Here is a 56,901-nt window from a genome sequence, read left to right as displayed (position 1 = left end):
TCGCTACTTCTACTCGCTGTGGCCTTCGCTCTTGTGCCCCATGCGGTCCAGGGTCCACCCTGCGGAAGTCCATGCTTGCGGATCGAGCACGTTGCGGCCATCGATCATGTAACGATCCGCAACAACCTCACCGAAGGAAACCGGATCGAGGTTCTTGAATTCATCCCATTCGGTCAGCAACAGCACAACGTTCGCGCCGCGTGCGGCATCTTCGGCGGAGTCCGCGTACCGCAAGCGTGGGAAGCGTTTAGCCGCGTTCTCCATGCCTTGAGGGTCATATACAGACACGTCTGCGCCAGCTGAATACAGGCGGGCGGCAACATCCAAGGCGGGGGAGTCACGCACGTCGTCCGAATTCGGTTTGAACGCCGCACCTAGCACCGTGATGTGTGCCCCGTGCAGGTCGCCTCCCACCGCACGCTCGGCAAGATAGATTGCGCGTTCTCGGCGGCGCAGGTTGATCTCGTCCATGTGGTCGAGGAACCGCATGGTGTGCGGAAGGCCGAGCTCGGACACGCGCGCCTGGAGAGCACGGATGTCTTTAGGTAGGCAGCCGCCACCGAAACCGATGCCGGCGTTGAGGAACTTACGCCCGATGCGCGGGTCCATCCCGATCGCATCCGCGAGCGTCTTGATGTCCCCACCCACGGTCTCTGTGATCTCAGAGAACGCGTTGATGAAGGAGATCTTGGTAGCCAAGAACGCATTCGCGGCGACCTTCACCAGCTCGGAAGTCTCGAAATCGGTCACCACCAGAGGCGTGCCGTCGGCCAACGGCTTCGCGTACACCGCACGCAGGATGTCTTCAGCCCGCTGGGAACGCACCCCGAATACCAACCGATCAGGGGTCAGCGTGTCCTCAACAGCGAACCCTTCACGCAAAAACTCAGGGTTCCAACACAACTCCGCGTTGATGTCCAAGCCGCGTTTAGCCACCAGCTTCTTCAACCGCTTCGCCAAACGCGCCGCAGTACCTACAGGGACCGTGGACTTACCAGCAATCAGCGTGTCCTTCGAAACCACGGCACCCAACGAATCAATTGCGGCATCGACATAACGCATGTCCGCGCCGTGATCGTTCTCCCGCTGCGGGGTACCAACACCGATGAAGTGAACATCCGCATCGGCGACCTCTTGATAATCCGTAGTGAAACGCAAACGGCCTTCACGTACGTGGCGGGCCAGCATCTCATCCAGACCCGGCTCATGAAACGGAAGCACCCCGGCGTTGAGACGTTCAACACGTTCAACCTCAACATCAACGCCGACCACCTCGAAGCCGAGCTCCGCCATGCAAGCGGCATGCGTAGCCCCCAAATATCCCGCACCGATCACTGAAATCTTCCGCGGCTGTGCTGCATCCTGCACGAATGTTCTCCTCACAGTTGGCTACCTATGATCTTAGGCGTTGAGTCGCATACCCAAGCCCGAACCTGGTGAAGGTCTACGCTAGAAGGGTGTGTTCCCACAGTCTTTCCTCCACTTCCAGCCCCGCGGGTGCGGATCATAATGCGTCCGATGCGGTTGGCACCGCTACGTTTGGCGCCGATGACGCGGCGCAGGCCCCGGCATCGGCTCCGGTGACGCAATGGTTACATGCCCACGATGCGGTAGCGGCTGCCCCTGAACGCTGCGCCGAGATTGACCTTGGCGCGTTGGCCGCCAACGTCGCCAGGATCCGTCAACAGGTGGGGCAAGCGCACATCATGGCGATCGTCAAAGCGCAAGCCTACGGGCACGGCGCGATCGAGTGCGCGCGCGCCGCGCTGGATGCAGGCGCCACATGGGTAGGGACCGCGCACGTGAGCGAGGCGCTTGAGCTGCGTGCCGCGGGCATCGAGGCGCCGATGGTGTGCTGGCTCCACACATCGGACACCGACTTCGAGGCGGCCGTGGCACAGGGCATTGACGTGGGGGTATCCGGTTGGGAACTGGACCCGATGATCGAGGCGGCACGCGCGGTGGGGCGCACGGCACGGATTCACCTGAAAATCGATACCGGCTTAGGCCGCAACGGGTGCACCGCAGCCGAATGGCCACATCTTGTGGAGCGCGCCGCCGCGGCCGAACGCGCCGGGGACATCCGCGTGGTGGGTGTGTTCTCCCACTTCGCGATGGCCGATGAGCCAGAACACCCCGCCAACGACGTGCAGACCCAGGCTTTCGAGGACGCGCTCGCGGTGGTCGCGGACGCCGGGTTGAAACCTGAAGTGCGTCACATCGCGAACACCCCGGCGACGTTCACGCGCCCGGATGCGATCTATGACATGGTCCGGGTCGGTCTGGGCCTCTATGGTTTATCTCCTTTTGAAGGGGTGTCCTCGGCCGAGCTGGGGTTGCGGCCGGTCATGCGCCTGGTTGCGCATGTGGCCGCAGCTAAACGGGTCGATGCGGGCCAAGGTGTGTCCTACGGCCTGCGTTGGCGGGCAGAGAAACCGACGACGCTGGGCCTGGTTCCCGTCGGTTACGCCGACGGCATCCCGCGGATCGCCGAAGGCACCCACGTGACGATCGATAGCGTGCGGTATCCGGTGGTGGGCCGGATCGCAATGGATCAGTTCGTGATCGACCTCGGTGCTGCCGCAGACCCAGCGGAATTTGTCGGTAAAGACACCGTGGTGTTCGGTGACCCAGCACATGGTGAACCCGGTGTTGAAGAGTGGGCGGGAGCCGCCCACACCATCAACTACGAGACCGTCACCGGGATCTCCGACCGCGTCCCACGCCGCATGATCCCCGCCAGCCGCGCAGATGACAGCTCACTGTCGTTGACTATTCCAACCCCAGCGGCGATGCAGAGCTTCGCCCGCACACTCGCAACCGAACTCCAAGCAGGCGATGTTCTCATCCTGACCGGGGAACTCGGCGCCGGCAAAACAACCTTCACCCAAGGCCTCGGCGAAGGCCTCGGCGTGCGCGAAGGCATCACATCGCCAACATTCGTGCTCTCCCGCATCCACCCCTCACTCAGCGAAGGCCCAGCACTCGTCCACGTGGACGCCTACCGGCTCGGATCCGCAGAAGAACTCGAAGACCTCGACCTCATCGACACCGTGGACGAATCCGTCACAGTCGTCGAATGGGGCCGCGACCGCGCCGAAGGCCTCTCCGAATCCCGCCTCGAGATCACACTCGACCGTCCCATCGGCGGCAACACGGCCGCACAACCCGACAGCGAGGCCCCAGCCCCGTGGGAAGTCGAAGACGAAGAAGAAGCCGCCGCACCCCGCATCGTGACCCTGCGCTGGATAGGGCCACGCTGGAACGAGGCGGCAACCACCGGACTGCGCGCCGCGCTCGCCGAATTCACTGACACCGTGAAGGAGGGCTGAAATGCGCGACGGCATCAAGAAGATCCTGGCGTTGGATACCTCATCAGTGGTTTCCGTCGCGTGCGTGACTGTGAGTACTGAAGGCGTTGAGGTTGTTGCGGAGGCCGTCACGGATTCCACGACCCGGCACGCCGAAGACCTCATCCCCGTGTGCAAACAGTTGCTCGCCCAGGCTGGGTGGGAACGCCCAGACGCCGTCCTGGTCGGGGAGGGGCCAGGCCCCTTCACGGGTCTGCGGGTGGGGATCGCCGCAGGCCAGACCCTCGCCTTCGCGTGGGGTATAGACGCCTACGGCGTGTGCTCGCTCGACGGGCTCGCCGCCCAACTACTGGCCGAAAGCGGTCTTGCCAGCGATCGTGCCGCTACAGATGCCGAACCGGTCGTGACAGCGGCGCTGGATGCCCGCCGTCGTGAGCTGTACTGGGCGAGCTATGCACGTAATGGTGCGCGCGTCGACGGCCCGCACGTAACCAAGCCTGGCGAGCTATCGGCCGCTTATCCGGTAGGTGGTGCCGGGGCGGGTGTTCGCGCGGAAGAGCTAGCTCAGGCTGGTATCCCGGTGCTCGCCGGAACCGAAACCACGCCGGTATCCGCGGCATATCTGGCCCGCGCCTGGTACGCCGCCGGCATGCCAGCTAACCCGCCGGTCGCGCGGTATCTGCGCGAATCCGACGCGGTGGTCCCGGCCGCGATGCAAGGCCGCCAACGATGAGCACCGACTTAGCCCCCGCTACCGAAGCTGAGCTGGCGCGAGCCCCGGAAGGCTATATCGTGCGACAGCTGGATGTGGGCGATGCCGCGGAACTCATGCCGCTTGAAGCCGAGCTTTTCCCGCTGGACCGCTGGGATGAACGCATGATGCGCGAGGAGCTTTCCCACCCCGAATGGCGGCAATACTGGGGCGTGGCTGAGATGGGAGCTGGCGCGCTGATCGCGTATGCGGGTCTGCAGTACAGCCCGCACATCGCGGATATTCAGACCATCGGGGTTGTGCCGGAGCATGCTGGCCGCGGGGTCGCGAAGTACCTGATGTGGCTCATGGAGTCCCGAGCGCGAGACTGGGGTGCGACCCACATGATGCTTGAAGTGCGCGCCTCGAATGAGCGCGCGATCCACCTGTATCACCGCAACGGGTTTGAAGAGATCGCCCGCCGCCGCGGATACTATCCAGGTGGCGCGCCCGGCCACCCGAGTGCACCCGGCAAGCCGAGTGCCGGCGAAGACGCCCTGATTATGCAGAAAGACATCCGAGGGAAGCTATGAACACCGTGAAACCTGAGGCCCTCGATACCCCAGGGGGCTCTGCAGCTACAGTTTCAGGCCCGGTCGTTCTGGGTATTGAGACCAGTTGCGATGAGACGGGCGTGGGCATCGTCCACGGAACCACGCTGCTTGCTAACGCGGTTGCGTCCTCGGTGGATGAGCATGTGCGTTTCGGCGGGGTCATCCCGGAGATCGCTTCGCGCGCCCACGTTGAGGCGATGGTCCCGACGTTACGTTCAGCTTTAGAGACCGCGGAACTCACGCTCGATGATGTCGATGCGATCGCCGTGACCGCCGGGCCTGGCCTAGCGGGCGCGTTGATGGTGGGTGTTTCTGCCGCGAAAGCGCTCGCGTTAGCTACCGGCAAGCCGCTGTACGCGGTCAACCATTTGGTTGCGCATGTCGGGGTCGGTGTGCTCGATGGTGGAGAGCTACCTCCGAACCTCGGCGCGGTGCTGGTTTCGGGCGGCCACACCGAGATCCTCAAAGTGGATTCGCTGACTGCTGACATCACGATGCTGGGCTCGACCATCGACGACGCCGCGGGCGAAGCCTACGATAAAGTCGCCCGCCTGCTGGGGTTGAGCTATCCGGGCGGCCCCGTGATCGACAAGCTGGCGGCCCAAGGCAACCGGAAAGCGATCCGCTTCCCGCGCGGACTCACAACGGGCAAGTTCATGGGAGCCGCGGAAGAACCGGGGCCGCGCCGCTACGACTTCAGCTTCTCCGGACTGAAGACCGCCGTAGCACGCTATGTTGAGCACTGCGAAGCAACCGGGGAAGAACTCGTCATCGAAGACGTATGCGCCTCGTTCCAAGAAGCCGTCGTGGACGTCATCACATCCAAAGCCGTCATGGCGTGCCGAGAACACGGGCTCACAACACTGCTTCTAGGCGGCGGGGTCGCCGCGAACTCACGCCTGCGCGAACTGCTCGCCGCCCGCTGCGCCTCCGCCGGAATCCAGTTACGCATCCCACCGTTCTCCCTGTGCACCGACAACGGCGCGATGATCGCCGCACTCGGCGCCCAACTCGTGATGAACGGCGTAGAACCCACCGGAACCGACTTCGGAACCGACACCTCACTACCCGTCAGCACGGTGTCTATGAAAAGCACCGTGTCAATACCAGCGCCACCGGCGCGTTAGCGATCAAGTGAGGCGTGCAGGCGTTGCGAGTTATCCTGCACAACCGCAGCTAAGTCGCCGCCATTAGCCTCAGCCACATTGCGTTGCTGTTCGTATTCGCACGCCTGCTGCATCATCGTCGTGATGTGGTTGAGTTCCTCAGCGCAACCCAGCCGTTCAGCGATCGGGGCGAGCCGTTCAACATCCTGAGCGATCTGATCGGTCACCAGCAGCTCATCACCGGCCGAATTCAGGATGATGATCGCTTCACGGCCGTAGCGGGCCGCACGCCACTTGTTCTCGACGCGGAACCACGGCGTCATGACCGGGATGTCCCATCCGGCATCCAGGGCGTCCGACATCTCCGTGACGAGGCACTGGGTGTAGGCGGCGACAGCGGCGATGTCATCCAAATCCGGCAGCCCGTCGCAAATCCGCATCTCAACGGTCCCGTATTTAGGGACCGGGCGGGCATCCCACCGGATCTCATCCAAAACATCCACCACGCCCGTGTGTAGCATGTCCGCGACATAGGACTCGTATTCGAACCACTGAGAGAAATGGAACGGCAGCCCCGCGGTGGGCAGCTGCTGGAACATTAACGATCGTTGCGAACCGTAACCGGTGTCAGCCCCACCCCAGAACGGCGAAGAAGACGTCAACGCCAAAAGGTGCGGCTGCTTATTGATCAGACCATCAACGATCGGCAGGGCCTTATCCCGGTGATCGATCCCAACATGCACGTGCACCCCGTAAATGACCATCTGCCGGCCCCACCACTGGGTGCGGTCAATCAAGGTCGCGTACCGCTCCTTATCGGAAACCTCTTGCAGGGTCGGCTCCGCGAAAGGGTGGGAGCCTGCGCAATACAGGGACGTGTTGAGCGGATCCAAAATATCGCTCACGTCACGCGCAGTGGAAGCGAGATCCTCGATCGCATCGGACACCGTGCGGTGCACGCCGGTCACGCACTCGACCGTGTTCTGTAGCAGCTCGCGCGTGAGCCGCGGCGCGCCGTCCGGATGGTTGATGCGGCCCTGCTGACCGAGCTCGTCGATGATGCGTGGGGCTTCCGGGCGCAAATCGCCGGTGTCGCGGTCTACGAGCGCGATCTCCCATTCGATCCCCAGGGTCGAGGGCTCTGACGGGGTGAATTCGATGCCCATAGGTCTCCTCGCATCGGTGGCGTGCAATTAGACGATCATACGGCGGAGCCGGGGATGAGCTCACATCCGAAGACGATTCGTTGCTTCCCGATGCGCGTGAGCACAAGCGTTGCCGAGCCGTCGCCGTGGCCTTTGCCCAGCAGAATCGTGCGCAACTCTTCCGGTGCGACGTCCAGGCCGCGCTTTTTGATGGTGAGCTGTCCGATGCGGTTGTTGCGCACCCAGGTGCGTAGCGCCTTGATCTTGTAGGGCATAACCATGTCGATGCGGTAGCTGTTGGCCAGCGGCGTGGTTGAGGCGGTTTCGCCGGTGAGGTAGGCGATGTGCGGGTCCAACCCGGTCGCCTCGAGCTGTACTGCGAGGTCTGCTACGAGCCCGGCGCGGATGACTGCGCCGGCAGGTTCGTGGAGATAGGTCCCGTAGGTCGCTGGGTCTGAGAGGGCGGGGAGTGACAGGTTGCTGTCGGTTTCGATCACGGGCACATCCTCGCCGAGCGCGAGCGCATCTGAATCCAGGTCAGGGTGGGCGGCACTCGAGGTCAGTTCTGCAGCCTGATCGTCCTTCAACACCAGCGCGGCCCTCCGCACCTGCGCCCGCCGCGCCCCGTTAAACCACAGCGTGGCTTCGACCACGCTGCCGTTGTGCTCAACCCACTGCGCTTCCGCGGTCTCAGGGATCGATTCGTGCGGGATCCCAGGCCCGAGCTTGACCCCCATCGGAAGCCCACGGTCAGCCAGTGTCTCCACGAAAGACAACGGGGGAGAGAACGCTTCAGGGTTCCAGCGGCGCCGCGTGCCCGAAGTTGTGGTTTCGCGGCGTGCTGGGTCCATCCACACCGCATCGGCGGCAGAAATATCGGCTTCCTCAGCGAGCCCATGCACCACCGTGACGTTAGGGAACGGAGCGGTGTTCACGGTCGCCGCGGCCGCCGTGACCTCGTCGGCCTCGACCGCGGTCACATCGATTCCCAGCGCGGCCATCGCCATCGCGTCCGCACCCAAACCGCAACCGAGGTCCGCAACGTGTCGCACACCGGCATCGCGCATCCGGCCCGCATGGCGCGCAGCAACAGGTAGGCGGGTTGCCTGTTCGAGGCCCGCCTGCGTGAGAATCATCCGCTCAGCGAATGGCCCGAACTTAGCCCGAGCCTTGAAACGCAAGGCAAGCTGATGCACGACGGCGGAAACCAGGCCCGCTGAATGCCCGGCCTTGCGCAGGCTCAAGGTCAGCTCGGTTGCTAACTTCTTGGTCGCAGCCTGATCCGGGGTCAGCTGGGAGAGCAGCTTTTGGCCTTCAGGTGTGAAGGCCGCGGCGATCGGCTCCGCCGGGTTAGACGTGATGGAGCCTTCTTTTTTGGTGGATGCCATGCTTCCAGCTTGTCATGAATGTGCCGGAAGGCGGCGTAGGGGAAAGGGGCAGGTGATGGCGGCGAGGTGCAGCAGGGCGAGGTGTAGCAGAGCATCGGGCGGGGTAGTAGAGGGCGTGGCGAGCACGCTCAAGGCGAACAATTGGCACTCATCTTGACCGAGTGCCAGATAACTTCCTAAAGTGGAAGACATCAGCACTCGGAAGCCGAGAGTGCTAAATCCGAGTGCGCAAGCCATCAGCTGCTTCCGGTCGACACCCGCGACGACGCCCGGAGGACGCGTTGTATGGCCCGTACACCTACAGGTCTATTACGCAAAGGAGAGGTCCCATGTCGATCTCTATCAAGCCCCTCGAAGATCGCATCGTCATCCAGCAGCTCGAAGCCGAGCAGACCACCGCTTCCGGCCTGGTGATCCCAGACACCGCCAAGGAGAAGCCTCAGGAAGGCAAGGTTGTTGCCGTTGGTGCAGGCCGCGTGGATGACAAGGGCAACCGCATCCCAGTGGACGTCCAGGAAGGCGACGTCGTGATCTACTCCAAATACGGCGGCACCGAAGTCAAGATCGGCGGCGAGGAATACCTCGTTCTGTCCGCTCGTGACGTGCTCGCAGTAGTCGAGAAGTAACCCTTCCCGGTTTCTCACAACTCTTGATCTAGCGGCCTCCCGTAACCCGGTTGAGGCTATGAAGGAGTAAAACGAATGGCAAAGCAGCTTGCGTTCAATGACGCGGCGCGCAAGGCCCTCGAAGCCGGCGTTGATCGCCTGGCGGACACCGTCAAGGTCACGCTCGGCCCGCGCGGGCGCAACGTGGTCCTCGACAAGCAGTGGGGCGCACCAACCATCACCAACGACGGCGTGACCATTGCCCGCGACGTCGAGCTCAAGGATCCATACGAGAACCTGGGCGCGCAGTTGGCTAAAGAAGTAGCCACCAAGACCAACGACATCGCCGGTGACGGCACGACCACCGCAACCGTTCTGGCGCAGGCCCTGGTCAAAGAAGGCCTACGCAACGTAGCGGCAGGTGCTGCACCAGGTGAAATCAAGCGCGGCATCGAAACCGCAGTTGAGGCCGTTGAGGCCCGCCTGTTGGAGAACGCGCGTGAAGTTCAGGACGAGAACGTCGCCCACGTCGGCGCGATCTCCGCGCAGTCCGATGAGGTCGGCGAGCTCCTGGCAGAGGCGTTCAAGAAGGTCGGCACCGACGGTGTCATCACCATCGAAGAATCCAACACGACCCAGACCGTGCTGGATGTGACCGAGGGCATGCAGTTCGATAAGGGCTACCTCTCTCCACACTTCGTGACCGACGCTGAACGTCAGGAAGCAGTCCTCGAAGACGCTTACGTGCTGATCAACTCCGGCAAGATCTCCGCTCTGCAGGACATCGTTCCGTTGCTTGAGCATGTCTTGAAGGAATCCAAGCCGCTGTTTATCATCGCTGAAGACATCGAAGGCGAAGCGCTTTCGACCCTCGTGGTGAACAAGTTGCGCGGAACCCTCAACGTTGTTGCCGTGAAGGCCCCAGGCTTTGGCGACCGCCGCAAGGCGATGTTGCAGGACATCGCGATCCTCACCGGCGCCCAGGTTGTCTCCCAGGACCTCGGCTTGCGTCTGGACCAGGTTGGCCCAGAGGTGTTCGGTAAGGTCCGCCGCGTGACCGTGACCAAGGACAACACGACCCTGGTCGACGGTGCAGGTGACGAGGAAGAAGTGGCCGCACGCGTAGCCCAGATCAAGGCAGAGTATGAGAACTCTGACTCCGAATGGGATAAGGAGAAGCTCCAGGAGCGCCTGGCTAAGCTCGCCGGCGGTGTTGGCGTCATCAAGGTTGGTGCCGCAACCGAGGTTGAGCTCAAGGAACGCAAGGCACGCATCGAAGACGCCGTTTCCTCGACCCGTGCAGCACTCGAGGAAGGCATCGTCGCCGGTGGCGGTACCGCGCTGGTCGATGCGCTCCACGTGCTCGATGAAGACGAGAACCTCAAGGCATTCGAAGGCGACGCCGCAACCGGTGTTGACATCGTCCGCCGCGCCCTGGTGACCCCGGTCAAGCAGATCGCAGCCAACGCAGGCTTCGATGGATCCGTCATCGCAGCGAAGGTCTCCGAATCCCCAGCCAACCACGGTTTCAACGCCAAGACAGGCGTCTATGAAGACCTGCTGGTAGCTGGCGTGATCGACCCGGTCAAGGTGACCCGCTCGGCACTGCGCAACGCGGCATCGATCGCAGCGCTTGTGCTGACCACTGAAACCCTGGTTGTGGATAAGCCAGCCGAGGAAGACGAAGACTAAACCCTTCCTCCCGGCCCGGCGCAACCGGCTCAAGCGCTAGCCACAACACCAGCGTGAAAGCCGGCCGAAAGATCTGGTGGCCCGCCCGAGACGAACTCGGGCGGGCCACCGCCGTTTAAGTTGTACACATCACGGCCTTGCCCGCAACAACGCGCGACACTCTAAGATGGACACAAACCATCACCTGCCGTTGAAAGGTGCGTCCGTGAGCTCAAGCGATGACTTCAACCCATTTGCCTTCGAAGGCCTCACATACGATGACGTCCTGCTGTTACCAGGGCCAACCGATGTGATCCCTTCCGAGGCGGACACGACCACACAGCTGACCCGCCGCATCGACATCAAGGTGCCGATCATCTCCGCCGCGATGGACACCGTGACCGAGGCGCGGATGGCGATCGCGATGGCGCGTCAGGGCGGCATGGGGATCATCCACCGCAACGTATCCATCGACGATCAAGCACGCCAGGTCGATACGGTCAAGCGTTCTGAATCCGGGATGATCAGTGACCCGGTCACCGTCAGCCCTGAAGCCACGCTCGCTGACCTCGATGCGCTGTGCGCCCGCTACCGGGTCTCCGGCCTGCCGGTGGTGGATGAGGAACGCACCCTGCTCGGCATCATCACCAACCGTGACACCCGTTTTGTGCCACGCGCTGATTGGCCAAGCATCAAGGTCTCCGAGAAGATGACCCCGATGCCGCTCATCACAGCCCCTGTGGGCACCACGCGTGAGAAGACGCTCGAGCTGCTAGCTCAGCACCGCATCGAGAAGCTTCCGTTGGTTGATGACCGCAATAAGCTCATGGGCCTCATCACCGTCAAGGACTTCGATAAGGCCGAGGATTATCCGCTGGCAACCAAGGACGACGAGGGCCGCTTGCGTGTTGGCGCGGCTGTCGGTTTCTTTGGCGAGGGCTATGACCGTGCGATGGCGTTGGTTGATGCCGGCGTGGACGCGCTGGTGGTGGATACCGCGAACGGGCATTCCCAGGGTGTTCTGGACATGATCGCTCGCCTCAAGAAGGACCCTGCCGCAGCTCACGTGGATGTGATCGGCGGGCAGGCTGCAACCTATGAGGGCGCGAAGGCGCTCATCGACGCTGGCGCGGACGCGATCAAGGTGGGCGTTGGCCCGGGCTCGATCTGCACAACCCGCGTTGTTGCCGGCGTTGGTGTCCCGCAGGTCACCGCGATCTATGAGGCATCCAAGGCAGCACGCAAGGCCGGTGTCCCGTTGATCGCCGATGGCGGCCTGCAGTACTCCGGTGACATCGGCAAGGCGCTGGTTGCTGGCGCTGACTCGGTCATGCTCGGCTCGCTACTGGCCGGAACCCAGGAATCCCCAGGCGACCTGGTGTTCGTCAACGGCCGCCAGTTCAAGAGCTATCGCGGCATGGGCTCGCTCGGTGCGATGCAGACCCGCGGGAAGAACACCTCGTATTCGAAGGACCGCTATTTCCAGGCCGATGTGCCAAGTGATGAGAAGCTCATCCCGGAAGGCATCGAAGGTCAGGTCCCGTACCGCGGCCCGCTCGCCGCGGTTGTGCATCAGCTTGTGGGTGGCCTGCGGCAGACCATGTTCTATGTGGGCGGCCACACGATCGCCGAGCTGAAGGAGAAGGGCAAGTTCGTCCGCATCACCGCAGCTGGCCTGAAGGAATCGCATCCGCATGACATCGCGATGACGGTCGAGGCCCCGAACTACCGCCGCGGCTAAGGAACAAGCCCACAGGGCTTGTTACCGCACGCTTTCAACCCTGTTACCGGTGGTGGCCCCTGAGCTGGGGCCGCCACCGTTATTTAAGGGCTTTCCCGCTGGGCTGTTGATAGCCTTGGATCGTGACTAGCGAGATTGAGATCGGCCGTTATCGTCGCGCCCGCCGCGCGTATTCCCTCGATGATGTGGCAATTGTGCCGAATCGTCGTACACGTGACCCGGAGGACGTGTCGACCAGGTGGCAGATTGACGCGTTCACGTTCGATGTGCCGTTCATGGGGGCGCCGATGGATTCGGCGATGTCACCTAAGACGGCGATCGCTTTGGGCAAGCTGGGCGGCCTAGGGGTTCTGAACCTGGAAGGTATCTGGACCCGCCACGAGAACCCTGAAGCGGTGCTCGAGGAGATCGCCTCGCTTGAATCGGCTCAGCAACGCGGCTCCAACCCGAAGGTGACTCGCCGCCTGCAGGAACTGTTGGCGGCCCCGATCCGTCCTGAGCTGATCCATGAGCGCCTAGCGGAGATCCGTGAAGCCGGGGTAGTGGTTGCTGGTTCTTTGACGCCGATGCGCACCCAGGAGCACTACCGCACGGTGCTTGAAGCTGGCGTGGATCTGTTCGTGATCCGCGGGACCACGGTATCGGCAGAGCACGTGTCTGAGGGCCGTGAACCGTTGAACCTCAAGCAGTTCATTTACGAGCTCGACGTTCCGGTGATCGTGGGTGGGGCTGCCGGCTACACCCCGGCGTTGCACTTGATGCGCACCGGGGCGGCGGGTGTTCTGGTTGGTTTCGGTGGCGGCGCTACCGGCACAACCCGCCGTGCGATGGGCATCCACGTACCGATGGCGACCGCAATCGCCGATGTGGCTGCGGCACGCACCGCGTACCTGGATGAATCCGGTGGCCGCTACGTGCACGTCATCGCTGATGGCGGCGTCTCGACCTCGGGTGACATCGTCAAGGCTTTGGGCTGTGGTGCTGATGCCGTGATGTTGGGTACCGCCCTGGCTCGTGCCGAGGAAGCGCCCGGTCACGGCTGGCACTGGGGCATGGAGGCCGCCCACGAACGTCTGCCGCGCGGAGACCGCGTGTTTGTTGGCACGGTTGGCCCGCTCGAACAGGTTGTCTACGGGCCATCGCATCACACGGACGGAACCTCGAACCTCGCCGGAATGCTGCGCTCCTCGATGGCCACGACCGGTTACGTGGACCTCAAACACTTCCAGCACGTCGACATGGTGCTGGCCCCATACAGTTCCTAGTCCGTAAAGTTGCTAGTCCGTACAGCTGCCAGTCAGTACAGCTACTGGTCAGTACATTTCGCTGGTGGGCTTTCTCGCGGTCGGCTACGGCTAGTGCGCGCCGGCGATAGCGGCGCCGAAGAGGAAGAACCCGAAGGCCAGTGCAGGCCGTAGCGCGGAGAGTTCGGACGCTCCCGAGAGCGTAACGCCTAAGATCGCGACATTGCCGGTCATGCTGCCGGGGAAGACGCGCCCGAGTGTGAGGAACCCGATCGCGTCGATGATTCCTGAGCTGAACGTGAGGATCAGCATGTGCGCGATGTGACGTCTGCGGATAGAGATGGGCACGGCTGGATTCTAACAATGGTTCTTTGTTTCTCGGCGGCTGTGGCGTGCGGCGCAGACACAGGCGCGGGCGCGCGTTTAAAGCCTCGTACGGGGTGCTCGATAAGATAAGGGGCGTGTTCAAGACTGCGCTTCAACCTAAATGGCTGGCACTGCTGCTTGCGTGTTTGGTGGTGTCAACCGGGTTCGTTTGGCTCAGTAAATGGCAGTTTGAACGGGCCATGGACTACGCGCCGACCACGCAAGAGAAGTCAGAGACAGCGGTCCCGCTTGAGAGCCATTTTGAGCCGGGCAAGGACATGACTCACGCGGACGCTGATCAAATCGTGACGATGAAGGGCCGCTACATCGAAGGCACGCAGGCTTATGTTCAGGACCGGCTCTTTGAGGGCGAGCAGGGGTTCTGGGTTGTTCAGGCTTTCGAGGTCGACGGTGTCTCTGATGTGATGCCGGTTGTGAGGGGGTGGCAACCTGGCGAGACGGAGGTGCCGCCTGCCACGGACGCAACCGAGGTGACCATTACGGGCCGTTTATTGCCATCTGAAGCGCCGATCGCTTCCGGCCGCTCGGCAGATATGCATGGTCTGCCGGTCTTGAAGGACGTCTCGGCGGCCCGTTTGTCGAACATGTGGAACCGGGATGCTTATGCCGGTTTCGTGGTGGTGTTTGAACAGAGCCCGGACGATGTCAAGGCCGGGGTAGATGAGCTGAAACACGTGTATGTTGCGCCGGGGTATTTGCAGGAGAACCGTTTGAACTGGCTCAACGTGTTCTATGGCGTTGAGTGGGTTGTGTTCGCTCTGTTCTCACTGTTTGTGTGGTGGCGCCTGGTTCGCGATGATTATCAGAACGAATTGAAGTTTGAGGCCGAGATGGCTGCCTGGCAGAAGCGGCAGGATGCCCGCGTTGCACAGGCTCAGGCTGAAGCGCGGCAGCGGCTCGCAACCGAAACCCAGCCGGAGGCCGGGACAGGCGATGATTCAGCGCCGGGTGTTGCTGGGCCGGAAAGTAGAGAGAACGGGTAGAGATGACTGAGCAGAATGGCATTCCACGTCCGGAGGATGTTCCTATTCCAGAGGATGACCCGATGCCGCAACGTAGGCAGGGGTTCGGCGGGACTGAGACCCAGATCCGTGGCGCGGCGGTGTTCTTCCGTATCGCCGCGTATGCGACCGGTGTCATGTTGTTGCTGTTGGTTGTTGAGATGGTGCTGAAGTACGCGTTCAACTTGATCGCGTATGCGGGCGGCACGATGCTGCGCACGGGTGAGGCGAACGTGTTCACGTTGGCTGAGCCTGGCATGGTGGTCGATGCGTTCAACGTTTCGATTGCGGTGTTGATTGTGCACGGCTGGCTCTATGTTGTGTACTTGCTGGCGACGTTCATGTTGTGGTCCCGTATGCGGTGGGACTTGAAACAGTTGATCCTGATCGCGTTGGGCGGGGTGGTTCCGTTCCTTTCGTTTGTGATGGAGAAGAAGGTTCACCAGCAGGTTGTTGAGGAGCTTCAAAAGAATCCGCAACAGCTGCGCCGGTACTGAACGTGCGCATCGTGCACTGTAAACGCGATAGGCTTTGAACGTGACTTCTGCAGTAAATCCCCCGCATCCGCGCCCGGTGCTCGTGATCGATTATGGGGCCCAGTATGCGCAGCTGATTGCTCGGCGTGTACGTGAGGCTAACGTGTATTCGGAAGTTGTTCCGCACACGTTTTCGACCGAGCAGATCCTGGCGAAGAACCCTGTTGCCCTGATCTTGTCCGGTGGTCCGTCTTCGGTGTATGCCGATGGCGCGCCGAAGGTTCCTGAGGGCCTGTTTGAGACCGGTTTGCCAACCTTGGGTATTTGTTATGGCTTCCAGGCGATGGCGAACGCTTTGGGCGGCACGGTTTCGCACACCAACCAGCGCGAGTATGGCTCGACCGCCGTTGCTTCGAAGGGTGAGACGTGCACGCTCTTTGATGGCTTGCCGGATGCGCAGATCGCGTGGATGAGCCACGGGGACGCCGTGACCGAGGCGCCTGAGGGGTTCGCAGTTCTGGCGTCCACGGAGCGCACACCGGTGGCTGCTTTCGCTGACGAGGACCGCAAACTTTACGGTGTCCAGTGGCATCCAGAGGTCCAGCATTCCACGCACGGTCAGCAGCTTTTGAAGAACTTCTTGTACGAATCGGCTGGCTTGAGCCCGGACTGGACTGCGCAGTCTGTGGTCGAGGATCAGGTTGCCCGGATCCGCGAACAGATCGGCACCAAGCGCGCTATCTGTGGCTTGTCCGGTGGCGTTGATTCCGCGGTTGCTGCGGCTTTGGTTCAGCGCGCTGTGGGGGATCAACTCACATGCGTGTATGTTGACCACGGTTTGATGCGTGCTGGTGAATCGGAAGCGATCGAGCAGGCGTTCGGTAAGGCTCACGGTGGGGCCGTGCTGAAGGTTGTTGACGCTTCCGAGGTGTTCTTGGACAAACTCAAGGGTGTCACTGACCCGGAGACCAAACGCAAGATCATCGGTGAGCAGTTCATCCGCACGTTTGAGCGTGCCCAAGCGGAGATTATCGCTGAGTCTGAAGGTGAGGACGTCGCGTTCTTGGTCCAGGGCACGCTGTACCCGGACGTTGTTGAATCCGGTGGCGGCGAAGGTGCTGCCAACATCAAGAGCCACCACAACGTGGGCGGTTTGCCGGAAGACCTTGAATTTGAGCTGGTTGAGCCGCTGCGTGAACTGTTCAAGGATGAGGTCCGTGCGGTAGGTACTGAGCTTGGTTTGCCGGATGAGATTGTTCACCGTCAACCGTTCCCCGGTCCAGGTCTTGGTATCCGCATCATTGGTGCGGTGGATAAGCGGCGTCTGGATCTGTTGCGGGAGGCCGATGCGATTGTCCGTGAGGAGATGACGAACGCCGGCCTGGATCGTGAAGTGTGGCAGATGCCGGTCGTGCTGCTCGCGGATGTTCGTTCGGTGGGTGTCCAGGGGGATAGCCGCACGTACGGACACCCGATTGTGTTGCGTCCTGTCACGAGTGAGGACGCGATGACAGCGGACTGGGCGCGCCTGCCGTATGAGCTGATCGCGAAGATCTCTAACCGCATCACGAACGAGGTCGATGGGGTCAACCGCGTGGTGGTCGACGTGACTTCGAAGCCACCGGGAACTATCGAATGGGAGTAATCCTCGCCTGAGAAGCCCCCACTGGGCAGGTTGTGGGCCCGCTTGTTGGGGTCGTGAGCGTTTCGCCGCGGCAACCGCATGTGTTGTAGATGCATGTGTTTGCCGCGGCGTTGCGCGTTCTGCTGGCTCGCGTGAACTACCGTGGAGTATTGACGTGCCATGGAGGATGGAGTGAGTAATCAGGTGAGCGTACAGCAGACCCCCGAGACTCGTTTTCGTGACTGGGTTCAGTCGTTGAGTGGTTCGGCTGGTACGGATTCGCTGTTGCGTTTTGTTCCCACGGAGAAGAACGCGGTTGAGCTGACGCATGCCCACCGCTCTGGTTTGGCGCAGTTTCTGACGGGTCGCCGCACCCGCTTGTCCACGCTTTTGCGTGACCCGGTCCAATATAAGCAAGCGCGTTCCACGGTGCGGGCTATAGCTACGCGTGTGCGTGAAATTTCTGAGTCCCGCGGCGTTGACGTGGGTTATGTTGCGGCTGGTTTGGTCACGTGGCGTACGTTGCGTTCGGGCCGCACAGAGTATTACTCCTCGCCGCTGATGCTGGGCCGTGTTTCGTTGCAGCGCCGTGACGGTGTTGACGATGAAGAGTTGCAGCTGATGGGCCGTGCGGTGCCTAATGAGACTCTTCTGCGGTTTCTGAATACGTCCTACGGACTTGATATCCATCCTGATGATGTGTTGAACGCCGGGTACAGGACCGCGCGTTTCAACCCAACGGGGCCGGTGAACCTGTTGCGTGACATCGCGGCGAAAGCCAACACGAACATCGTGATTGAAGACCGCGTGTGCGTTTCGACGATCGCGACCGCTAGCGATCCGGTGGACCCATCTGTTGTTTCGGTGAACCACCCGATCATCGCGGCTCTGCTCGATGAGTTCGCCCCTGTCGATGAGGACGCGGGCGCCTCGTACGAGTTGGCAACGAAGGTCGCTGACATTCAGGAGGCTGATACCGGATATCACGAGGTTGTTACTGACCAGCACGAGGGGATTGCTCCCCAGCTGGCGCAGAGCCTCGTGGATGATGTCCTGACCCCGGGCGCTGATGATCGGGACCCAGCTGATGAGCTTCTGGTTACCGACGTGGACGACGACGCCTATGCGGTCTTGGATGCGGTGTCTAAGGGTAAGTCGGTTACGGTGAGTGCGCCACCGGGTTCGGAACGCATCAACTTGGCTGTCAACGCTGCGGCACGTTTGGCGGCTGACGGTAAACGAGTTCTGATCGTTGCTGAGAGGGAGTCCACGATCCAGCAGGTCACGGAGAGGTTCGCCCGCGTGAGCCTTGACACGACGCTGGTGAAGCTTGACCGTAACGCCGATCCGGAGGTGCTGCGTGAACGCCTCACGGACGCGATCTTGCGTAACGAACGCACCCACGGAGCTGATTCTTCGGCGAACGATTCCGTGGCTCGCGCTTATCGGGGCGATCTGGTGGAGCATATCCGTTCGTTGCATTCGGTGCGTTCGCGGTGGGGCGCCTCCCCGTTGGACGCGATGCAGGAGCTTGCGCGTTTGTCTTCCGGTGAGAACGCGCCGGCAACCACCGTGCGTTTGAAGCGCTCGGTTTTGGACGCGATGCCGGACAGGGCGCCGGTGGTCGAGCAGTTGCAGCGTGTGGCCGAGCTGGGTGGCTTCTCTCAAGAGTCGCTGGATAGCCCCTGGTATGGATCGCGGCTGCGTAACCGTGGGGAGGCCGAGGCGGCGGTTGCTTTGGTCAATGAGCTTGCGGATTCGGTCCCGGACTTGTGTGAGACTCTTGAGAACACCGCGGCTTCGACGCGGATCAAGCCTGTTGAGTCTTTCGCTCAGTGGGGCGATACGTTGCGTCTTTTGGTTGCGGTGCGGCGTAGTTTGGACCTGTTCGAACCGGATATTTTCGATAAACCGGTCGATGACTTGATCGCTGCAACAGCGCCTTCGCAGTGGCGCCGTGAACGCGGCGTTGAGATGTCTGCGATGACCCGTTCTCGTCTGCGTCGCGTCGCTAAGGAATACGTGCGCCCTGGCGTGCACATCGATGACTTGCATACGGCGCTCACTCAGGTGCGTGAGCAACGGGTTGAGTGGGAGAGCCTTGCCACTGACAACCGGTACCCTTCGATCCCGGCGGGGCTTGAGCGGGTTCTTCAGACATTCCGCAACGTGTTGAGTAGCTTGAACCAGTTGCAGTCGGTGCTGCCCGATCACGAGGCCCGGCTGGATTCCCTTCCCACGGATGCGTTGCAGCAGCGATTGGCGTTGCTGCAAGAGAAGAAGTCTGACCTGGAAACCTTGCCGGAGCGGACACTGTTGATGGAGACGTTGCGCGAGAAGGGGCTGGGTGAGCTCCTGGATGATTTCGCGCAACGCCATGTGAAGTTTGATGCTCTGGAGCAAGAGGTTGAGCTTGCATGGTGGCAGTCGGTCCTGGAAGCGATGATTTCCGGAGACGACTATCTGGCGTTGCAGAGCTCCGAGGAGCTGGAGAAGATCCGCGAGGAGTTCGAGCGCGCGGATGCTCTCCATATTGTTCAGGGCGCGGATCGGGTGGCTGCGGCACTCGCGTACCGGTGGAAGGCTGCGATCGCTGATCACCGGGTAGGTGCCCGCGATATGCGTGCGTTGCTGAAGGTGGGGGATCCGACCCCGCAGCAACTTGCGGCACTCGCTCCGGCGGTTGTGGGTTCGGCGACCCCTGTCTGGGTGGGAGCCCCGCTGTATTTGCCGACCGTTTTGCCGCGCTGGTCGCGTTTCGATGCCGCGATCTTGCTTGATGCGGAGTCGCTGGCGCTTGAGTCTTCGTTGACGACCATCAGCCGCGTTGATCAGGTTCTGGCTATCGGTGATCCGAACACGGGTGTGCCGCTGCGGTTGAACGTCGAGGTTGATAAGCCCCTCAACGCAGGCAGGGGAGAAGACACCCCGTTGAGCGCGTTCGAGGCTTTGAACCGGGTGACGTTGCGCCGTAGTTTGAGACGCAATAATCGTGTTCTGGATGAGCGTTTCATCGAGACGTTGAGCGCTCAATACGAGCAAGGAATGAAGGCTTATCCAACTCCGGCTACCGCCGAGTCCAGTGTTGAGCTGATCCGGATTGAACATCCGCATGCCCCAGCGGGCCGCGGCACCGTGACCTCGACCCCGACTGAGGTAGAGAAGGTTGTTCGGCTGGTGTTTGAGCAACTCACTCAGCATCCTCACCGTTCCCTTGCCGTGATCGCCGGTACCGCCGAGCATGCCCAGCAGTTGGCTCGTGGGATCAGCAATGCGCTTCCGCATCATCCGAACGCGATGCCCGCTTTCCAGCGGCGGTATGAGCCGTTTATTGTGACCTCGGCTGACCGTGTTGATGGTTTGCGGCGCGATAGCGTGATTTTCTCGTTGGGTTTCGCTAACAGCCCGCAGGGGCGCCAGCCTCAGCATTTTGGTGAGCTGAATAGCCGTAACGGTTTGCGGTATGTGATGACGAGCGTTTCGGCTGCACGTTCGCGACTGTATCTGGTGTGTGCTCTGCCGCTTGAGGAGCTTGAAGAGCGCATGGTTGTGGCCCACAGCGGCCCGCTCGAAGACAAGACCCCGGCGCGTTCCGGGATGGAGCTGTTGACTCGCTTGATGCGCTCGGTTGAAGAGCCGCGCACATACCAACTGTTGCGGCCTGCCTTCAAGACCGCTACCCAGACCGAAACGCCAACGCTCGCGGCAAGCTGGGAACAGCATTCTGCCGATGCGGCCCAGGGGCAGCAGTGGCATGTGGGTGCGTTGATGGCGGACTTGTCTCAACGGCTCCAGGCCTATGACCTCATCGTGATCCAGCACCCTGGTTTCGGCGTGGACATGGCGGTGTATGGGCCGGTGTGGCTCAAGACTGCGCCGCTTGCGATCAGCGTGGATTCCTCCCCGGAGTATGCGCAACAGTCGGTGCGTAGCCGCACACGTATTGTCCCTGAAGCGCTTGAGAACCGTGGGTGGAAGCCGGTCCAGCTGTGGACCATCGACGTGTTCAAAGACCCCGATGCGGTGGCTCGTGACATCGCCTCGCAACTCGGTGTTGACGTGCCTGGAGTTGAGGTTCCTGAGGTTCACATTCCTTGGCAGGAATCGGACGGGCCGGGCTCGGACGGGCAGGAATCGTGACAGGTCGGCGCCGTAGAGTCGCGGTAGTCCCACCCACACGGTTGGGTGGGAAACCGACCGACCTTGTGGGGTCCTGGGATGCTGACCTACCCGCTGATCCCGCGCAACGTAAGGGAGTTTCTCACGTCGTGGCGCCTTCGCAACGTAGCCAGGACGAAGACCCTCAACCTGGGGACGCGGCGTTGTTAGCGGAGATGCCTCCGCACTGGAGTCAGAAGCGAACCTAGACTCGGCGTGCCTGGCACCCTCGATGCACCCGTATATCACTCCGTTCACGTCAGTCGCCTTTCCCTCCTGGACGGCGAATGACCAACGTGACACTTCCGCGCTGATGCGCCGCCGAAACCACCGGGGCTTGATCTTCTTTGACCTCCAGCACCACAATCGCGCCCTCGGAGTCCTGTTTACCCAAAGGGAGCCAATCGGCAGCGGTATCCGGTGATCCCGCCCACAAGACCTTGGCGCGTGCTGCGATCACATCGGTGTGCACATCGCCCACTTCATCTGCACGCGTCAACACAACATCAACTTGATCCCCACGCCTCAAGAAGCCCGCGGAGACCGTGTGCGACAGCGAGACACCCACAGCAACATGCCCAGGGGAGACCTCACGCAACATCTCAGAGCCAGCAATCGCCGCCTCGTGCAACGGCACCCCAGCAGGCCAATCCACCGTAAGCGACTGCCCCTCAACCACAGACGCTTGCGTCAACGCCCCCTCCGGTGCAGAACCCAGCAGTTCCACGGTTGTTAGATCCCCGGAAGTCAGCGCTTGCCCTGCCGCAACATCATGAGCCGGCGCAACAACACTGACCCGCTGCGGCGCGTGATCCGACACAATGCTCAATCCAAGCCCAACAAAGCCGAAAGCGCTCGCCGCGGCCACGAGCCGCCGATGCGAATGCCACCACTCCGCCGGCGTGCGGCGGGGCTTAGCTAGGCGCCCCGCAGAGGTGCGCGGGGTGTGGGTTCGCGAGCCAGACCGCGGTGACCGGTGGTTTGAAAAGAGTTTCATGCACACCAGCCTGGCCGCCACCGCTAGCCAGGGTAGGTGTGGCGCCGAAAATGTGGATGAAGCCCCGGGGTGCATGTGGTGTGAATACTGGAACAGTAGAAACACAGGAACCGGTACGGGAAACGGTTGGATACCGCGAGCGTGAATTCGGCTGGGTTCGCCGCAATGGGTCAGCGGCCCAGCTGGTGAAGACCTTCCGGGGTCCACGCGTAGTTGGCCACCGCGTCCCACGGCTCGGCGGGTACATCGCCAGCTGGATACAGCTCGTCCTCGAACACAGCAGCGATCAAGACTGAGCCTTGTGGGAGGGTTTCAACGAAACGGTCATAGAATCCTCCGCCCTGCCCCAGCCGTACGCCTGCGGCATCAATGGCTAAGGCGGGCAATATGACCAGCATCGGATGCCGGGGGAGTGTCAGTTCCTTCCCGCCGGCAGGTTCCGGCACAGGTGCGACCGTTCCTGTCGTGATGGGGAGGTCCGGCGCCCAACGCACCCAGCTCATGCGAGCGCCTGGCAGGCTGCGAGGAACCGCAACACAAGCGCCTGCATCGTATAACTCGCGCATGGCGAGGGAGACATCTGGTTCGGTATCAGCTGCAATGTAGGCGAGGACCACTGGCGCTGTTCCGCCCGGCGTTACGCGCCGAGCAAGCCGCAACACGTCTGGGGCATGGGCCGCAAAACCGGAGGCTGCTGACCGCCTAGCTTCGCCGCCGCGTAGGCGACGCGCAGAGCGGATCAGTGATCGCATCACCCTTTTGCTGTGTTTTTTCACAGGAAAGCTCCGGGAACATCTTGGGACAATAGTTTGTCGCCAAACTTGCGGAATTGCACTTACATTGCTGTAGTTTAGTAACAACACACCGGGAGAACTCCCGTGTTCTTGTGTTCTATGTCGTTAGCGTTATTTGAGAAAAGCTTTTCGACCTATCTTCAATCTACCGAGGAGGGCGCATGACCGCAGATGCACAGCGCTCACAAGGACGCCTCAAGATCCGTTGGGGACGATTTAGCGCAGCACTGATTGGTGCCCTAGCTTTGGTGGGCGCGCCAGTTTTCGTGGGGCTCGCCGCACTGACGCCGATGAGCTGGTGGTGGCCGCTCGTCTGCTTCCTGATCGCTTTCGGAACGTTGATCACGTTACGTACGTGGGCTGTTCAGGAGCGCCGTCAAGAAGCGTGGAAGCGCGCAGCGAAACAGGTTGCCGCGCAGCACGAGCAGGGTAAACCTGCGCAGAACTCGGATGCCGCGATCAAGGCTGAGTCTTCGGAAGATAAGAAACAATCCACCGAGCAGAATACGTCCGATGCGTCCAAAATGGATGTAGAAAGCTCCGCATCCGCCGCAGGCACGGAGAACACGTCAGCCCAGCGCGGAACAGCCGCGCCTGAACAGCACAGCAACACTGAGGAGGATAGCGACGCTCAGGAGCAGTCTGCTACTGGTTCAGATGCCGAGAAAGGCGCGGAACAGGACGTAGTTGAGGAACCGGCGCCGAAAGTATCCGCCTCGGAAGTTCCGTTCGATTTCGTAGCTGACACTGAGGCGTTGCGTAAAGCTGAGGCCGAGAAAGCGGCGGCAGAAGCAGCAGCCGCCGCTGAGGATGAACTAGACGCTGATGCCGATACCGAGGCAGAAGCCGATGCCGAGGCCGAAGAAGGCTCGGAGGAAGCGCAGCGCGTGGCTGAAGCGACTAAGGCCGGTAAAGGCTGGGTTCCGCACAAGGTTCCGGCCCCTGGCTACGCGTCTAAGCCTGAGGCTCACCGCGAGAAGGCCGAACCGTTCCAGGCGGAGGAAGAGAAGAAGCCTGAAGAGGTTACCTCGATCCGTAAGTCTGAGCGTGAACGTGCCGAGCGTGAACGTCTCCAGGAAGCGCTGGACTTGGACGGCATCATGAGTCGCCGCAGGGCATAAAGCAGAGCACGCACGCGTGGCTTATTCCGGTGTGTGACATATCGGGGTAATCTTTGAGAGGCGTCGATCACGTTCGTGATCGGCGTCTTTTTCTTCATGATTGGATGGAAGAATGTCGGAAATCAAACAGTCAGCCAAGCTCAACAATGTTCTCTACGACATTCGCGGGCCTGTGCTTAAGGAAGCGCAACGCATCGAAGAGCAGGGCAACCGGGTCCTGAAACTGAACATCGGCAACCCCGCGCCGTTCGGTTTTGAAGCGCCCGATGCGGTGTTGGTTGACATGATCCGCAACCTTCCGCACGCGCAAGGCTACTCGGATTCTAAGGGCATTTTGTCGGCCCGCACCGCTGTGAGCCAGTACTACCAGACCAAAGGTATCCAGAGCATCGGAGTGGATGACATCTACCTCGGCAACGGTGTCTCTGAACTGATCCAGTTGAGCCTCAACGCGTTGCTGAATCAGGGTGACGAGGTCCTGATCCCGGCCCCTGACTATCCGTTGTGGACCGCCGCGACCTCGCTGGCGGGTGGTAGGCCCATCCACTACATGTGCGTCGAGGAAGAAGGGTGGCTGCCGGACCTCGAGGACATGGCGAACAAGATCACCCCACGCACCAAGGGCATCGTGGTGATCAACCCGAACAACCCGACCGGTGCTGTCTATCCAAAGCACATCCTCGAGGGTATTTTGGAGCTTGCCCGCAAGCATGGACTCGTGGTTTTCGCGGACGAGATCTACGAGAAGATCACCTATGACGGCGCCCAGATGCATAACATGGCGTCGCTGTCTGATGACGTTGTGACGTTGTCATTCTCTGGGCTTTCGAAGGCCTACCGCGTGTGTGGCTACCGGTCCGGTTGGATGGCTATTTCTGGCCCTAAACACACTGCCTCCGACTACATCGAGGGCCTCGACCTGCTCGCGAACATGCGTTTGTGCGCCAACGTTCCAGCGCAGCACGCGATCCAGACCGCGTTGGGCGGTTACCAGTCGATCAATGACCTGATTCTGCCCGGTGGCCGCCTCTTGGATCAGCGCGATGTGGCTTATCACCGTTTGAAAGCGATCCCGGGTGTCTCCGTTCAGCAGGCCAGCGGTTCGCTGTATCTGTTCCCTCGTCTTGACCCGGAGGTCTACCCGATCAAGGATGACGAACAGTTCGCGCTGGACCTGTTGCGGCAGCAACGCATCCTGGTCACGCAGGGCACCGGTTTCAATTGGCCGAACCCGGACCACTTCCGGCTCGTGTTCTTGCCGGGCGTGAACCTGCTCAACGAGGCTCTAGACCGGATCGAGGAATACCTCGAAGGCCTACGCGAGCGCGGCATACGTTTCTAAGTACAGGCTCTAGGCGCCGGTTGTTCCATCTTCGGATGGGGCAGCCGGCGCCGCTGTTTCTTCCTGTTCCTCCCGGCGGGCTTTAGCGGCATCGAGTTTCGCTTGCGCGCCGTCGAGCCATGCTTGGCAGCGTTGGGCGAGCTGTTCGCCGCGTTCCCACAGTTCGAGGGATTCCTCAAGCGTTGCGCCGCCGGCTTCAAGCCGCTGCACGACGTTGATGAGCTCGGCTCGTGCCTGTTCATAGGACAACGTGGAGACGTCTGGGCGTTCGGTTGGGTTTTCCGTCATGTGGTGACCTCACATCGGTTGTAGTTGGTTTGGGTTAGTCCTGTGTATCGGCAGAAGCGATCCGTGCGCCTGCGGAAGTGAGCAGAAGTGTCCCATCGCTGAGCCTTGCGGTGAGTTCGCTACCTTCGGGAGCTTGCTCGGTGTGCATGATGACACGCCCGGTGGTGCTGTCTTGGAGCACTGAGTAGCCGCGCTCGAGTGTCTTCTGCGGGGAGAGCGAACGGACCCGGTCGAGTAAGTGCGTTACTTCTTGACGCGAATGGGTGAGTGCGGTGCGCATCGAGATTTCGAGGCGGCCCTGCCACTGACTCAGCTCGGTACGGCGTTCCTCGACCATCCGTTCAGGCTGTTTGAGCACGGGGCGGGAACGGCGGTCCTCGAGGTCGGTGCGGGCACGGGCCAGCATCGTGTTCATCGCCGCGTTGATGCGGGTGAGCCCTTCGAGGATGGTCGCTTTCTCTACCGCGACGTCCGGGATGATGCGTTTGGCGGCATCCGTTGGGGTGGATGCGCGCAGGTCTGCGACGTCGTCGAGGATGGGGCGGTCGTTCTCGTGCCCGATCGCGGAAACCACGGGGGTCTGGGCGGAAGCGACGGCTCGGATGATGCGTTCATCGCTGAAACCGAGGAGGTCTTCGAGTGAGCCGCCGCCGCGCGCGATCACGATGACGTCCACCTGCGGGTCTGCATCGAGGTCTTCAAGCGCTGCGAGCACTTCGGGCACGTTGCGGGTGCCTTGGACCGCGACGTGCCGGACCTCGAACGCGACGGCCGGCCAGCGCAGCTCAGCGTTGCGTAGCACGTCCTTCTCCGCATCGGAGTGTGCGCCTGTGATCAGACCGATACGTTGCGGAAGGAACGGGATCGGTTTCTTACGGTCGGGATCGAACAGGCCCTCCGCGGCGAGTGAGCGGCGGAGCTTTTCAAGCCGGAGCAAGAGCTCGCCTTCGCCCACGGGCTTCATGTCGGTGACCCGCATCGAGAGGCGGCCGGTCTTGAGCCAGAAGTTCGGTTTGATGCGCGCTACGACACGCTGCCCAACGTCGGGCCGGGTTTCCAGCGAACGTGCGACGTCACCCCAGATAGCAAGCGATAGGGACGCTTCCTCTTCGAGGTCACGCATGGTCGCGAAGACAGAACCGCGCCGATGGTTGACCTCGATCAGTTGGCCTTCGACCCACGTGTTGGAGACACGTTCGATGTGGGTTTTAAGGTTGTGCGCAAAGTAGCTGAGCGGCCACGGGTTTTCGTCAGTGGTTTCCGCGGCGGTGGGTGCCAAGGTGCGCTGCGGGTCGGGGGTGGGCACGGCTTCGGTATGTGGAAGCTGTAGCGCCGCATCGGGTGCTTGAGGCTCACCAGGTGCTTGATGGTCACCGGGTGGTTGAGGCGCATCGGGTGTTTCGGTCATGCCCGTGTGTTTCCTTCCCGTTGGTGCATACACACCATTAGACCTGATTATGAGGGGGTTCGGCTAAGCATGTGGATAGGATCTTGTTTATCCACACCGTAGAACCCTGAGATGGGATGTTGAACTGTGCGTAATGTTTTGGCTGTTTTCCTTGCGGCGGTAGCTGCCGTGTGCGGTGCTTTCGCGTGGGCCGGATTCCGGGTCGATGGGTTCTTAGGGCATCCGGACGAGATCAAGCAGTTGTACGGGCCGGTGATTGATGATCCGCAGGTGCGTGAACGGTTGACGAAGAACGCGAACGAGACACTGTTCCAGAACATTAACGTGCAAAACTCTGAGCTGGAACGGCTGCTTGAAGAACCGTTGGGCAAGGTTGTCAATACGGTTTTGGATACTCCGGAGGCACACAGTGCGTGGCTGCAAAGCCTGGATGAGTCCCGTGCAGCCTATGTTGATCAGGTGCGTTCGGGGCATGCTTCCGCTGGCGACATTCCGTTGATTCTAGATCCGTTTGCGAAGCAAGTGAACCGCAAGGTTGAGCAGGTGCTTGATCAGTCGACGGAACAGGTCCCGGGGCTGCGTTCGGTGATCCCTAAGTCTGGTGCTGTGTTTGGGGATCAGTGGCGCATGCGGTTCAGTATTACGGAGCAGATCCCGATTTCAGCGGTCGGGATCCCGATGTTGACGATGCAGGTGCAGCAGTCCGCGCATTGGGAGGCATACGCGGTGGTGTCTGCCGCATCGTTCATTCTTGCGTTGCTGATTGCGCGGCGCCGAGCGGTACCGTTCGTGGCGGCCGGGGTTGTGGCATTGGCGTTCGGTGCGTTGGTTTTGGGGCTGACCGGCATGTTGGATACCTCTGCTCGTGTGGTTTCGGAGCCGTTGGCGCGTCCGTTCATTCTGGGTATTAGGGATGTGACGTCTTCGATCGGTCTGCCTGTGACTGCGGCCGGCGGTGGGCTGCTTGTGTTGGGGCTGATTGGTTTGGCGGTGGGCCGTGCTCGGCGGCGGTCGGTAGAATACTGAAGTATGTCGAGTGCTGCTGTTTCTTTGGGGTTACCTCCGGTTCCGCGTGTGCGCCGTTCTCGTGAAGAGGTTGAGGCTGCGGCTGAGGTGAGTGGGCCTAAGCGTGTGCTTTTGGCTGAGCCGCGTGGTTATTGCGCGGGTGTTGACCGTGCGGTGATCACGGTTGAGAAGGCTTTGGAACATTTCGGTCCGCCGATCTATGTGCGTAAGCAGATTGTGCATAACCGTCACGTTGTTGAGACGTTGGAGGAACGCGGCACGATCTTCGTGGAGGAGACCGACGAGGTACCTGAGGGCGCGATGGTGGTTTTCTCTGCGCATGGTGTTTCCCCTGCTGTGCACGAGGAAGCGGCGCAGAGGAATTTGCGCACGATTGATGCGACGTGCCCTTTGGTGACGAAGGTTCACCGTGAGGCGGTGCGTTTCGCGAAGGCTGGTCAAGAGATTCTCTTGATTGGTCATGATGGACACGAAGAGGTTGAGGGCACCTACGGTGAGGCGCCTGTGGTGACCACGATCGTGAACGACGTTGAGGAGGCCCGCACGGTTCAGGTGAAGAACCCTGATTCGGTGCGGTGGCTGTCTCAGACAACGTTGTCGGTTGACGAGACAATGGAGATCGTGGAGATTCTGCGTGAGCGTTTCCCTAATCTCCAGGACCCGCCATCGGACGATATTTGTTATGCGACCACGAACCGGCAGTCTGCCATTAAGGAGCTGGCGCCGCGCGCTGACTTGGTGATTGTGGTCGGGTCGACGAACTCGTCCAACTCGGTCCGGTTGGTTGAGGTCGCGTTGCAGTACGGCGCTAAGCGTGCGGAGCTGGTGGACTTTGCGCGTGAGGTGGATGAGTCCTGGTTTGAGGGCGTTGCCACGGTAGGCGTTTCTTCGGGTGCTTCTGTTCCTGATGTTTTGGTTCAGGAGGTTCTGGATCTTCTGGCTGAGTACGGTTATGACGTTGTCGAGCCGGTTGTGACGGCGGAGGAGGACATCTTGTTCTCGCTACCGAAGGAGCTTCGCGTGAAGTTGCGTGAGGACGGCGACGATTCCCGCGTGCTAGGTGGCCGCGGCGCACGCCCAACCACATAGCCTTTGCGACATAGGGCTAGTCATTGACGTGCGGGGTCGGGTTGGCACTGGCGTCGAGGGCGGCGAGGTTGTTTTCGGCGTTGGTTGGCCCGATGGCTGGGTCGAGTTCTTGGATGCGCCGCAGGCTCGGTAGTAGCCGTACGTTCATGGAGCTGAGGATCCGGTTGTAGCTTTCAACGCTGTGGTTGAGGGCTTTACCGTGTTCGTTGAAATGCCCGAGCACGATCCCGATGCGTTCGTGCAGTGTTTTCGCTTCCTTGTAGAGGGCGTTCGCGTTGTCGGTGAGTTGGTGTTGACGCCATGACACGGCGAGCCCTTTGAGGATCGCAAGCAACGTGTTGGGGGATGCGAGAACAACGTTGTTCGCAAACGCGGTGTCGAGTAGTTGCGGCCGGACATCGAGCGCACGCGACAGCATCGATTCGGCGGGCACGAAGCACACGACGACATCTGGGCTACCCTCGAGCACGGTCTGGTAGGAGCGTTTGCTGAGCTCTTTGATGCGGTCTTCGAGCACTTTGGCCGTGGTGAGCTCGTATTCGCGTTGGTCACTGAAGGTTTCGGCGTCTGGGAATGGAGCTTTAGCGTCCACGGCGATGTTGCCGTTGCCTGGCAGGTGCACCACCATGTCTGGCCTGCCGCCTGGTGTTTCGTCGCGGGAGCGGACGGAGGCTTGTTCCGTGAAGTCGACGTGGCGAGTCATCCCGGCTAGTTCGACGATGCGGCGCAGCTGAATCTCGCCCCACGAGCCGCGTTTGGAGGTGTCCTTGAGCGCCCCGGCGAGCGCTGTGGTTGTGGTGAGCAGTTTCTGATCGTGCTCTATCAGGTGGCGTAGCTGTTCTTGGAGGGTTGCGTCGTGCCGGTTGCGTTGCTTTTCCATGCTGTTGACGGTGATCCCGAGCTCGTGGAGCTTGGTCGTCATGGGTGCCAGCGTGCGCAGGATCTGGTTCTCGGTGTTCTCCTGCTCGGCCTTCTGCGCTTCGTACTCAGCTTGGGTGCGTTCTAGAACGTTGGCTCGCCCGAGTGCTCCCGCGGCCTCTGCGCGGGCACGGGATTCGGCTTCATGCGCTTGTTCGAGCCCGGAGCGCAACTGATCCACGATGGAGCGTAACCGCTCGATCTCGCCTCGCTCCGCGGACCCCGGGCCCCAGCGAAGGGCGGCGAAGGCGCCAAGAACAAGCCCGATAATGAGCGCGAGAACCGCCAAAATAATTGAAATAGCCTCCATGCCTCTAGCTTCTCAAGACCCCCTGACAGTTTGAAACGCGGCACAGGTTTTGCGGAAACGCGGCGTGAGCTTTCCTGCAATGCAGCGGTGGTTCCCTCCAATTAGAGGGAACCACCGCATCGGTTATGTAGCCAGCCTTAGCTACTAGCTGGAGCCGGCTGGTTGTGCCTAGCTTGTGTGGCTAGGTCAGCGTGTGCGTCGCCGCAACATCCATGCCATGGCTGCGCCGCCCATCGTGAGGGATACGGCAGCCAGGCCGAGGGCTGTGACATCAGCGCCGGTTGCCGCGAGAGCCACAGCGGGGCGGTTCGGTTGGTGCTGTCGAGGGCTGGTATCGCCGGCACCCGTAGTCCCGGCACCCGTAGCCCCGGCGCCCGCGGAGTCACCATCCGGTGCCTTACCCGGACCGCCTGGCCCGCCCGGCTTACCCGGCGCAATAGGTTTAGCAGGTGCGCTTGGTTTACCTGGCTTGCTCGGCTTTTCGGGTTCAACGTCGGTGCCTGGGTTGTCTGGTTTCTCGATGTCGCAGTCGCCGCCTTGGACGGTGACGCGTTGCAGCGCGGAGTAGTGCTTGGCGCCGTATGGGTCGGTTGTTAGAACGTAGATGGTGTGCTCGCCCTCGCTTAGGTTTTCAACGGAAACCTTGGCTTCGGTGCCGGACTCCACATCCCCCACGGAGCCGAGTTCCTTCGCAGTGAGCACGTCGACGCGGGCCTTGGCTGTGGTGAGGGACTTGGTTTTCGCTTCGAGGCCTAAGGCGTCGTAGCTGAGCGTGAACTCTTGGTGTTCTGGCTCCAGCGTTGCGTCTTCGGCGTTGTATTGCTTCAGCGATGGCGAGAAGGTGCGGACCTTCACATGCTGGCCCTTGTTGTCGAAGTGCATGAGCCGTAGGAAGCCTTGGCCGCCTTCGGGTAGCGCCTGGTAGTCGAACAGCATCTGGGTTACGGTGCGTTCGGCTTCGCCGTCGCCGTTGTCATCGAAGCGATCCACTCGCGTGTAGGCGTCGTGGTAGTGGCCGCTCATCACGGCGCGGACGTTGGCGTTCGGGGTGATCACCTCGTCGTAGATCCTTTGCGGGATCGGGCCGAGCCCACCGGTGGTGAGCATGTATTCGTGGAGGTTGATGATCGCGGTGCGTTCAGGGTATGCCTTGAGCACTTCGTTCATCCACGCGATCTCTTCATCGCCTGGGGCCCAACCCATGTAGAGCATGATGAAGTCGTGCCCGCCGGCAGTGATGAGGTCGTAGTGGCCGCGGTTGTTTTGGTGGGAGCCGCCGTACCACGGGTTGTGTGCAAAGCGGTGGGCACCGAAGTTCTTGGAGTATTCGGTGAAGTCGTTGCTCATGTGCCCGACGTCGTGGTTACCGGCGAGCACGCCGTAGGGGAGGCCGGCGTCACCGAGCATCTTGTAGGCCTTGTTGGCGTTGTCCCACTGGAACTGTTGCTCGGCTTTATCGACGATGTCGCCGGTGTGGAAGAGGTACTGCAGGTTGAGTGGTTCGCGGCGTTCCAGCAGATAGTTGTGGATGGCGATCTGGTGGTCGTAGAAGGATTCGTTGTAGTACTGGGTGTCGGTTTCCCACGCGAAGGTGAAGTCGTATTCGCTGCGTGGGGTGTCGTCTGGGTGGTATGGCTCTACGGCGCTGTCGCGTCCGGAGAGGTTAGGCCCGGCCCAGCCTTCGGAGTGTTGGACTATGGCACGGATTTCGCCATCTACGGCGTGTTCACCTAGCGGCACCATCGCCTCGAGTGTGGCTTCGCCGGTTTTCTTGTCGGTGAGTGCCACATCGACTTCTTGGTAGGCGTTGGTTGCCGTGTTCCACACGAGCAGGCGGATGCGGGCGCCGGGGTCGGTTGTGCCTTCCCATGCGACGCGTACGAGGGCGTCCTTGCCGGCGTCTTCCGGTACCGCGGTGGTGAACGCGTGGAATGGAAGCTCAGTGTCCGATGTGGTGGTGCCCCCGGCAGTGAGCGTGTCGCCGTTCCGTTCGGTTTGGTTGGCGTTGTTGACGGTTCCGCTCACAGCTGTGAGGGTCTCGTTTTCGAGGCTTGAGGTGTGGCCTTCGCGGAAGGACACGGTGAGTGGGTCACCGCTCGGGTCAGATACGCGGGCGGTCAGCGAGCCTGGGGTGCAGACGTTGAGGATGGCGCCGGCTTGGTTGGAGATGGTTCCGTTGGGTTGTTCAACGGGGGTGGTGAAGGTCAGGGTTCGTTTGGATACGTTGCCGATCTTGTCTTTGGCGGTGATTTCCAGGGTGTGGGTGCCGGCTGGCATGGTCACGCTGGAGAGTTCGGTTCCGTTGTCGATTTTCTCGCCGTTGAGGGTGGCTTCGATCGTGTCGAGTCCCGAATCTTTATCGGTTGCGTCGAAGTCGATGGTGAAGCCGCCGCGTTTCTCTTCTCCGTCCTTTACGGATGTGGTGATGGCGGGGGCGGTGTTGTCGACTTTGATGGTTCGTTCGGTGCGGGAGCCGTCGGGGCTGGTTCCGCACACGATGTGTTCGCCGTCGGCCACGGTGGTGGAGTCCCATTGGGCGGCCTGGGCGTTGTAGGCGTCTTCTGGGATGGTGAAGGGCGCTTCGAGGACTTCGACTTTGCCGGTGGAGTCACCCATCTGGATGATTTGGGTGGGGTCTTCCCAACCTGGTGCGCGGAGGGTGCGGCCGTCGGGGAGGACGAGCCGGATGTTGCGGACCACGAAATCGTCGTTGTTTTCGTTTGGGTCTGGGCCTGGTGCGGCTTTCGTGCCGGCGGCGATGTCGACCTGGAGTGGTTTTCCGGCGGTCACGTAGTTGAGTGGCACATCGGTTGAGACGGTGGCCCATTCGGCGTAGGTGCCTTCGTCGAAGATATGGAGGACGTCGCCGTTAATGAGCACGCCGTTGCGGAAGAAGGTGTCCGTTTGGGAGGTTTCGAACGCGAAGGTCGGTGCTTTTTCGAGTGAAGCGTGGGTATCGGTGAGTGGCTTGTCGTTGACGCAGACCCCGAGTTTCTCGCCCGGGGTGTCAGATGCCACCGAGATAGGGACGGTCCCGCGCACGAACTCACCATCTTTGACGTTGAGCCGCAACGGATTCGTGTTGACGCCATCGAGCGGGATACGCACCTTTTCGGTGGTGGTTTCGTTGGTTCCGTCGCTTGCGGTGACGGTGTATTCGAAGTAGCGCTTACCGAGCAGGTCTGCTTTCGGGATGGTGAACGTATAGTTTCCGTCGCCGTTGTTGGTGACGTTGTGGACCTGCGGTTCGGGATCGGCGTTGGAGGAGAGGGTGAGCTCTACTCGGCGTACCTGGACGTTGTCGGTGATCTTGAACTTCAGTTCACCGTTCTTGTTGGGGTCCAGTGACTTAGGGCTCTGGTCTTTGATGACCGGGGCTTCAGCATCTTCCGGGATGTCGATGACGCTGCCGGGAGCTTGTTCTGGCTTGATGGAGCCCGGGGTTGCCGCGCTCTTTTCGAGGATGTTCGCGTTACCCGGATCATCAGGGTTGGCGGCGTAGTGGATGCCGATGTCTTTGGCTGGGTCTTTCTCGCCGGTCACGTTGTAGTTGACGCGGTGGACTTTCTCACCCGTGCGGGTGCGCAGTTCCATACCGCGGGGGCTTCCGTTGGCCATGCCGGCGGACTTGTTCTCAACCAGGGTGAAGTCTTCGAGGTTGACCCCGTAATGCTTCGCGAAGTCTTCCGCGCTCAGGTCGTCGTTAGGCCCGTTTTTGATCCACACGACCACGGTTTTACCCGGCTCAACCACCGCATCGTGCGGTTCCATCGGCCATTCAGCGGAGTTAGTGATGGTGAGGTCGTTGAGGATATAGAGGTAGTGGAGCTGGTAGTCGCGCAGGTTGATCGCGGTGTTGGTGGGGTTGTAGATCTCAATGAACTCGTATCCATCCGAGCCACCAACGTTGGTCGAATCCGGGACGAGCTCCGTGATCAGCAGCTTGCCGAGGTTGCCTGTGGCTGGGGCAGGTTCCTTGCTCGGGTCAGCAGATTCCGATGGCGACGTTGACTCCGACGGGGACGCTGACTCTGACGGGGATGCTGACTCCGATGGGTCAGCAGATTCGGATGGTGATGCCGAGCCAGATGAGGACTCAGATGGTTGCTCGGACGCAGACTCGGTTGGTTCCGTGGTCTCTGCCGGTTCCGTGCGCTCAGCTTGGGTTTCAGATTCCGCTGGTGCTGCCGATTCGTTCGGCTCTGCGGGCTGGCTTGTTTCTGTAGCGTCGCTCGGTTCTGTAGCGTCGCTCGGTTCGGCGGTTTCTGTTGAGGTGAACGCTCGGGTGAGTTCTTTACCTTGCGAGTCGGAGACGCGAAGGCCGAACGTCTTCTCTACCTTGCTTTCCAGGCCGTGCGCGATCTCAACACGGGTCGAGTCATTGAGCTTCCACGCTTTCTTGAAAGCCGCGATGTCTTCCTGCGTTTCCTGTGGCTTGCCGGAGGTCTCGGTTTCGTCGCGCGCCTCAGCGGATGCCTCGCCAGCCGCTTCGGAGGCGTTCTCGCGTTGCGGGGTCAGCCACAGCACAACCTTCTCGTTGGGTTTGATGGTGACGGGCGCATCGACCTCAAGCTCAACATCGTTGGCCGTCTTTGTGGAGTCTTCGGTGATGTAGCTGAGGCTGAGGCCGTCTTTACCGATCGTGACTGGCTTAGAGCCGGGGTTGGTCAGCTCAACGAAAGGGTAGTCGCGCGTCGTGGTGTTGTCGTTGCCGCTATTGAGTTCGGTCACGGTGAGCGGCGCAGTATCTGCGTCTGGCTGGACGGGCTGATCAGCCCGGAGCGAGTGTGCGGCGTTGCTTGCGGCCGATGCGGTGGCCGGCGCGAGGATGGGTGCGGATGCGAGCGAGAAACTTAAGACCGCTGCAGCAAGGACCTTGTTGGTGTTGCTGTTGCGGCGAGAGGTGAACCTCGAAGGTTTCATGTCCTTCACTTTCGGGTGGAGTGTCAAGGTCAGGGACATTCCAAGCTCTACAGAACCAACGCAACAGTTCAGTGAATCGGCCGTGATGGTTAGGGAACACGAGTATCCCCGCCGGTCACAGGGTTTTAACGTGAACGCAACCTGCGCTCGCCGAGGTGCAGCCGCCGGAGCTTGTCCGCCGCAACGCAGCCCGCACCCGCCGGTACGCGTCCGGCGTCTATCTGTCCGCCGCCACGTAGAATGGTGGGCGTGGCTCTTACTATTGGAATCGTTGGGCTCCCGAATGTGGGCAAGTCCACTATGTTTAACGCTTTGACCCGTGCCGATGTTTTGGCGGCGAACTATCCGTTCGCGACGATCGAACCGAACGTGGGTGTGGTGCCGCTCCCGGATTCGCGTTTGCCGCAGCTTGCGGAGATTTTCGGTTCGGAGAAGATCCTCCCGGCAACCGTGTCTTTCGTTGATATCGCGGGCATCGTGAAGGGCGCTTCCGAGGGGGAGGGGCTGGGTAACCAGTTCCTCGCGAACATTCGTGAGGCTGACGCGATCTGCCAGGTGACCCGCGGCTTCCAGGATTCCGATGTCGTCCACGTGGCTGGGGAAGTTGACCCGGCATCGGACATTGACGTCATCACCACGGAGCTTGCGCTGGCTGACCTGCAGTCCGTGGAGAAGGCGTTGCCGCGGCTGCAGAAGGAGCTGACGAATAAGAAGGTCAGCAAGGCTTATGTTGAGGCGGTTGAGCAGGCGGAGAAGATCCTGTCCGATGGCCGGACCCTGTTCTCTGCCCGCGATGAGGTGGATCTGGACGAGCTGAAGCCACTGCAGCTGCTGACCGCTAAGCCGTTCATTTACGTCTTCAACCTGGATGACGATGGGCTTGCCGATGAGGAGTTGAAGGCTTCGCTTACGGAGTCGGTTGCGCCTGCGGTTTCGGTGTTCTTGAACGCTCAGTTTGAGGCGGAGCTCGCGGAACTTGATGAGGACGATGCGGCAGAGATGCTCGCTGACGCTGGCATCGAGGAGTCTGGTCTGGAGCAGCTTGCGAAGGCTGGCTATGAGGCGCTTGGTTTGCAGTCGTATTTGACGGCGGGCCCGAAGGAGACGCGTGCGTGGACGATCAAGCAGGGTGCTACCGCGCCTGAGGCGGCCGGCGTGATTCACACGGATTTCCAGCGCGGGTTCATCCGTGCCGAGGTTGTTTCGTTCGACGACCTGATCGCGGCGGGCTCGATGCAGGCCGCGAAGGCCGCGGGCCGTGTGCGTCTTGAAGGCAAGGAATACATTATGCAGGACGGCGACGTCGTTGAATTTAGGTTCAATGTGTAGCTAGGCCTTGGGTCTGCCCACACAGAACTCGTTGCCCTCTGGGTCCTGCATGATGGTCCACACCAATCCCGGTGCTTCGTGGGTGTCTAGTTCGGCAGCGCCCAAGCCTTTGAGACGCTCTACTAAGGTTTCGCGCTCCGACGTGCCAACGTCGATATGCATGCGGTTCTTGCCAGGCGTGGGATCCTCGACGCGCTGAAACCCTAGCGCCGGGGTCGAATCAACCATCACGAAATCACCGTAATCCGCGACGATTTCGCAGCCGGTTGCGGCGGACCAAAACTTGGCGAGCTTTGAGGGATCGTGGCAGTCGAAGGTGATCTGGCGGATCGTGAAGTTGGGATCGCTCATGGTTTCCATTGTGGGCGCGCGACAGCGCGCCTGCAACAATGCGGGGTGTTTCTGGTTGGGGTATCAGACCAGTTCTCTCCGGCCGTGTCAGCCCCATACGTCATAATGGAGGCATGGCCGAGCTGGACCCCGAGTGGGCGATCAATGAGATAGACACGTTCCTGCAAGTCACAGCGAAGGTAGTCCCCGACATGGGCCCGGGCATCGCCTACCTTGGAACCGTTATGAGCGGATCGCCGACTGAGGCTGCGGCACGCGCCCATGTCGTTGAAGTGATCCTTGACCGAGTGCTTCCCGGGTGGAGACAAGGACTCCCGGTCCAGGACAAGGAGTATAGCTGGCTGAGGAGTCAAGCGGCTCGGGCCAAGACAGCGCTTGAACGTCGGTCTGAACTCGCTGAAAAGCTCGGAGAGAACACACCAGACTTAGACGCAGCCAATCTGCATCCGTGGGCGTGGGAAAATGGCAAGGGTTACTGGAATCATGGGCACTACCATCAAGCAGTGATGCAGGCTGCCATCCGCGTCAATGCAGAGACCCAAGCGAAACTGAACCGCCTAGACATATCTGAAACAGCACTTTTCAACGAGGCGTTTTCACTCCACGATCCGAAGCGTAATGTGCCGCGCCTTCGGCTTATGGAAAATGATGGCAGTAAGACGTTTGAGAACCTGCATCGGGGCGCCCGCGCCTTTGCAGAGGGCTTGTACGCGGCTATCCGCAATCCCGGGATGCATGTTCCACACGACGGTGGTGAGGAGCAAGTCGCGTTGGAGCAGTTCGCGGCTTTCAGTCTATTGGCTCGCTGGGTTGATGGGGCTACCGTCCTGGAGGGGTGACTACATCGGTTTACGGAATAGCAGTCCGCTTGAGCGAAGGATGTGGGGAGCACGAACGTCTGTGATGAGGGTGCCGGGTGCTCAGTCGGCAAGGCCGTCCAGGACCATCGCCATAGTTGTGTGCAAGGTTAACGCCAGCGACTGGGCTGGGTCCAAGAATGAATCTCGCACACGTTAAACAGCGACGACAATCCGTCGAGTTCAAGTTCAACGTGTAGTGCTTAACCTCTGCGATGAACTCTTTGATCCCGGGACGTGATGAGGACTGGGGCTATTGTGCTCCCCCGAACGCTACGGCCCGGGGGCACGAGGCTGTGTCGCAGGTGCAAGCGAGAGGACCAGGAGCGAAACACAGATCGCTGAGTCGACGCAGTCACGGTAAAGACGGAGCCGTCTAGGCGGTGCTCGAGGTTGCGCGAGATACGGTGACGCTGGGCGTCGGTAAGCGATGCGCATTCGGCGACATCGATGGAAAGCTGGACTTTGCCGTCCGTCGTGTTGACGCCCTGGCCGCCTGGAGTCGACGATTTCGCGAAACGCTCCGCGAGATCGGCGGCGATGACCGCACCGTCGGGGATCCCCGGGCCGGGCGCTATGGTCAGGTCGTTCATGCCGCCCAGCCTAGGTGCCCACAACCCTTTCTCGTCTCGGCGGAAGCGGAGACCGCGTCGCGACGGCCGGGATCCAGCCTCAGTATTATCCTCGTCACCGGTTGATTCGAACGCTTTTTGCTCCTCCTTCTCCCGTCGGGCTTCGATTTCAGCGGCCTCCGCAGGTGGCAGTGATCGCTGGATCCGCTCGAACTACCGGTTCCGATCAGCGGTCGAAGGATTTTCGCAGCAGCCGGACCTGCGGCGCCGGTGCCGCCGCCGTAGCCTGACGAGCATCCCCGCCATGACGGCCATCACGACGGCGGTCCCGGCACCGATGATCCAGGGATTACCGAGGAGCCCACCGACGCCTGCGAGTGCTCCGCCCGCCGCGATGAACGGCAGGCCGCAGCAGAGCAGCGACGGAAGCGCGCAGCATGCCAGCAAGAGCAGCCCGGTCACTGCAGCGACGACGGGACCGGCGCGCCATTCGTCGCGGTCCTGATCGGCGCTCATCGTCTGCTTCAGGATGAGATCTCCCCGATTGCCTGCGTTGCCGTTCATGCGCAGCACGACAGCAGCGACGGGTCGGTGGTGAAGGCCTTCGCGGCGATCCGGATGCCCTCGGCCATGGTCAGGTAGGGGGCCCAGGCGTTGGCGACCTCGGCGACGGTCCTGCCGAGCACGTGGACGCCTGCGGCGGCGAGCTCCCCGGCGTCCTTGGCGACGGCGGTCAGGCCGAGGATCTCGTTCGTCTCGGCGTTCACGACGATCTTGATGAACCCGCGGGTGTCGCGGTTCACCAAGGCGCGGGGCACGTGGTGCAGGGGCAGGACGCGGCAGTCGCAGCGGATCCCCGCGGCGAGGACGTCCTTCTCGGTCATCCCGACCGCGCCGATCGCGGGCCCGGTGAACGTCACCCGCGGCAGGCGGGCGTAGTCGACGGACCGGTCGGCGTCGGCGAACGCGTTCTCGGCGACGAGGGTGCCGTGGTGGGCGGCGACGTAGACGAACTCGGGGTGCCCGGTCACGTCGCCCGCGGCCCAGATCCGCGGGTTCGAGGACTGCAGCCGGTCGGAGACGACCACCTCGCCGGAGTCTCCGGTATTCACCCCGACCGCATCGAGGTTCAGGCCATCGGTGACGGGACGGCGTCCGAGGGCGACCAGGACCTGGTCGGCGCGGAACTCCTGCGAGTCGCCGGACACGGCGGCGGTCACGACGGCCTCGCCCCCCGTGCCGCGGGAGACCCGGGTGGGCACTGCGCGGCTGACTACGCGGATGCCCTCGTCGGCGAACACCTCCTGGAGCGCTTTCGACACCTCCGGCTCCTCCTTCGAGGCGAGCCGGGACCGCACGAGCAGCGTGACCTGCGAGCCGAGGCGGGCGAACAGCTGCGCCTGCTCCAGGGCGACGTAGCCGCCGCCGAGCACCAGCAGCGACTCGGGGACCTCCGTCAGCTCCATCGCCGTGGTCGAGGTCAGGTATCCGGTCTCCTCCAGGCCGTCGATCGGCGGTGCCCACGGGCGAGAACCAGTCGCGACCAGGTAGTGGTGGGCCTCGATGGTCTCGACGCTTCCGTCGGATCCGGCAACATCGAGAACCGGCGCATCAGGGGTGCCCACGAACGAGGCGTCGCCGCGGAGGACCTGCCAGCCGTAGGAGTCGGCGACGTCGGCGTACTTCTCGCCGCGCAGCGACTCCACCAACGCTTGCTTCCCAGCGATCAGCGCGGGCATGTCGACGGGATCCGCCGTCGTCGCGATCCCGGGGAACCGGGTTGCGGCGTCGACCGCGACGTGCCGCGCGCCGGCCGCGGCAATGAGCGCCTTCGACGGGACGCAGCCCGTGTTCACGCAGGTGCCGCCGAGCGTCCCGCGCTCAATCATCACCACCGACTTCCCGAGCGTGCTGGCGCGGATCGCAGCGGCGAACGCGCCGCCTCCCGATCCGATGATGGCGAGATCGTACTTCGTAGGCATCGCTGCTCCTGTCAACTCTTGGCTTTCTGCTCTGTCTCAGCCATACTGGACCTTCCAGTGCAGGGGAAGGTCAAGCGCGGCCACGGAGGGAGACAGCAATGCGGATCGGAGAACTCGCCGAGAGGGCGGGCACTACCGCGAAGACCCTTCGCTTCTACGAGGAACAGGGCCTTCTGCCCCCGCCCGAGCGCACGCCGTCCGGATACCGCGACTACGCGCCCGAGACGGTCGCTCGGATCGACTTCGTCCACCGCGGCCAGGCCGCGGGCCTCACCCTCGCCCAGATCCACCAGATCCTCGACATCCGCGACGGCGGCCATGCGCCCTGCGAGCACGTGCGCGACCTGCTTGACGTGCGCCTCGCTGAGATTGAGCAGCAGATCGCGCAGCTCTCCGTGCTGCGCGACACTATCGCGGACCTCAGACAGGACGCCGCGCACCCGGACCCTGAAACGTGCAGCACCGATCAAGTGTGTAGGTACTTGTAGACGGCGGGAGTCAATGACTCAAACGCTACAACCCCGATATGCGCTAGCGCATGTCGATGCCGCCGGTGCCCACCTCGATATTTTTGGTGGTGGCCGCGACAGCACACAGCAGCGGCATCGGGGCGGAGGCCTGCAGCGCGAAGTGGTGGACTCGGAAGGACGCGTTGTTCACGCCGATTTCGTCTGCAGCCTGGGTGATCTCCAGATGAGTCTTGGCGATCTTTTCCGCAGATGGCCCGCGCTAGCTGCCGAAGGCGTAATGCCTGAAGCTTAAGAAGCCGAACGCTTTCATTGGATAACACTCCTTTTGATGGTGTTAACGAGAGGGAGTAACTTTGCGACGACGTACCGTCGAGTTCAAGTTCAACGTGTAGTCACGCCTCGGGGCTGCCAAAAACCCGTGGTCTTCGGGATTATAGGGCCTGTGGGGTAGCGTGTCCTGCGATGTGGGAAGTTCTGCGCATATTCACTCGCCTGGGCCTGCCATCAACCTGCCGCAGGGCAAGGCGGTCTTCCCGGACCGGGCGGATGTGCCCACCTCGCACAACGCCGAGGACGTCGCGGCTGCGAGGGCCCGTTACGAAGGCGCGCTCCGCCGCCAGCAGTAGCCTCGGTCAGCCACCCTGGCCGCTGGTTTCGGGCGGTGCGGGGTAGCGCACGAGGAGGTCGTCGCCGATGACCGCGCCGTCGTTAAGCGTTGCTTTGCGTATCGACGCCCCTTCGGCCCCCACCCCCATCACATGCGACACCTCGTCTCCGTGCGCAAGCAGGTGGTCGGCGATGATCCGGCGGTGGCAGCGCCACCACACAGCCTCCGAGCACATCACGGCGGTGGGCGTTTCGGCGGCCTGGTCTCGCAGGGCAGCAAGTGCCGCGGCGAACTCGTCGCCGAGGGCGTGGTCGGCGTAATTGTGGAAGCTACGGTTGCGCCAGTTGCCGTTGACCTCGAAGGGAACGGTGCGTGAGACGTTGCGGCGGCCGGTGAGCCCCTCGCTGCGGCTGTACGCGATGCCGTTCTCGGGCAGGTGGGCGGTGAGGTAGTCGTCGTTGAACCACGGGTACTTCCGCGAGCCGGTCAGCTTGCGCACATCAACGATCGACTCAACGCCGGCAGCACGGATCATCCGCACAAACTCCGCAAACTCGAGGTTGGAGTGGCCTACGGTGAAAATGCGCATGGCACATACGCTACGCGTCTGTGCCATCACACCCGGGTGGCCGGGCGGGTAAAACGCTGGGTCGCGACCTGTGTGTTTGGCGCATTCGCACCTATTTCCCAAGCTCCTTGCGTCGTTCGGCGGCGAGTTTCAGTCGCTCGGCGCGATCGGAACGTTCCTTCTCTAACAGTTCCTCGAGGATCTCGTCTTCCTCGTCGGAGATGTCGAAGACGGTGTACCAAGCGACCGCGAGTATGCCCACCACCGGCCACACTACCCAGGCGTAGTCCAGATCCAGCCCAATCTCCTGCACGAAATAGACCGCCAAGCCGCCGATGAGGGTGGTGTAGAGCGCGGCGTCCATCTTCCGCTTCGCTGCGAGTTTCTCATCCAGTTCGACCTCGGACGCCGTCCGCTTCTCCAATGCGACCGGTTCGGCCGGGACGTCGTCGAAAAGCATTGAAAGCTCCCCGCGCGTGCGCGCAACCGCGGCTTGACCTGTGCGTTCTTCGAACTCTCCCACATCAAGGTAGCCGTCTGCGAACAGTGTGCCCGTCCATTATCGCTCCCAACTTGCACTTGCCCCTGCGGCAAGCTGTTCAATCGCAACCATGGCAGATGGTATCGAATACACAATCAGCGAGGCCGCGGAAGCCCTCGGCGTTTCCACCAAGGCGCTGCGTCACTGGGAGGCGCTCGGCCTCATCACACCCGCGCGCACCTGGGCCGACCACCGCGTTTACAGGGAGGCGGACCTCGAGCGCGGCGCGGCCATCGCCCTCTACCGCGGAGTCGGCGTGCCGCTTGCGCAGATTGCGCAGCTTCTCGACGCCTCCGGAGCCGCCCTCACCCGCGCCCTCAAGCACCACCAAGAAGCACTCGCTTCTCGACGGCGCACGCTCGACGCCCAACTCACATCTGTCCAGCACCTCATTGACAACGCAACGAAAGGATCGATCGACATGGACGCAATGAAGAAGTACCTCGGCGAAGATATGCCCGCCTACCAGGAGGAGGCTGAGCAGCGCTGGGGTGATACCCCGGAGTGGGCGCAGTCCCAGAAAAAGCTCGCTCAAATGAGCGAAGGTGACTTCAAACGCCTGCAGGAAGAACAGGACGCTCTCGCCGCGGATCTGATCGCCGCACGCGATTCCGGCGTGGACCCCGGCTCCGAGGAAGCCGAAGCACTGGTGGAGCGCCACCGCGCAAGCATCGCCCAGTGGTACGAGGCGACCCCGGCTCGCCAGCTCATCCTCGCGCGCATGTACGTTGACGACGCGCGCTTCCACGAAGCCTACGGCGGCGCGCAGGATTACCTGCTCGAGCTGGTCACCGCCCACGCGGTGGCCGAAGGTGTGGACGTGGGCAACCCGCAGTGGGGTTAGAAACGGAGTAGTAATCTTTGGTTAGGTCTAGTGTTGTCGCGCCTATGCGATGACCAGCGAGAAGTCCCGAGCCGCCGCTGGTTATCCCCTCAGGCATCTGAGCTGGGGACACGGCTTTTCGGCTGTTGAGGTTCTTTGGTATGAGCCTGCAGGAGCGATGTTACGGCAGCCGGGGCCGGCGCCTCGTCGATTTCAGCTCCGAGCGCCGCTTCTTCGCTTCGAGACGACGCCGCACCGAGCCGCGCGTCGGCTTCGTTTTCCGCCGCGGGGGAGGCGGTGGGGCGAGCGCCTCACGCAATAGGGCGGCCATGCGCTCTCGCGCCTCGGCGCGGTTACGGACCTGCGAGCGCTGCGTCGACGCGCTCACGGTGAGCACAGTGCCGTCCAGGCGGTGTTCGAGGTTGTGGAGGGCGCGGCGGCGTTGGGCGTCGGAAAGCGATGCGCATTCCGCGATGTCGATGGAGAGCTGCACCTTGCTGTCGGTGGTGTTGACGCCCTGGCCGCCCGGGCCCGACGCCTTCGCGAACCGCTCCGACAGGTCCGCGGCGGCGACGACGAGGCCGCCGGGGATACCCGGGCCGGGCGCGATGGTCAGGTCCTGCATGCCGCCCACCCTACAAACAAGAACTCGCAGCTAGCGCAAAGACGCAGGAGCTTTTCCTGGCAACGCCCGCGAGGCGCTCGAGTTTTACCAGGAGGTGTTCGGCAGTGAGCTCGACATCATCACCTACGGTGAGCAGCTTGACCGAGGTGCACAGTTCCCGTTCGACCCGCCGCGCGACGCGGTCGCGCACGGCAAGCTAACCGGCCCGTTCACCTTCGGTGGCGGGGACGACCTGCAGAACAACACCAGCACTCTGGACCATGGGGTCTTCGGTGTTACCGCCGAGGTGGGGACAGTGGGCGAGGGCGAGCAGTTCATCGAGAAACTCACCCGAGACGGCGGCAAGGTCACCATGCCGTTTGCACAGGCGCCGTGGGGCGCGCACTTCGGCGCCGTGGAGGACAAGTTTGGGCTCGCCTGGAACATCACCACTGGCGAAGGCAGGTAGAGGCGGGTTCGGCGACGGCCACGTGGTGCTCCTGCTGCTCGAGACGGTCACGGTGGGCCCGGGGCTTGTCGACCATGACACCTTCCTCGCCGGCTACGGCGCAGCGCATGCGATGCCCTGCCCGCTGTTCACGTTCGCGTCCTTCCTCGGCGCCAGTGCACAAGGCATGAACTGGGCGCTCGGCGCGACAATCGCGACCATCGCGATCTTCCTGCCCGCTGCGCTTTTGGTACTTGGCGCGATACCGTTCTGGGAGCGCATCCGCCAGATGCCACGCGCAGGTGCCGCCTTGGCTGGAGCGAATGCCGCGGTGGTCGGCATTCTCGGTGCAGCGCTGTACACCCCGGTGTTCACCGCCGGGGTTTCCGGCGTGATCACTATGTCCATCGCCGTGGTCTGCTACGCCGCGCTCACCTCATGGAAGGTCCCGCCGTGGGCGGTCGTCGTCGGCGCGGCCCTGGTCGGCTGGATTGTGCTGTGAACTTCGCTCTCGCCCGGTGCTCGGCGCTGAAGCGCGCCAAGGGAGGGAACCGGGACTAGAGCGTCACGTTGGCCAGCACCGCGCCGGTGGGTTGCGCCGCGCCGGCGGCGACTTCCTCGGTTACGAGGACTGAAGCAGTTCCACCGGGCAGCGGCATCCACACGTCGTCGTGGGGTTCTTGGCCGATGACTCCAGCCGATTCCACGGCGCCGTCATCCATGACTGCCCACACTTGTGCCCCCATGCCGTCGTCGAGAGCTGGCTGGCCGTTGACCATGGCGCCGCCCTTGCCCATGCCAGAGCTGAACAACGAAATGGGGGGGGAACGGGGGCAAAGTCAATAATTCGAGTCTGGCATAAGTTGATAAGGATTGCCTAACCTAATACTGTTTCAAGTTATGGTCCCGATCGGGAATCGGCAACGGAAGCGAAGCGGCGACGATGAACAGAAAACGTGGATCGACCAGAGAACCCCTCTCCGGAGGGGGAGTCGGGGACGCGGGCCCGGACGGGACGGGCGACGGCGACGCGGTGGCGTCGCAGACGGACGACGGGCGGTTGGTACACGTCGCACCGGTCGCAGCGGGTGGCCGACCATCCACCCGCGATATGCTCGTCGCCGCCGCGATCGGCGTCGCGGGGTCTCTCGTCGTCGTGCCCCTGACCTACCTGCAGGTGTTCGCCGGCATCGCCCACGTTTATCTCGTCGCGGCGACGCTCGGGTTGTGGTTCCTGCAGTGCGTCGTTCCCCTCATCGTCGTCCGCAAGCCTGGCGCGAGCCTCATCGCGTGCCTTGCCATGGGCGTCGTGTCCGCGGCGACGACCCCGTTCGGCGTCGCCGCGATCGGGGCGCTGATCATGGAAGGATTGCTCATCGAGCTTCCGTTCATGGTCACCCTGTACCGGCGGTGGACGCGTCCCCAGTTCGTGGCGTCGGCGATGTTGTTCTCCGCGATGATGGGAACGATGGCCCCGCGCGCAGTTGGCGTCAACTCGCCGACCACGCCCATGACCCTGATCAGCTTCGGCGTAGCCTTGGCATCGAGCCTGGTGTTTTTGGTCCTGGGCTTTGCCGTCGCAAAGGGTCTTCGCAGCCGCGAGGTCACCCGGTGACCGGCGGAGCACCCGTGTGCGCCGGTGCGACACGCGGGACGGCCCCGGCCCGGTTACGGGTCAGTGGCGCGGGCGTGCGGCACGCCGATGGGCGATGGGCACCTGACATGGTGGATCTCTCCTTCGATTTCGGCACGATCAACGTTATTACGGGACCCGTGGGATGCGGAAAGACGAGCCTGGCCCACCTCATCGCTGGACTGATCCCCTCGCACATCCCCATCGACCATGCCGGATCCGTGCATATCGTCGATGCCGACGGCACCGAATGCCCCGTGGACGGGGACCGGGTCACCTTCGTCGGGCAAGACCCGGCGACGCAGGTGCTCACGCTTCGAGTCGTCGATGACGTATCCATGGCCCTCGAGTTTTCCCTCGTGGAAGTCGACATCGTCGCCAAGCGATCAGCCGCGGCCCTGTCAGAGCTCGGGCTGTCAGAGCTCGCGGAGAAGGATCCGTGGGCTTTGTCGGGCGGGCAACGCCAGCGGATGGCCATCGCCGGCGCGGTGGCCAGTGCGCCGGAGGTCATGATCTTCGACGAGCCCGCGGCCCACGTCGACGAGGATGGTCGCCGGTCGCTGTTCGCCGCTATCCGTGATTTGCGGGCCCCGGGGCGCGTCATCCTGCTCATCGAGCACGACCTCCGCCCGTTTGACGGGTGGGTCGACACGGTGACAATCCTTGATGTGGACGGGAGCGTCGCCGCCCAACGAGCGCCGGAGGGCATCGCGGTGAAGGGCATTGCGACGACGGCCGCGACCACCGGAACGCCGGACGACAGTACGCCGGGCACGGGGGCGCCGGACCGTCCCGGTCCGGACCGGCGGCGAAGGTCCCGGGGAGCCGGGAATGGCGCCGATCCGGAATCGGAGGCGGATGCCGTTCCGCTGCTGGCCTTGACCGGAGCCAACGTGGCCCGGGGTGGGGAGCGGATCCTGAACGGGGCTGATCTGACACTGGAACGGGGCGAGATCCATGCTCTAGTCGGCGCCAACGGAGCCGGTAAGTCCACCTTGCTGGCGGTGCTGTCGGGCCAGATGAAGGCGGGAGCGGACATACGGATCGACGGCGAGTCCGCCCGGCGCGCCCCCGACGCCTTCGCGTCGTGGGCGTTCCAGAACCCCGAGCACCAGTTCACCCGTGCGACCGTCGCCGCGGAAATCGCCTCCGCGCTGGCCGGCACGGACCCGCACGGACCACTCGGCGCCGATGAGCTGAGGAAACTGCGGGAAGCCTTGTGCCCCCGGGCACTTGACCCTGTCTCGCCGTTCGTCCTGTCGGGCGGACAGAAAAGACGGTTGGGCATCTTCCTGGCGGTGGCGGCCAATCGCCGTTTGCTGCTTCTCGACGAGCCGTTGGCGCACCTGGATTCGCCGAGCTCGCGCATCGTACTGGATACGCTGGCGGAATACGCCGGGGCCGGCGGAACCGTTGTGTTCACGTGCCACGACCGCCGTGCCGCGCGAACGTGGGCGGATCGGGCGAGCATCGTCGCCGAAGGGAAGGTCGCCTGGTCTGGTCCCGCGGCCGACGTGCCGGCTGCCCCGGAGTCGTCCCGGCGGGATCGCGCACTGCCCGCGGCCGGCGCAGGGACGTCCGGGAATGAAAGCCCCTGGACCAGTGAATCCGCCTCTCGAAGGCGCGCAGGGTTGAACCCCATCACGATTGTCGGGGCGGTGATGCTCGTCGTCGCCGCCGGGCTGCTCTCCGGTGGAGACGCCGTTGTCGCGCTGACGGTGGTCGCGTTCCTCGCACTCGCTGCGATCGCGGAACGCGACGTTCGGGCGACGGCGGGGAAGGTCCTCCTCGTCCTGTTGAGCGGGGTGTTCTTCGGCCTGATCGGGTGGCGCTCCGAGTTCTACGGAGGTGGGGATGCGGCGGAGGCCGTCCGCCACGGCATCCATCACGGACTGCTGCTGACGGCCGTGTTCGCGGGGACGGTCCTGGTCTCCGCGTGCATGCGCGTCGAGGAGCTTTTCGACGCCATGGTGCAACGCCTCCGGGTGCCCTACACATGGTGCACCATAGCGATTGCCGGGGTGAGCATCGCGGCGTTCCTGCGCAGCGAAATCCCCCAGCTGACATGGGCGATTAGATTGCGCTCGATGCGGCCGGAGCAGTCTTTCCGCTCCGGTTTCATTCGCGCGACGACGCCCGCGCGCATCGCCTTCCCCTTGTTCGTCAGCGCCGTGCGCTGCGCCGAAAAGCTGTCCCTGACCCTGGCGATGCGCAACTTCGGCCGCCACCCGCGACGCACCTTCCGCACCGATCACCCCTGGCGAGTGCGTGACGGGTTCGCGGCCGCAGCGTCCGCCGCGGCCTTCGTCGCCGCACTGGTGTCCGCAGTGACTTGACGGGCCCGGAACCGGCGGGTCCCGGGCCCCCGAGCGTTTCCGAGCTTGTGCGGAGACGCGCCCCACCCAGTTGCTTCAACCCTTCAGACACATCCTCCGGGTCACGCCATGCGGGCCCGGTCCGCCCGGCACCGGCATGGCGCCGACAACCGAAAGAGGTACCAATGAACACGATCCGGACCATCAGCGACGTGCTTCGGGACAAGGCCGATGAGACGAAAAAGGGGATCACCTTCGTCGAGAATCGGCAGGACGTCTTCGTCCCGTATGGCCGGGTCCATGCGGAGGCGGTGGCGGCTGCGACTCGGTTGGCCGAAGCCGGCATCGGCCCCGGCGATCGCGTGATCTTCCAAGTTTCGGAGAACCGCGGGCTCATCCGGGCGTTCTGGGGCTGCGTCTACGCCGCCGCGGTTCCGGCGCTTGCGCCGCCGGTGTCGGGCCCGGTTGACGTCGACAGGGTGCGGACGCTCTCGGACATGATGCCCGGGGCCCCGATCCTGGTCGACGAACGCAGTCACACGCTGCTCACCGGAGCAAACGGTGCCGTGGTCGTGGGCGAGGACCGGCTGCTCGACGTGTCCATCGTCAATGACGCCGCCGCGGAACCGGGTGCGGCGATGCCGGGTGATGCTGAATCGGACTTCTCTCAGGCGGGGGACGTGGATTCCGGGGATGGCGCCGGGGCGGTCCCCGCGTTCCCGGTGCGAGGTGGGACGGCCGGCGAAGCCCTCATCCAGTTTTCGTCCGGCTCCACGGGATCGCCAAAGGGCGTCATCGTAACCAACGAGTCCGCGCTGAACGGTCTGCGCGCGACGATCCCACGCCACGCGCACCGGTACGAGAACAAGATGCTCACGTGGCTGCCTTTGACCCACAACCTTTCGCTGATCGGCTTCCACGTCTACGCCCTTTTTCGTGGGTACGACCAGGTGTTGCTGCCGGTTTCCGAGGTGGTCGCCGTTCCCCCGAGATGGTTCGAGGCCGTGACCAGGCACCGGCCGAGACGACCGTCGTCCGGGCGACTGGCCCGGGTTCCTACAAAATGACCGCGGCCATTGCCGCCGCCACCGTTGCGTCGGTCGCGGGGAAGCCGGTCGCGCCGGGGTGCCGGGATCTCGTCGGCCACCCCCGGCTCCTCGAACCGGTCCTCGCCTTCGCCCGCGATGCGGGCATCCATATCGAAACGCCGAATGACAACCCGACCACGGGGCCACTGCCGGCAGCGGCCCACTGCGACACCAAAGAAAAGGAGAAACGATGACGGATCAAGCTGAACGGGGTGCGGCGATCGTCGTCCGCGACCTCACGAAGAGCTACCCGATTGCGGGCACAGCCGGCACCGCGCCCGAAGGCGGGGCAGGTGCTCCGCCGGACGGCGGGCGCAAGGGAAAGCGCGGCGCCCGGATGCGCAAGCATGTGCTCGACGGCGTGAGTTTCACCGTGCCCGCCGGGTCGATCGTGTCGTTCCTCGGCCACAACGGCGCAGGCAAGACCACCCTCATCCGAATCCTGTCGACGCTCATCACCGCAGACTCCGGCGAGGTGAGCATCTTCTCGCGCGATGTGAAAGAGGATCCGGCGGGCGTGCGCGCTGACATTGCCACCACCGGCCAATTCGCGGCGATCGACGAGAACCTCACCGGCCGGGAGAACCTGGAGTTCTTCGGGCGGCTGCGCGGACTCGACCGCGCCGCCGCGGCCGCCCGCGCGACGGAACTGCTCGCGCAATTCTCGCTCGCAGACAGTGCCTCGACGCTGGCGTCGGCCTATTCGGGTGGCATGCGGCGCCGCCTCGACATCGCCGCGTCGCTGTGCGTCGTGCCCAGGCTGCTGTTCCTCGACGAACCCACGACGGGGCTGGACCCGGTCAGCCGCGAAGAGCTGTGGGGCTTCATCCGGCAACTGCGGGACGACGGAATGACCCTGGTGCTGACCACCCAGTACCTGGAAGAGGCGGAGGCGCTGGCAGACCACGTCCATCTGCTCAAGGATCGCCGCATCGTCGCCAGCGGAACGCCGGAGGAATTGCGCCGCGCCTTCGGGTCGCACGTGCTCCGCGTGTCCTTCGCCACCGCCGCCGAGGCGGAGGCGTTCGCCCGCTGCCTCGGGGGAACGTGCCTGGACGGCGCCCGCGTCGCGGGGAAGTCGGTGTCCCTCGACGTCGACCCCGGACCGCGGGTCCTCGAGGCGGTGGCGCAGGCGATGGAGGCCTCGGAAGCGTTGCCGGATTCGCTGAGCGTGTCGCCGCCCACCCTCAACGAGGTGTTCATATCGATGAACGCAGGGGGTGCGGCGCGATGAGTGCGACGTCGGTCGCGGCGTTTCTCCGTCGGGATCTGCTGCTGTTGCGACGCAACACCGCGTCGCTGATCTCCATGTTCGTGGTTCCGCCCCTCTTCCTGCTGTGCCTGTACGCGGTGTTCGGGTACTCGGCGGAGCAATCCGGCTTCGGGTACCTGCGTTTCGTGCTCGGCGGCTGCCTGTTCCAGGCGGCGATGTTCACCGCCGCGGCGTCGGCGATGGCGGTGGGACAGGACGTCGAATCCGGGCTCGTTGACCGCGTGCGCGTGTTGCCCGGGGCCACAGGCGGCTATGTCGCCGGCAGGCTCGTCACCGATGTGCTGCGGATGTCCGCGTCGATCGCGGCGCTGCTGGTCGTCGCGTGGGCCTGCGGCCTCGACATGGCTGTCGGTGACGTCGCGTGGACTGTCCTGTGGTCGCTGCTCGCCGCGGCGGTCCTGTCCCTGGTCACGGACGGGGTGATCCTGATGGTGCCCGCCCCGGTGTCGACGGCCTCATCGATCCAGGCGCTGGAAATGCTGCTGCTCATGTTCTCCACCGCGTTCATTCCGGCGACCGCTTTGGACGGCTCCCTTCGCGACGTCGTGCGCCACATGCCTTTTTCGCCGGTGATCGAGGTGATTAGGGCGGCGTCCCCGGACGCCTTCCCGGATCGCGCCGGGGAAGAGGCCGCCCTGTGGCTCGGTGTCGCGGCGGTCGCCGGAATCGTCCTGTTCATCCGCCGGTTCACCTCGAGGAGCGAATCATGATTGGCGCCATCTTCGTGCATCTGCGGCGCATCGCCCACATTTGGCTGCGGCGCCCCGACTTCTGGTTCATGACGTTCATTGCTCCGCTCGTGTACCTGTTCATCGTCAACCGCATGTTCGGTGGCCTGGTCAGGCAGCTCACCGGAGAGTTCGAACTCCGGAACGCGGTCATCCTGGTCGTGACGGCGTGGGCGTTCATCCTGGCCATCACGGGATCATCCACCGTGTTCGTTGAACGCAGCAATGGCTTCCACGAGCGGTTGATCACCATGCCGGCGCCGTACGCGGCCGTGCCGGCCGCACGGATCATTGCCGAGTTCATCCGGATCATGGCGATGACGGCCGTCGTCGCGGCGGTGGCCGCCTTGCTTTCCGACGGCCCACTGGAGGTGTCCTGGTGGTGGAGGATCGCGGTGACCGGCGCGATGGTTGCCGCGGCGGCCGCATGCACCGGCACGTACATCGCGTTCTCCATCACCAGCCCCCAGGGTTCCGTGGCCCTCATCCCGTTAATCATCGTTGCGATGTTCGTCAATACGGTGCTCATGCCCGCCGACCACTTCCGTCCCCTCCTGCGCGGAATCGCCGGGCACACCCCCGTATCCGCGGCCGGCGAGGCCGTCAACGGCACCGGGGCTGCGGGTCTGGTGGTCTGCGCGGCCTGGTTCTTAGGCATCGCCGTGCTCGCGGCGTGGGGCATCGCCGTGAAAACGAGGCCGGGGGAGTCTGCATGACGGCCCGCGAATCCGAGCATCTAACCCGAAACCGCCGCGTGGACGCGGCCCACACACCCGGAGACAGAACCAGATGAAGTCGATCGCCCAGATCGTCCAGAACAACCGCAGGCTCCTCGCGGCCTACGAGGACAAGGTCCAGCCGAGGTTCCTAAGCCGCTATGCGCGCGAACCGATGGACGCCGCCGCCGTGTACCGGAAGCTCCGTGCGCTGGATCCCGGGCCGGATGCGCCGGCCCGGGTCCTCGACCTCGGTCGCGGAACCGGGTGGCTCGCCCGCACGCTCGCCGCTGAGTCTCGCTATCGCAGGGCGAACATCGTCGGCTACGACCTGTCGCCCAATGCGATCCGCATCGCCCGCGAACGCGCCGCCGCCGACGGGCTTGGGGCCCGGACGGAATTCCACGTTGCCGACGTCCTCGCGCCGCTCGGCAGGGTCGCCGGGCTGCTCGCCAACGGCGGCATCGCTTACGTGCAGACGTTCGTCGAGGATCCCGACGTGAACGAGCGGGTCGACATGGCCGTCATGGCGAAGATGGGCCACCGGGTGTTCCGGGGCAGCGAGCTCGAGGATCTCGCCGAAGCCAACGGGCTGAAGCTGGGCGGAGCCTCACACGCCGGCATGGTGTACTTCTGCACTCTCACGAAGAAAAGCGCGATCGGGGAGGCGGGGAAGTGAGCGCCGTGGACGGGACCGTAGGCCCGTGGTCGCTGCTCGCCCCGATTCGGACCCGGATGCGTGCGGTGGTCGCGTTATCCGTCCTGTCGTCGGTGGCTACCGTCGCTTCGCTGGTCGGCATCATCGACATCGCGATGACGTACCCGGAGGCCCCGGAGCATCGGACGTGGTTGGCCGTGGCTGTCATCGTCGTCGCCGCAACGGTGCGCATGGCCGCGGACGGCGCCGCCGGCATGCTCTCGCACCGGGCGGATAACGACCTGCAGCTCCACCTCCGGCGCCGACTGGTCGCCCAAATCCGGAAGTTGCCGCTGGGCTGGCTGGACGCCCGGCGCTCGTCGGGAATCATCGAGTCGGTTGAGAAGGACGTCGCGGCTGTCCACCAGCTCATGGGCCACACCGTCGGTGAGACCGTGGTGGCGGTGCTGGTTCCCCTGCTTTCCCTCATCGCGCTCGTCGCGGTGGATTGGCGGATCGCGGCGGTGGCGGTCGTCCCGGTGCTGGTCACCTTCGCCCTGATGGGCGTGATGATTTCGCGCGGAGCCGGTCTTCAGCGCGACTACGAGCGAGCCTCCGAAAGAGTGACGGCCGCGGTCATCGAGTTGGTGCGCGGTATCCCGGTGATGAAGTCCTTCGGACGCGCCAACCAGGGCGCGGGTCGCTACGATGCCGCGGCGTTGTCGTTCGTCCGCGCGTGGTCCGCCTGGTCCCGGCAGTCGAACATCTATCTCGGGCTCATCGACGTGGTGACGTCCCCGACCACAGTCCTCGCAGTGGTGTGCGGGGCCGGCCTCGCTCTGAGGGACGCCGCGGGCGGCATACCGGAGGGTCTCGTCGCCGGGCTGGTTCTCAGCCTTGGACTCTCCGCGGCGATCGTGCGGGTAGCCATGAACTCCGAACCCATCATCGCGGGGATCGCCGCCCTGAAGTCCATCGCGGAGGTGCTGGGCACGCCGCCGATCGCCGAGCCCGCCGATCCGGTGCCCGCGCGCGGAGGCGCGCTCGAGGTCCGGAACCTGGTCTTCTCCTACGGCGATGGGCCGCGGGTCCTCGACGGGATGTCCGCGACGTTCGAACCAGGGACCCTCACTGCGCTGGTGGGGTCCTCCGGTTCCGGAAAGTCCACCGTCGCCCGGCTGTTGGCGCGTTTCCACGACCCCGTTGAAGGCTCGGTGCTGCTGGGCGGCGCCGATCTTCGCGACATCGCCGTGCGCGACGTGCACCGCTCGGTGTCGGTGGTGTTCCAAGATCCGCAGTTGTTCACGCTGCCGTTGCGGGAGAACATCCGGCTGGCCAGGAGAGACGCCACCGACGACGAAATCATGGCGGCCGCGAAGCTCGCGAACCTCGATGCGGTCATCGCGGCGCTGCCGAAGGGCCTGGATTCGGTGGTCAACGTCGACGTAACCTTTTCCGGTGGTGAGGCGCAGCGCGTGGCCATCGCGAGGTCGATTGTTACGGACGCGCCGGTGCTCATCTTCGACGAGGCAACCGCTTACGCGGATCCGGCTTCCGAGGCCCTCATCCAGTCCGCAATCGAGCGTTTGGCCCGTTCGCGGACGGTGATTGTGATCGCGCACAGGTTGAGCACGATCCGCAACGCCGACCGCATCCTCGTTCTCGATGGGGGAGCGGTCGCGGAGGCGGGTACCCACGACGAGTTGCTTGCGCGCGGTGGCCGCTACCGGGATCTGTGGCGCGCGTTCGCCCTCGACGACGAACCATCCGCCCCGCGGGGCACTGAATCAGACGATGAAAAGGCAGGGAACCGATGATCCGGGACTTGTGGTCGATGACGGATCGGCGCTCGAGAATGACGCTGGTGTGGCTCATTGCGTTGGCCGCGCTTGCCGCGCTGGCACAGGGAGCGGCGTTCGTCGCGCTGCTGCCGCTGCTGTCGGCTCTGGCCGAGGGAGATGATGCGACGGCGTGGCGTTTCACCGGCGTCATCGCCGGCCTCGCGGCCGCCCATGCGGTGCTGTCCCTCGCCGCGGGGACGGTCGGCAGGGCGAATTCCGCAGCGGTGCTGTCGTCCCTGCTGCGTTCCCTGGGCGAACGCGTGCTGACGTTGCCACTCGGGTACGTCACCAAGTCCACGGCCGGCCGCTTCTCGGAGATGGCGTCGTCGGGTATCGCGTTCGCGGCGTCCGTGCCGCACGTGATCCTGCGGCCCGTCATCGCCGCGGTGGTTACGCCGACCGTCATCGCCTTCGGAATTCTGGCGGTGGATTGGCGCGTCGGGTTGGTTCTCGTCGCGTCGGCGCCGGTGATCTTCTTCGCCTACCGGGCCATTGGCCGGGTCGGCGGGGAGTCGGACGAAGCGCATGCTGACGCCGTCGCTGCCGTCTCCGGCAGGCTGATCGAGTTCACCCGCGGCCAGCAGGTGATTCGCGCCGCGGGCGACGGTTCGGCGGCGGACGCGATGGTGGATGAGGCGATCCGGGCCCAACACGATGCGTTCGCGAAGGCGACGTCGACGCAGGGGGCGGCCATCGGACGGTTGGGTTCGGTCGTCCATGCGGTGTTCACGGCGGCGGTGATCGTCGCCGTGGCGGTCGCCGCGACGGGCGGGATGTCACCGGCGCATTTGGCGCCGATACTCATCGTGGTCGTCCAGTTCACCGGACCGATCACCACCGCGGGAGCGTTGTCCGGCGGTTTCGGCGCGGGCCGCAACACGTTGGCTGCGCTGCGTGACCTGCGGGCGATCCCCGTCCTTCCCGAACCTGCCGCACCGGAGCTGCCCGACGGGCATGACGTGGAGTTCCGCGGCGTGAGCTTCGGGTACGGGGAGAAGAAGGTCCTCGACGGCGTCAGCTTCCGTGCACCTCAGGGAGCGCTGGTCGCCATAGTGGGACCTTCGGGGGCGGGCAAGACGACGGTCATGCGGCTGCTGTCGCGGTTTCATGATCCGGACTCGGGGGAGATCCTCATCGGCGGGGTGCCTTTGCCTCGGATCGGCACCGACGGCGTGAACTCGCTGGTGACCCCGGTGTTCCAGGAGACGTTCCTTTTCGACGCGTCCGTGCGGGACAACGTGGTCTTCGCCGACCCCGGATTCGGTTCCAGGCCCGGTGACGGGGACCGCTTGCGCGAGGCCGCCCGGCGTTCCGGGGTGGACCGCATCGTGGAGCTGCTGCCTTCCGGGTGGGATACCCCGGTGGGGGAGGAGGGGACGCTGCTGTCGGGAGGCGAGCGGCAGCGCCTCGCCATCGCCCGGGCGCTTCTGAAGGATTCCCCGGTGGTGCTTCTCGACGAGCCGACGTCCTCGCTGGATGCGGCCACTGAGCGGGCGATCGTCGGCACGATGGAAGCGTTGCGCGGCGATCGCACCGTGATCGTCGTCGCCCATCGCCTGCACACCATCCGCGATGCCGACCTCATCGTCGTGCTTTCGGAGGACGGGACGGTCGCAGAACGGGGCACGCACGATGAATTGCTGGCGAAGGGCGGCCGCTACGCCGAGTCGTGGGCGTGCCGGACGGGAGGCTCCCCGGGCGCCTGATCCTCATCATCTGGTCGATGCCCCTCACGGGCGCCCTGCCGCAGCTTCCCGAATCCCACCGCCAGGCGCTCGGTGGACAGAGCGAAACCGCCGACGAAAACGCCGAGCAGCACGAACACCGACGAGCTGTAAAGACTGAAGCTCCCGGGAACGCGAAAATAGCCCCTTTTCTCATCCCAGTGAAAGTTGTGAACTAGCCCCCGAAAGTTGGACTGGTTTAATTCTAGGCGGTGAGGGGTTCAAGGGTCTGATTCCGATATTGCATCGGGGTCAGGCCCTTGAGTCGTTGTTGAATGCGTTCGGTGTTGTACCACTGGATGTACTCGTCGATCGCCTGGTTGAATTCTGCGACGGTGTCGAAGACTTCTCCGTGGAACATCTCGGTTTTCAAGTGCCCGAAGCAATTCTCCATCACCGCGTTGTCGTAACAGTTG

The 56,901-nt window shown here is 63.1% G+C and carries 52 protein-coding genes and 1 pseudogene; 34 read left to right on the top strand and 19 right to left on the bottom strand.

Features of this window, described 5'->3' with window-relative positions:
* Positions 1-9: 9 nt before the first annotated feature.
* Positions 10-1,368: a UDP-glucose dehydrogenase family protein gene (locus HMPREF3175_RS05440; protein WP_176745134.1), complete on the bottom strand. Its 1,359-nt coding sequence runs from the start codon at positions 1,366-1,368 to the stop codon at positions 10-12.
* A gap of 89 nt (positions 1,369-1,457) precedes the next feature.
* Here HMPREF3175_RS05440 and alr point away from each other — a divergent pair, with 89 nt between their 5' ends.
* Genes alr through tsaD form a run of 4 tightly spaced genes read left to right on the top strand, consistent with a single transcriptional unit; the run spans position 1,458 to position 5,743 of the window.
* A complete protein-coding gene (alr, locus tag HMPREF3175_RS05435; protein ID WP_070491067.1) occupies positions 1,458-3,332 on the top strand; it encodes an alanine racemase in 1,875 nt (624 codons plus the stop codon).
* Position 3,333: 1 nt separating this feature from the next.
* On the top strand, positions 3,334-4,044 hold the full coding sequence (tsaB, locus tag HMPREF3175_RS05430; RefSeq protein WP_070491065.1) for a tRNA (adenosine(37)-N6)-threonylcarbamoyltransferase complex dimerization subunit type 1 TsaB: 711 nt from the start codon (positions 3,334-3,336) through the stop codon (positions 4,042-4,044).
* On the top strand, positions 4,041-4,595 hold the full coding sequence (gene rimI, locus HMPREF3175_RS05425; RefSeq protein WP_070491063.1) for a ribosomal protein S18-alanine N-acetyltransferase: 555 nt from the start codon (positions 4,041-4,043) through the stop codon (positions 4,593-4,595). Before tsaB ends, rimI begins: the two co-directional genes overlap by 4 nt.
* Positions 4,592-5,743: a tRNA (adenosine(37)-N6)-threonylcarbamoyltransferase complex transferase subunit TsaD gene (tsaD, locus tag HMPREF3175_RS05420; RefSeq protein WP_070491061.1), complete on the top strand. Its 1,152-nt coding sequence runs from the start codon at positions 4,592-4,594 to the stop codon at positions 5,741-5,743. Before rimI ends, tsaD begins: the two co-directional genes overlap by 4 nt.
* Here the strand turns inward: tsaD and HMPREF3175_RS05415 are convergent.
* Positions 5,740-6,888 carry a glutamate--cysteine ligase gene (locus HMPREF3175_RS05415; protein ID WP_070491059.1) on the bottom strand — a complete coding sequence of 383 codons (1,149 nt, stop codon included), beginning with the start codon at positions 6,886-6,888 and terminating at the stop codon, positions 5,740-5,742. The two genes, tsaD and HMPREF3175_RS05415, sit on opposite strands and share 4 nt — an antisense overlap.
* A gap of 35 nt (positions 6,889-6,923) precedes the next feature.
* The gene (locus HMPREF3175_RS05410) at positions 6,924-8,255 is read right to left on the bottom strand and encodes a class I SAM-dependent methyltransferase (RefSeq protein WP_070491057.1); all 1,332 of its coding nucleotides are present in this window, start codon (positions 8,253-8,255) and stop codon (positions 6,924-6,926) included.
* 329 nt (positions 8,256-8,584) lie between these two features.
* Here HMPREF3175_RS05410 and groES point away from each other — a divergent pair, with 329 nt between their 5' ends.
* The 4 genes from groES to HMPREF3175_RS05390 all read left to right on the top strand — a co-directional run bounded on the left by groES (position 8,585) and on the right by HMPREF3175_RS05390 (position 13,537).
* On the top strand, positions 8,585-8,881 hold the full coding sequence (groES, locus tag HMPREF3175_RS05405) for a co-chaperone GroES (RefSeq protein ID WP_035754342.1): 297 nt from the start codon (positions 8,585-8,587) through the stop codon (positions 8,879-8,881).
* A gap of 75 nt (positions 8,882-8,956) precedes the next feature.
* A complete protein-coding gene (groL, locus tag HMPREF3175_RS05400) occupies positions 8,957-10,552 on the top strand; it encodes a chaperonin GroEL (protein WP_070491055.1) in 1,596 nt (531 codons plus the stop codon).
* Between the two features lie 205 nt (positions 10,553-10,757).
* Positions 10,758-12,272: an IMP dehydrogenase gene (gene guaB / locus HMPREF3175_RS05395; protein WP_370991826.1), complete on the top strand. Its 1,515-nt coding sequence runs from the start codon at positions 10,758-10,760 to the stop codon at positions 12,270-12,272.
* 122 nt (positions 12,273-12,394) lie between these two features.
* On the top strand, positions 12,395-13,537 hold the full coding sequence (locus HMPREF3175_RS05390; protein ID WP_070491053.1) for a GuaB3 family IMP dehydrogenase-related protein: 1,143 nt from the start codon (positions 12,395-12,397) through the stop codon (positions 13,535-13,537).
* 90 nt (positions 13,538-13,627) lie between these two features.
* On the opposite strand, the gene HMPREF3175_RS05385 is transcribed toward HMPREF3175_RS05390, so the two are convergent.
* On the bottom strand, positions 13,628-13,864 hold the full coding sequence (locus HMPREF3175_RS05385; protein ID WP_070491051.1) for a DUF1275 family protein: 237 nt from the start codon (positions 13,862-13,864) through the stop codon (positions 13,628-13,630).
* A gap of 113 nt (positions 13,865-13,977) precedes the next feature.
* Between HMPREF3175_RS05385 and HMPREF3175_RS05380 the strand changes: the two genes are divergently transcribed.
* From HMPREF3175_RS05380 to HMPREF3175_RS05365, 4 genes are all read left to right on the top strand, one after another.
* Positions 13,978-14,886 (top strand): SURF1 family protein, encoded by a 909-nt coding sequence (locus tag HMPREF3175_RS05380; protein WP_070491049.1) that lies wholly within the window; start codon positions 13,978-13,980, stop codon positions 14,884-14,886.
* 2 nt (positions 14,887-14,888) lie between these two features.
* Positions 14,889-15,401 carry a DUF3817 domain-containing protein gene (locus HMPREF3175_RS05375; RefSeq protein WP_083285529.1) on the top strand — a complete coding sequence of 171 codons (513 nt, stop codon included), beginning with the start codon at positions 14,889-14,891 and terminating at the stop codon, positions 15,399-15,401.
* Positions 15,402-15,435: 34 nt separating this feature from the next.
* Positions 15,436-17,025, top strand: coding sequence for a glutamine-hydrolyzing GMP synthase (gene guaA, locus HMPREF3175_RS05370; protein ID WP_141742474.1), 1,590 nt, complete (start codon positions 15,436-15,438; stop codon positions 17,023-17,025).
* A 171-nt stretch (positions 17,026-17,196) separates the two neighbouring features.
* A complete protein-coding gene (locus tag HMPREF3175_RS05365; protein WP_070491046.1) occupies positions 17,197-21,144 on the top strand; it encodes a DUF4011 domain-containing protein in 3,948 nt (1,315 codons plus the stop codon).
* 277 nt (positions 21,145-21,421) lie between these two features.
* Here the strand turns inward: HMPREF3175_RS05365 and cpaB are convergent, their stop codons facing one another.
* The gene (gene cpaB, locus HMPREF3175_RS05360; RefSeq protein WP_176745133.1) at positions 21,422-22,159 is read right to left on the bottom strand and encodes a Flp pilus assembly protein CpaB; all 738 of its coding nucleotides are present in this window, start codon (positions 22,157-22,159) and stop codon (positions 21,422-21,424) included.
* 170 nt (positions 22,160-22,329) lie between these two features.
* On the bottom strand, positions 22,330-22,911 hold the full coding sequence (locus HMPREF3175_RS05355) for a 5-formyltetrahydrofolate cyclo-ligase (RefSeq protein ID WP_083285526.1): 582 nt from the start codon (positions 22,909-22,911) through the stop codon (positions 22,330-22,332).
* A gap of 203 nt (positions 22,912-23,114) precedes the next feature.
* Here HMPREF3175_RS05355 and HMPREF3175_RS05350 point away from each other — a divergent pair, with 203 nt between their 5' ends.
* A complete protein-coding gene (locus HMPREF3175_RS05350) occupies positions 23,115-24,074 on the top strand; it encodes a UbiA family prenyltransferase (RefSeq protein ID WP_070491042.1) in 960 nt (319 codons plus the stop codon).
* A 112-nt stretch (positions 24,075-24,186) separates the two neighbouring features.
* Positions 24,187-25,416 (top strand): pyridoxal phosphate-dependent aminotransferase, encoded by a 1,230-nt coding sequence (locus HMPREF3175_RS05345; protein ID WP_070491040.1) that lies wholly within the window; start codon positions 24,187-24,189, stop codon positions 25,414-25,416.
* Positions 25,417-25,425: 9 nt separating this feature from the next.
* On the opposite strand, the gene HMPREF3175_RS05340 is transcribed toward HMPREF3175_RS05345, so the two are convergent.
* Positions 25,426-25,704, bottom strand: a complete 279-nt coding sequence (locus HMPREF3175_RS05340; protein ID WP_035754326.1) for an exodeoxyribonuclease VII small subunit — start codon at positions 25,702-25,704, stop codon at positions 25,426-25,428.
* A gap of 34 nt (positions 25,705-25,738) precedes the next feature.
* A complete protein-coding gene (gene xseA, locus HMPREF3175_RS05335) occupies positions 25,739-27,112 on the bottom strand; it encodes an exodeoxyribonuclease VII large subunit (protein WP_083289419.1) in 1,374 nt (457 codons plus the stop codon).
* 126 nt (positions 27,113-27,238) lie between these two features.
* On the opposite strand from xseA, the gene HMPREF3175_RS05330 reads away from it, so the two are divergent.
* The gene (locus HMPREF3175_RS05330; protein ID WP_035754325.1) at positions 27,239-28,138 is read left to right on the top strand and encodes a hypothetical protein; all 900 of its coding nucleotides are present in this window, start codon (positions 27,239-27,241) and stop codon (positions 28,136-28,138) included.
* Between the two features lie 3 nt (positions 28,139-28,141).
* A complete protein-coding gene (locus tag HMPREF3175_RS05325; protein WP_070491038.1) occupies positions 28,142-29,227 on the top strand; it encodes a 4-hydroxy-3-methylbut-2-enyl diphosphate reductase in 1,086 nt (361 codons plus the stop codon).
* 16 nt (positions 29,228-29,243) lie between these two features.
* Here HMPREF3175_RS05325 and HMPREF3175_RS05320 read toward each other — a convergent pair whose 3' ends face one another.
* The gene (locus HMPREF3175_RS05320; protein ID WP_070491036.1) at positions 29,244-30,455 is read right to left on the bottom strand and encodes a DNA recombination protein RmuC; all 1,212 of its coding nucleotides are present in this window, start codon (positions 30,453-30,455) and stop codon (positions 29,244-29,246) included.
* A 186-nt stretch (positions 30,456-30,641) separates the two neighbouring features.
* Entirely contained in the window at positions 30,642-35,378 is a 4,737-nt protein-coding gene (locus HMPREF3175_RS05315) for a lamin tail domain-containing protein (RefSeq protein WP_070491086.1), read from the bottom strand.
* Positions 35,379-35,627: 249 nt separating this feature from the next.
* Between HMPREF3175_RS05315 and ychF the strand changes: the two genes are divergently transcribed.
* Positions 35,628-36,707: a redox-regulated ATPase YchF gene (ychF, locus tag HMPREF3175_RS05310; protein ID WP_070491034.1), complete on the top strand. Its 1,080-nt coding sequence runs from the start codon at positions 35,628-35,630 to the stop codon at positions 36,705-36,707.
* Here the strand turns inward: ychF and HMPREF3175_RS05305 are convergent, their stop codons facing one another.
* Complete coding sequence (locus HMPREF3175_RS05305; RefSeq protein WP_035757359.1) at positions 36,708-37,058, bottom strand: VOC family protein; 351 nt, start codon at positions 37,056-37,058, stop codon at positions 36,708-36,710.
* A 113-nt stretch (positions 37,059-37,171) separates the two neighbouring features.
* Here HMPREF3175_RS05305 and HMPREF3175_RS05300 point away from each other — a divergent pair, with 113 nt between their 5' ends.
* Together HMPREF3175_RS05300 and HMPREF3175_RS10485 are read left to right on the top strand one after the other, a co-directional pair.
* Positions 37,172-37,897, top strand: a complete 726-nt coding sequence (locus HMPREF3175_RS05300) for a TIGR02391 family protein (protein ID WP_035757361.1) — start codon at positions 37,172-37,174, stop codon at positions 37,895-37,897.
* Positions 37,898-38,298: 401 nt separating this feature from the next.
* Positions 38,299-38,613 (top strand): hypothetical protein, encoded by a 315-nt coding sequence (locus HMPREF3175_RS10485; protein ID WP_012359882.1) that lies wholly within the window; start codon positions 38,299-38,301, stop codon positions 38,611-38,613.
* Positions 38,614-38,700: 87 nt separating this feature from the next.
* Here the strand turns inward: HMPREF3175_RS10485 and HMPREF3175_RS05290 are convergent, their stop codons facing one another.
* Together HMPREF3175_RS05290 and merA are read right to left on the bottom strand one after the other, a co-directional pair.
* Positions 38,701-39,051 (bottom strand): hypothetical protein, encoded by a 351-nt coding sequence (locus HMPREF3175_RS05290; protein ID WP_005293255.1) that lies wholly within the window; start codon positions 39,049-39,051, stop codon positions 38,701-38,703.
* Positions 39,048-40,469 (bottom strand): mercury(II) reductase, encoded by a 1,422-nt coding sequence (merA, locus tag HMPREF3175_RS05285; protein ID WP_070491032.1) that lies wholly within the window; start codon positions 40,467-40,469, stop codon positions 39,048-39,050. The genes HMPREF3175_RS05290 and merA overlap by 4 nt, the downstream gene beginning before the upstream one ends.
* Positions 40,470-40,567: 98 nt before the next feature.
* Here merA and HMPREF3175_RS05280 point away from each other — a divergent pair, with 98 nt between their 5' ends.
* Positions 40,568-40,957, top strand: a complete 390-nt coding sequence (locus tag HMPREF3175_RS05280; protein WP_070491030.1) for a heavy metal-responsive transcriptional regulator — start codon at positions 40,568-40,570, stop codon at positions 40,955-40,957.
* Between the two features lie 43 nt (positions 40,958-41,000).
* Here HMPREF3175_RS05280 and HMPREF3175_RS10380 read toward each other — a convergent pair whose 3' ends face one another.
* Complete coding sequence (locus HMPREF3175_RS10380) at positions 41,001-41,162, bottom strand: monooxygenase (protein WP_370991830.1); 162 nt, start codon at positions 41,160-41,162, stop codon at positions 41,001-41,003.
* Positions 41,163-41,403: 241 nt separating this feature from the next.
* Between HMPREF3175_RS10380 and HMPREF3175_RS10295 the strand changes: the two genes are divergently transcribed.
* On the top strand, positions 41,404-41,565 hold the full coding sequence (locus tag HMPREF3175_RS10295; protein WP_176745132.1) for a hypothetical protein: 162 nt from the start codon (positions 41,404-41,406) through the stop codon (positions 41,563-41,565).
* A gap of 6 nt (positions 41,566-41,571) precedes the next feature.
* On the opposite strand, the gene HMPREF3175_RS05270 is transcribed toward HMPREF3175_RS10295, so the two are convergent.
* Both HMPREF3175_RS05270 and HMPREF3175_RS05265 read right to left on the bottom strand, forming a co-directional pair.
* Complete coding sequence (locus HMPREF3175_RS05270; RefSeq protein ID WP_070491028.1) at positions 41,572-42,135, bottom strand: DUF488 domain-containing protein; 564 nt, start codon at positions 42,133-42,135, stop codon at positions 41,572-41,574.
* 91 nt (positions 42,136-42,226) lie between these two features.
* Positions 42,227-42,661 carry a DUF1707 SHOCT-like domain-containing protein gene (locus HMPREF3175_RS05265; RefSeq protein ID WP_083289417.1) on the bottom strand — a complete coding sequence of 145 codons (435 nt, stop codon included), beginning with the start codon at positions 42,659-42,661 and terminating at the stop codon, positions 42,227-42,229.
* A 64-nt stretch (positions 42,662-42,725) separates the two neighbouring features.
* Between HMPREF3175_RS05265 and HMPREF3175_RS05260 the strand changes: the two genes are divergently transcribed.
* Complete coding sequence (locus HMPREF3175_RS05260) at positions 42,726-43,499, top strand: MerR family transcriptional regulator (RefSeq protein WP_070491027.1); 774 nt, start codon at positions 42,726-42,728, stop codon at positions 43,497-43,499.
* A 160-nt stretch (positions 43,500-43,659) separates the two neighbouring features.
* On the opposite strand, the gene arfB is transcribed toward HMPREF3175_RS05260, so the two are convergent.
* Positions 43,660-44,103: an alternative ribosome rescue aminoacyl-tRNA hydrolase ArfB gene (gene arfB, locus HMPREF3175_RS05255; RefSeq protein ID WP_070491025.1), complete on the bottom strand. Its 444-nt coding sequence runs from the start codon at positions 44,101-44,103 to the stop codon at positions 43,660-43,662.
* Positions 44,104-44,170: 67 nt separating this feature from the next.
* Between arfB and HMPREF3175_RS05250 the strand changes: the two are divergent.
* Both HMPREF3175_RS05250 and HMPREF3175_RS05245 read left to right on the top strand, forming a co-directional pair.
* Positions 44,171-44,551 (top strand): annotated as a pseudogene (locus HMPREF3175_RS05250) (VOC family protein); the annotation flags it as partial.
* 22 nt (positions 44,552-44,573) lie between these two features.
* Positions 44,574-45,032, top strand: coding sequence for a chromate transporter (locus HMPREF3175_RS05245; protein WP_256276285.1), 459 nt, complete (start codon positions 44,574-44,576; stop codon positions 45,030-45,032).
* 55 nt (positions 45,033-45,087) lie between these two features.
* On the opposite strand, the gene HMPREF3175_RS05240 is transcribed toward HMPREF3175_RS05245, so the two are convergent.
* Positions 45,088-45,342, bottom strand: coding sequence for an anti-sigma factor (locus tag HMPREF3175_RS05240; RefSeq protein WP_370991825.1), 255 nt, complete (start codon positions 45,340-45,342; stop codon positions 45,088-45,090).
* A gap of 221 nt (positions 45,343-45,563) precedes the next feature.
* On the opposite strand from HMPREF3175_RS05240, the gene HMPREF3175_RS05235 reads away from it, so the two are divergent.
* The 10 genes from HMPREF3175_RS05235 to HMPREF3175_RS05190 all read left to right on the top strand — a co-directional run bounded on the left by HMPREF3175_RS05235 (position 45,564) and on the right by HMPREF3175_RS05190 (position 56,467).
* Positions 45,564-46,145: an ECF transporter S component gene (locus tag HMPREF3175_RS05235; protein ID WP_070491084.1), complete on the top strand. Its 582-nt coding sequence runs from the start codon at positions 45,564-45,566 to the stop codon at positions 46,143-46,145.
* Between the two features lie 107 nt (positions 46,146-46,252).
* The gene (locus HMPREF3175_RS05230; protein ID WP_218078881.1) at positions 46,253-48,499 is read left to right on the top strand and encodes an ATP-binding cassette domain-containing protein; all 2,247 of its coding nucleotides are present in this window, start codon (positions 46,253-46,255) and stop codon (positions 48,497-48,499) included.
* 164 nt (positions 48,500-48,663) lie between these two features.
* Positions 48,664-49,545: an AMP-binding protein gene (locus HMPREF3175_RS05225; protein ID WP_070491019.1), complete on the top strand. Its 882-nt coding sequence runs from the start codon at positions 48,664-48,666 to the stop codon at positions 49,543-49,545.
* Positions 49,542-49,760 carry a hypothetical protein gene (locus tag HMPREF3175_RS05220; RefSeq protein WP_218078880.1) on the top strand — a complete coding sequence of 73 codons (219 nt, stop codon included), beginning with the start codon at positions 49,542-49,544 and terminating at the stop codon, positions 49,758-49,760. Before HMPREF3175_RS05225 ends, HMPREF3175_RS05220 begins: the two co-directional genes overlap by 4 nt.
* Entirely contained in the window at positions 49,757-50,800 is a 1,044-nt protein-coding gene (locus HMPREF3175_RS05215; protein WP_070491017.1) for an ABC transporter ATP-binding protein, read from the top strand. Before HMPREF3175_RS05220 ends, HMPREF3175_RS05215 begins: the two co-directional genes overlap by 4 nt.
* Positions 50,797-51,549: an ABC transporter permease gene (locus tag HMPREF3175_RS05210; RefSeq protein WP_034666004.1), complete on the top strand. Its 753-nt coding sequence runs from the start codon at positions 50,797-50,799 to the stop codon at positions 51,547-51,549. The genes HMPREF3175_RS05215 and HMPREF3175_RS05210 overlap by 4 nt, the downstream gene beginning before the upstream one ends.
* On the top strand, positions 51,546-52,283 hold the full coding sequence (locus HMPREF3175_RS05205) for an ABC transporter permease (protein WP_070491015.1): 738 nt from the start codon (positions 51,546-51,548) through the stop codon (positions 52,281-52,283). The genes HMPREF3175_RS05210 and HMPREF3175_RS05205 overlap by 4 nt, the downstream gene beginning before the upstream one ends.
* A 73-nt stretch (positions 52,284-52,356) precedes the next feature.
* Positions 52,357-52,962 (top strand): class I SAM-dependent methyltransferase, encoded by a 606-nt coding sequence (locus HMPREF3175_RS05200; protein ID WP_070491013.1) that lies wholly within the window; start codon positions 52,357-52,359, stop codon positions 52,960-52,962.
* Positions 52,959-54,737: an ABC transporter ATP-binding protein gene (locus HMPREF3175_RS05195; protein WP_070491011.1), complete on the top strand. Its 1,779-nt coding sequence runs from the start codon at positions 52,959-52,961 to the stop codon at positions 54,735-54,737. Before HMPREF3175_RS05200 ends, HMPREF3175_RS05195 begins: the two co-directional genes overlap by 4 nt.
* On the top strand, positions 54,734-56,467 hold the full coding sequence (locus tag HMPREF3175_RS05190; RefSeq protein WP_070491009.1) for an ABC transporter ATP-binding protein: 1,734 nt from the start codon (positions 54,734-54,736) through the stop codon (positions 56,465-56,467). Before HMPREF3175_RS05195 ends, HMPREF3175_RS05190 begins: the two co-directional genes overlap by 4 nt.
* Before the next feature lie 223 nt (positions 56,468-56,690).
* On the opposite strand, the gene HMPREF3175_RS10375 is transcribed toward HMPREF3175_RS05190, so the two are convergent.
* Positions 56,691-56,901: IS3 family transposase (locus HMPREF3175_RS10375; RefSeq protein WP_218078879.1), on the bottom strand; the 211-nt coding region annotated here is incomplete at its 5' end.

This window comes from Arthrobacter sp. HMSC08H08 (assembly GCF_001807575.1).
Lineage (GTDB): Bacteria > Actinomycetota > Actinomycetes > Actinomycetales > Micrococcaceae > Pseudoglutamicibacter > Pseudoglutamicibacter albus.
Note: the sequence above shows the minus strand (reverse complement) of the source record. Positions and strands in the feature narration are given on the sequence as shown.

Excerpts from the sequence above, each read along its gene's own strand:
- cpaB (WP_176745133.1), bottom strand. The coding sequence starts at position 22,159 with ATGAAACTCTTTTCAAACCACCGGTCACCGCGGTCTGGCTCGCGAACC.
- HMPREF3175_RS05210 (WP_034666004.1), top strand. The coding sequence starts at position 50,797 with ATGAGTGCGACGTCGGTCGCGGCGTTTCTCCGTCGGGATCTGCTGCTG.
- HMPREF3175_RS05215 (WP_070491017.1), top strand. The coding sequence starts at position 49,757 with ATGACGGATCAAGCTGAACGGGGTGCGGCGATCGTCGTCCGCGACCTC.
- HMPREF3175_RS05200 (WP_070491013.1), top strand. The coding sequence starts at position 52,357 with ATGAAGTCGATCGCCCAGATCGTCCAGAACAACCGCAGGCTCCTCGCG.
- HMPREF3175_RS05305 (WP_035757359.1), bottom strand. The coding sequence starts at position 37,058 with ATGAGCGATCCCAACTTCACGATCCGCCAGATCACCTTCGACTGCCAC.
- groL (WP_070491055.1), top strand. The coding sequence starts at position 8,957 with ATGGCAAAGCAGCTTGCGTTCAATGACGCGGCGCGCAAGGCCCTCGAA.
- HMPREF3175_RS05280 (WP_070491030.1), top strand. The coding sequence starts at position 40,568 with ATGCGGATCGGAGAACTCGCCGAGAGGGCGGGCACTACCGCGAAGACC.
- HMPREF3175_RS05230 (WP_218078881.1), top strand. The coding sequence starts at position 46,253 with ATGGTGGATCTCTCCTTCGATTTCGGCACGATCAACGTTATTACGGGA.
- tsaB (WP_070491065.1), top strand. The coding sequence starts at position 3,334 with ATGCGCGACGGCATCAAGAAGATCCTGGCGTTGGATACCTCATCAGTG.
- HMPREF3175_RS05290 (WP_005293255.1), bottom strand. The coding sequence starts at position 39,051 with ATGAACGGCAACGCAGGCAATCGGGGAGATCTCATCCTGAAGCAGACG.
- HMPREF3175_RS05205 (WP_070491015.1), top strand. The coding sequence starts at position 51,546 with ATGATTGGCGCCATCTTCGTGCATCTGCGGCGCATCGCCCACATTTGG.
- HMPREF3175_RS05350 (WP_070491042.1), top strand. The coding sequence starts at position 23,115 with ATGACCGCAGATGCACAGCGCTCACAAGGACGCCTCAAGATCCGTTGG.
- HMPREF3175_RS05415 (WP_070491059.1), bottom strand. The coding sequence starts at position 6,888 with ATGGGCATCGAATTCACCCCGTCAGAGCCCTCGACCCTGGGGATCGAA.
- HMPREF3175_RS05325 (WP_070491038.1), top strand. The coding sequence starts at position 28,142 with ATGTCGAGTGCTGCTGTTTCTTTGGGGTTACCTCCGGTTCCGCGTGTG.
- HMPREF3175_RS05345 (WP_070491040.1), top strand. The coding sequence starts at position 24,187 with ATGTCGGAAATCAAACAGTCAGCCAAGCTCAACAATGTTCTCTACGAC.
- rimI (WP_070491063.1), top strand. The coding sequence starts at position 4,041 with ATGAGCACCGACTTAGCCCCCGCTACCGAAGCTGAGCTGGCGCGAGCC.
- HMPREF3175_RS05375 (WP_083285529.1), top strand. The coding sequence starts at position 14,889 with ATGACTGAGCAGAATGGCATTCCACGTCCGGAGGATGTTCCTATTCCA.
- HMPREF3175_RS05300 (WP_035757361.1), top strand. The coding sequence starts at position 37,172 with ATGGCCGAGCTGGACCCCGAGTGGGCGATCAATGAGATAGACACGTTC.
- tsaD (WP_070491061.1), top strand. The coding sequence starts at position 4,592 with ATGAACACCGTGAAACCTGAGGCCCTCGATACCCCAGGGGGCTCTGCA.
- HMPREF3175_RS05410 (WP_070491057.1), bottom strand. The coding sequence starts at position 8,255 with ATGGCATCCACCAAAAAAGAAGGCTCCATCACGTCTAACCCGGCGGAG.
- HMPREF3175_RS05340 (WP_035754326.1), bottom strand. The coding sequence starts at position 25,704 with ATGACGGAAAACCCAACCGAACGCCCAGACGTCTCCACGTTGTCCTAT.
- HMPREF3175_RS05355 (WP_083285526.1), bottom strand. The coding sequence starts at position 22,911 with ATGCGATCACTGATCCGCTCTGCGCGTCGCCTACGCGGCGGCGAAGCT.
- HMPREF3175_RS05260 (WP_070491027.1), top strand. The coding sequence starts at position 42,726 with ATGGCAGATGGTATCGAATACACAATCAGCGAGGCCGCGGAAGCCCTC.
- HMPREF3175_RS05190 (WP_070491009.1), top strand. The coding sequence starts at position 54,734 with ATGATCCGGGACTTGTGGTCGATGACGGATCGGCGCTCGAGAATGACG.
- HMPREF3175_RS05320 (WP_070491036.1), bottom strand. The coding sequence starts at position 30,455 with ATGGAGGCTATTTCAATTATTTTGGCGGTTCTCGCGCTCATTATCGGG.
- HMPREF3175_RS05315 (WP_070491086.1), bottom strand. The coding sequence starts at position 35,378 with ATGAAACCTTCGAGGTTCACCTCTCGCCGCAACAGCAACACCAACAAG.
- xseA (WP_083289419.1), bottom strand. The coding sequence starts at position 27,112 with ATGACCGAAACACCCGATGCGCCTCAACCACCCGGTGACCATCAAGCA.
- groES (WP_035754342.1), top strand. The coding sequence starts at position 8,585 with ATGTCGATCTCTATCAAGCCCCTCGAAGATCGCATCGTCATCCAGCAG.
- HMPREF3175_RS05220 (WP_218078880.1), top strand. The coding sequence starts at position 49,542 with ATGACCGCGGCCATTGCCGCCGCCACCGTTGCGTCGGTCGCGGGGAAG.
- merA (WP_070491032.1), bottom strand. The coding sequence starts at position 40,469 with ATGCCTACGAAGTACGATCTCGCCATCATCGGATCGGGAGGCGGCGCG.
- HMPREF3175_RS05225 (WP_070491019.1), top strand. The coding sequence starts at position 48,664 with ATGAACACGATCCGGACCATCAGCGACGTGCTTCGGGACAAGGCCGAT.
- HMPREF3175_RS05270 (WP_070491028.1), bottom strand. The coding sequence starts at position 42,135 with ATGCGCATTTTCACCGTAGGCCACTCCAACCTCGAGTTTGCGGAGTTT.
- arfB (WP_070491025.1), bottom strand. The coding sequence starts at position 44,103 with ATGCAGGACCTGACCATCGCGCCCGGCCCGGGTATCCCCGGCGGCCTC.